This window comes from Flagellimonas sp., assembly GCF_965222555.1.
In the GTDB taxonomy this organism is placed as follows: domain Bacteria; phylum Bacteroidota; class Bacteroidia; order Flavobacteriales; family Flavobacteriaceae; genus Flagellimonas.
Window position 1 is genome coordinate 749,261 of sequence record NZ_CBDCUG010000004.1, and the last position, 57,671, is coordinate 806,931.

The 57,671-nt window shown below is 40.3% G+C and carries 50 protein-coding genes (2 of these 50 running past the window's edge); 33 read left to right on the forward strand and 17 right to left on the reverse strand.

Features of this window, described 5'->3' with window-relative positions; genetic code table 11:
• Window positions 1-933 carry the 3' end of a T9SS type B sorting domain-containing protein gene (locus ACOQO1_RS07690; protein WP_420602283.1) on the forward strand. It extends 1,812 nt beyond the left edge of the window, so only the last 933 of its 2,745 coding nucleotides appear in the window; its start codon lies off the left edge, out of view; its stop codon occupies window positions 931-933.
• Window positions 934-953: 20 nt separating this feature from the next.
• Here the strand turns inward: ACOQO1_RS07690 and ACOQO1_RS07695 are convergent, their stop codons facing one another.
• On the reverse strand, window positions 954-1,253 hold the full coding sequence (locus tag ACOQO1_RS07695) for a hypothetical protein (protein ID WP_420602284.1): 300 nt from the start codon (window positions 1,251-1,253) through the stop codon (window positions 954-956).
• A 206-nt stretch (window positions 1,254-1,459) separates the two neighbouring features.
• Window positions 1,460-9,778, reverse strand: coding sequence for a T9SS type B sorting domain-containing protein (locus ACOQO1_RS07700; protein ID WP_420602285.1), 8,319 nt, complete (start codon window positions 9,776-9,778; stop codon window positions 1,460-1,462).
• Between the two features lie 146 nt (window positions 9,779-9,924).
• Between ACOQO1_RS07700 and ACOQO1_RS07705 the strand changes: the two genes are divergently transcribed.
• Complete coding sequence (locus ACOQO1_RS07705; RefSeq protein WP_420602286.1) at window positions 9,925-11,049, forward strand: PQQ-dependent sugar dehydrogenase; 1,125 nt, start codon at window positions 9,925-9,927, stop codon at window positions 11,047-11,049.
• 3 nt (window positions 11,050-11,052) lie between these two features.
• Here ACOQO1_RS07705 and ACOQO1_RS07710 read toward each other — a convergent pair whose 3' ends face one another.
• Window positions 11,053-11,862, reverse strand: coding sequence for an N-acetylmuramic acid 6-phosphate etherase (locus ACOQO1_RS07710; protein WP_420602287.1), 810 nt, complete (start codon window positions 11,860-11,862; stop codon window positions 11,053-11,055).
• Window positions 11,863-11,867: 5 nt separating this feature from the next.
• Window positions 11,868-12,617, reverse strand: a complete 750-nt coding sequence (locus tag ACOQO1_RS07715) for a DeoR/GlpR family DNA-binding transcription regulator (protein WP_420602288.1) — start codon at window positions 12,615-12,617, stop codon at window positions 11,868-11,870.
• 217 nt (window positions 12,618-12,834) lie between these two features.
• Here ACOQO1_RS07715 and nagB point away from each other — a divergent pair, with 217 nt between their 5' ends.
• The 5 genes from nagB (at window position 12,835) to ACOQO1_RS07740 (ending at window position 20,316) form a co-directional block, all read left to right on the forward strand.
• On the forward strand, window positions 12,835-14,766 hold the full coding sequence (gene nagB, locus ACOQO1_RS07720; protein ID WP_420602289.1) for a glucosamine-6-phosphate deaminase: 1,932 nt from the start codon (window positions 12,835-12,837) through the stop codon (window positions 14,764-14,766).
• 98 nt (window positions 14,767-14,864) lie between these two features.
• Complete coding sequence (locus ACOQO1_RS07725; RefSeq protein ID WP_420602290.1) at window positions 14,865-16,373, forward strand: glycoside hydrolase family 10 protein; 1,509 nt, start codon at window positions 14,865-14,867, stop codon at window positions 16,371-16,373.
• Window positions 16,370-17,653, forward strand: a complete 1,284-nt coding sequence (locus ACOQO1_RS07730; protein WP_420602291.1) for an MFS transporter — start codon at window positions 16,370-16,372, stop codon at window positions 17,651-17,653. Before ACOQO1_RS07725 ends, ACOQO1_RS07730 begins: the two co-directional genes overlap by 4 nt.
• Window positions 17,646-19,253 carry a glycoside hydrolase family 3 protein gene (locus tag ACOQO1_RS07735; protein WP_420602292.1) on the forward strand — a complete coding sequence of 536 codons (1,608 nt, stop codon included), beginning with the start codon at window positions 17,646-17,648 and terminating at the stop codon, window positions 19,251-19,253. The genes ACOQO1_RS07730 and ACOQO1_RS07735 overlap by 8 nt, the downstream gene beginning before the upstream one ends.
• The gene (locus ACOQO1_RS07740) at window positions 19,240-20,316 is read left to right on the forward strand and encodes an anhydro-N-acetylmuramic acid kinase (RefSeq protein ID WP_420602293.1); all 1,077 of its coding nucleotides are present in this window, start codon (window positions 19,240-19,242) and stop codon (window positions 20,314-20,316) included. Before ACOQO1_RS07735 ends, ACOQO1_RS07740 begins: the two co-directional genes overlap by 14 nt.
• 2 nt (window positions 20,317-20,318) lie before the next feature.
• Here ACOQO1_RS07740 and ACOQO1_RS07745 read toward each other — a convergent pair whose 3' ends face one another.
• The 4 genes from ACOQO1_RS07745 to ACOQO1_RS07760 form a co-directional block, all read right to left on the reverse strand.
• A complete protein-coding gene (locus ACOQO1_RS07745; RefSeq protein ID WP_420602294.1) occupies window positions 20,319-21,527 on the reverse strand; it encodes a multidrug effflux MFS transporter in 1,209 nt (402 codons plus the stop codon).
• A 90-nt stretch (window positions 21,528-21,617) separates the two neighbouring features.
• Window positions 21,618-23,159, reverse strand: a complete 1,542-nt coding sequence (locus tag ACOQO1_RS07750) for an acyl-CoA carboxylase subunit beta (protein WP_420602295.1) — start codon at window positions 23,157-23,159, stop codon at window positions 21,618-21,620.
• Window positions 23,160-23,164: 5 nt separating this feature from the next.
• Window positions 23,165-24,607 (reverse strand): acetyl-CoA carboxylase biotin carboxylase subunit, encoded by a 1,443-nt coding sequence (gene accC / locus ACOQO1_RS07755; protein ID WP_420602296.1) that lies wholly within the window; start codon window positions 24,605-24,607, stop codon window positions 23,165-23,167.
• Window positions 24,608-24,614: 7 nt separating this feature from the next.
• A complete protein-coding gene (locus ACOQO1_RS07760) occupies window positions 24,615-25,100 on the reverse strand; it encodes a biotin/lipoyl-containing protein (RefSeq protein ID WP_420602297.1) in 486 nt (161 codons plus the stop codon).
• 193 nt (window positions 25,101-25,293) lie between these two features.
• Between ACOQO1_RS07760 and udk the strand changes: the two genes are divergently transcribed.
• From udk to ACOQO1_RS07815, 11 genes are all read left to right on the forward strand, one after another.
• Window positions 25,294-25,902 (forward strand): uridine kinase, encoded by a 609-nt coding sequence (gene udk, locus ACOQO1_RS07765; protein ID WP_420602298.1) that lies wholly within the window; start codon window positions 25,294-25,296, stop codon window positions 25,900-25,902.
• Window position 25,903: 1 nt separating this feature from the next.
• Window positions 25,904-26,236 (forward strand): FtsB family cell division protein, encoded by a 333-nt coding sequence (locus tag ACOQO1_RS07770; RefSeq protein ID WP_420602299.1) that lies wholly within the window; start codon window positions 25,904-25,906, stop codon window positions 26,234-26,236.
• Window positions 26,229-27,626, forward strand: coding sequence for a methylmalonyl-CoA mutase subunit beta (locus ACOQO1_RS07775; RefSeq protein ID WP_420602300.1), 1,398 nt, complete (start codon window positions 26,229-26,231; stop codon window positions 27,624-27,626). The genes ACOQO1_RS07770 and ACOQO1_RS07775 overlap by 8 nt, the downstream gene beginning before the upstream one ends.
• Window positions 27,619-29,697 (forward strand): methylmalonyl-CoA mutase, encoded by a 2,079-nt coding sequence (gene scpA, locus ACOQO1_RS07780; RefSeq protein WP_420602301.1) that lies wholly within the window; start codon window positions 27,619-27,621, stop codon window positions 29,695-29,697. Before ACOQO1_RS07775 ends, scpA begins: the two co-directional genes overlap by 8 nt.
• 135 nt (window positions 29,698-29,832) lie before the next feature.
• Window positions 29,833-30,606: a ParA family protein gene (locus tag ACOQO1_RS07785; protein WP_420602302.1), complete on the forward strand. Its 774-nt coding sequence runs from the start codon at window positions 29,833-29,835 to the stop codon at window positions 30,604-30,606.
• Window positions 30,607-31,518 (forward strand): ParB/RepB/Spo0J family partition protein, encoded by a 912-nt coding sequence (locus ACOQO1_RS07790; RefSeq protein ID WP_420602303.1) that lies wholly within the window; start codon window positions 30,607-30,609, stop codon window positions 31,516-31,518.
• Entirely contained in the window at window positions 31,511-32,164 is a 654-nt protein-coding gene (locus ACOQO1_RS07795; protein WP_420602304.1) for a DUF5683 domain-containing protein, read from the forward strand. The genes ACOQO1_RS07790 and ACOQO1_RS07795 overlap by 8 nt, the downstream gene beginning before the upstream one ends.
• A 4-nt stretch (window positions 32,165-32,168) precedes the next feature.
• Window positions 32,169-32,870, forward strand: a complete 702-nt coding sequence (dapB, locus tag ACOQO1_RS07800; protein WP_420602305.1) for a 4-hydroxy-tetrahydrodipicolinate reductase — start codon at window positions 32,169-32,171, stop codon at window positions 32,868-32,870.
• A gap of 47 nt (window positions 32,871-32,917) precedes the next feature.
• On the forward strand, window positions 32,918-34,657 hold the full coding sequence (gene lepB, locus ACOQO1_RS07805; protein WP_420602306.1) for a signal peptidase I: 1,740 nt from the start codon (window positions 32,918-32,920) through the stop codon (window positions 34,655-34,657).
• On the forward strand, window positions 34,654-35,286 hold the full coding sequence (locus tag ACOQO1_RS07810; RefSeq protein ID WP_420602307.1) for a WbqC family protein: 633 nt from the start codon (window positions 34,654-34,656) through the stop codon (window positions 35,284-35,286). Before lepB ends, ACOQO1_RS07810 begins: the two co-directional genes overlap by 4 nt.
• Complete coding sequence (locus tag ACOQO1_RS07815; RefSeq protein ID WP_420602308.1) at window positions 35,279-35,587, forward strand: DUF6122 family protein; 309 nt, start codon at window positions 35,279-35,281, stop codon at window positions 35,585-35,587. Before ACOQO1_RS07810 ends, ACOQO1_RS07815 begins: the two co-directional genes overlap by 8 nt.
• Here the strand turns inward: ACOQO1_RS07815 and ACOQO1_RS07820 are convergent.
• The 7 genes from ACOQO1_RS07820 to ACOQO1_RS07850 all read right to left on the reverse strand — a co-directional run bounded on the left by ACOQO1_RS07820 (window position 35,576) and on the right by ACOQO1_RS07850 (window position 41,886).
• A complete protein-coding gene (locus tag ACOQO1_RS07820) occupies window positions 35,576-36,343 on the reverse strand; it encodes an endonuclease/exonuclease/phosphatase family protein (protein WP_420602309.1) in 768 nt (255 codons plus the stop codon). The two genes, ACOQO1_RS07815 and ACOQO1_RS07820, sit on opposite strands and share 12 nt — an antisense overlap.
• Before the next feature lie 285 nt (window positions 36,344-36,628).
• Window positions 36,629-37,495: a rhomboid family intramembrane serine protease gene (locus ACOQO1_RS07825; protein ID WP_420602310.1), complete on the reverse strand. Its 867-nt coding sequence runs from the start codon at window positions 37,493-37,495 to the stop codon at window positions 36,629-36,631.
• A 3-nt stretch (window positions 37,496-37,498) separates the two neighbouring features.
• On the reverse strand, window positions 37,499-38,356 hold the full coding sequence (locus ACOQO1_RS07830; protein ID WP_420602311.1) for a rhomboid family intramembrane serine protease: 858 nt from the start codon (window positions 38,354-38,356) through the stop codon (window positions 37,499-37,501).
• Window positions 38,356-40,203, reverse strand: a complete 1,848-nt coding sequence (mutL, locus tag ACOQO1_RS07835; protein WP_420602312.1) for a DNA mismatch repair endonuclease MutL — start codon at window positions 40,201-40,203, stop codon at window positions 38,356-38,358. The genes ACOQO1_RS07830 and mutL overlap by 1 nt, the downstream gene beginning before the upstream one ends.
• Entirely contained in the window at window positions 40,203-40,487 is a 285-nt protein-coding gene (locus ACOQO1_RS07840) for a riboflavin synthase subunit beta (protein ID WP_097045854.1), read from the reverse strand. Before ACOQO1_RS07840 ends, mutL begins: the two co-directional genes overlap by 1 nt.
• A gap of 150 nt (window positions 40,488-40,637) precedes the next feature.
• The gene (gene ribH, locus ACOQO1_RS07845; protein WP_420602313.1) at window positions 40,638-41,120 is read right to left on the reverse strand and encodes a 6,7-dimethyl-8-ribityllumazine synthase; all 483 of its coding nucleotides are present in this window, start codon (window positions 41,118-41,120) and stop codon (window positions 40,638-40,640) included.
• Window positions 41,121-41,124: 4 nt separating this feature from the next.
• Window positions 41,125-41,886, reverse strand: coding sequence for a tetratricopeptide repeat protein (locus tag ACOQO1_RS07850; protein ID WP_420602314.1), 762 nt, complete (start codon window positions 41,884-41,886; stop codon window positions 41,125-41,127).
• A 125-nt stretch (window positions 41,887-42,011) separates the two neighbouring features.
• Between ACOQO1_RS07850 and recF the strand changes: the two genes are divergently transcribed.
• The 4 genes from recF to ACOQO1_RS07870 are packed head-to-tail and all read left to right on the forward strand — an operon-like array spanning window position 42,012 to window position 44,344.
• Window positions 42,012-43,091, forward strand: a complete 1,080-nt coding sequence (gene recF / locus ACOQO1_RS07855; RefSeq protein ID WP_420602315.1) for a DNA replication/repair protein RecF — start codon at window positions 42,012-42,014, stop codon at window positions 43,089-43,091.
• 1 nt (window position 43,092) lies between these two features.
• Window positions 43,093-43,515 (forward strand): hypothetical protein, encoded by a 423-nt coding sequence (locus tag ACOQO1_RS07860; protein WP_420602316.1) that lies wholly within the window; start codon window positions 43,093-43,095, stop codon window positions 43,513-43,515.
• Window positions 43,515-43,811 carry a DUF721 domain-containing protein gene (locus ACOQO1_RS07865; RefSeq protein ID WP_420602317.1) on the forward strand — a complete coding sequence of 99 codons (297 nt, stop codon included), beginning with the start codon at window positions 43,515-43,517 and terminating at the stop codon, window positions 43,809-43,811. Before ACOQO1_RS07860 ends, ACOQO1_RS07865 begins: the two co-directional genes overlap by 1 nt.
• 26 nt (window positions 43,812-43,837) lie before the next feature.
• Entirely contained in the window at window positions 43,838-44,344 is a 507-nt protein-coding gene (locus ACOQO1_RS07870) for a GNAT family N-acetyltransferase (protein WP_420602318.1), read from the forward strand.
• Window positions 44,345-44,394: 50 nt separating this feature from the next.
• Here the strand turns inward: ACOQO1_RS07870 and ACOQO1_RS07875 are convergent, their stop codons facing one another.
• Window positions 44,395-44,814, reverse strand: a complete 420-nt coding sequence (locus tag ACOQO1_RS07875) for a nucleoside-diphosphate kinase (RefSeq protein ID WP_420602319.1) — start codon at window positions 44,812-44,814, stop codon at window positions 44,395-44,397.
• Between the two features lie 151 nt (window positions 44,815-44,965).
• Between ACOQO1_RS07875 and ACOQO1_RS07880 the strand changes: the two genes are divergently transcribed.
• The 4 genes from ACOQO1_RS07880 (at window position 44,966) to ACOQO1_RS07895 (ending at window position 48,866) form a co-directional block, all read left to right on the forward strand.
• The gene (locus tag ACOQO1_RS07880) at window positions 44,966-45,982 is read left to right on the forward strand and encodes a DHH family phosphoesterase (RefSeq protein WP_420602320.1); all 1,017 of its coding nucleotides are present in this window, start codon (window positions 44,966-44,968) and stop codon (window positions 45,980-45,982) included.
• A complete protein-coding gene (gene gldI / locus ACOQO1_RS07885) occupies window positions 45,979-46,545 on the forward strand; it encodes a gliding motility-associated peptidyl-prolyl isomerase GldI (RefSeq protein ID WP_420602321.1) in 567 nt (188 codons plus the stop codon). Before ACOQO1_RS07880 ends, gldI begins: the two co-directional genes overlap by 4 nt.
• Window positions 46,542-47,651 carry a peptidylprolyl isomerase gene (locus ACOQO1_RS07890; protein ID WP_420602322.1) on the forward strand — a complete coding sequence of 370 codons (1,110 nt, stop codon included), beginning with the start codon at window positions 46,542-46,544 and terminating at the stop codon, window positions 47,649-47,651. The genes gldI and ACOQO1_RS07890 overlap by 4 nt, the downstream gene beginning before the upstream one ends.
• A gap of 147 nt (window positions 47,652-47,798) precedes the next feature.
• Window positions 47,799-48,866, forward strand: a complete 1,068-nt coding sequence (locus tag ACOQO1_RS07895; RefSeq protein ID WP_420602323.1) for a DUF3810 domain-containing protein — start codon at window positions 47,799-47,801, stop codon at window positions 48,864-48,866.
• On the opposite strand, the gene ACOQO1_RS07900 is transcribed toward ACOQO1_RS07895, so the two are convergent.
• Window positions 48,863-49,666, reverse strand: coding sequence for a DUF6503 family protein (locus ACOQO1_RS07900; protein ID WP_420602324.1), 804 nt, complete (start codon window positions 49,664-49,666; stop codon window positions 48,863-48,865). The two genes, ACOQO1_RS07895 and ACOQO1_RS07900, sit on opposite strands and share 4 nt — an antisense overlap.
• 51 nt (window positions 49,667-49,717) lie before the next feature.
• Between ACOQO1_RS07900 and ACOQO1_RS07905 the strand changes: the two genes are divergently transcribed.
• The 7 genes from ACOQO1_RS07905 to ACOQO1_RS07935 all read left to right on the forward strand — a co-directional run.
• Window positions 49,718-50,536, forward strand: coding sequence for a TrmH family RNA methyltransferase (locus ACOQO1_RS07905; protein ID WP_420602325.1), 819 nt, complete (start codon window positions 49,718-49,720; stop codon window positions 50,534-50,536).
• 3 nt (window positions 50,537-50,539) lie between these two features.
• On the forward strand, window positions 50,540-51,772 hold the full coding sequence (locus tag ACOQO1_RS07910) for a M48 family metallopeptidase (RefSeq protein ID WP_420602326.1): 1,233 nt from the start codon (window positions 50,540-50,542) through the stop codon (window positions 51,770-51,772).
• A gap of 44 nt (window positions 51,773-51,816) precedes the next feature.
• A complete protein-coding gene (locus tag ACOQO1_RS07915; RefSeq protein WP_420602327.1) occupies window positions 51,817-54,021 on the forward strand; it encodes a RelA/SpoT family protein in 2,205 nt (734 codons plus the stop codon).
• Window positions 54,022-54,063: 42 nt separating this feature from the next.
• Window positions 54,064-54,519: a Fur family transcriptional regulator gene (locus ACOQO1_RS07920; protein WP_420602328.1), complete on the forward strand. Its 456-nt coding sequence runs from the start codon at window positions 54,064-54,066 to the stop codon at window positions 54,517-54,519.
• Window positions 54,520-54,531: 12 nt separating this feature from the next.
• Entirely contained in the window at window positions 54,532-55,800 is a 1,269-nt protein-coding gene (locus tag ACOQO1_RS07925) for an adenylosuccinate synthase (RefSeq protein ID WP_420602329.1), read from the forward strand.
• Between the two features lie 305 nt (window positions 55,801-56,105).
• A complete protein-coding gene (locus tag ACOQO1_RS07930) occupies window positions 56,106-57,560 on the forward strand; it encodes a serine hydrolase (RefSeq protein WP_420602330.1) in 1,455 nt (484 codons plus the stop codon).
• 92 nt (window positions 57,561-57,652) lie between these two features.
• A protein-coding gene (locus ACOQO1_RS07935; protein WP_420602331.1) for a DUF4386 domain-containing protein crosses the window boundary here: on the forward strand, window positions 57,653-57,671 show its 5' end (the start). Its footprint extends 680 nt past the window's final position; only the first 19 of its 699 coding nucleotides appear in the window; it begins with the start codon at window positions 57,653-57,655; its stop codon lies off the right edge, out of view.

Consider the following 57,671-nt stretch of genomic DNA (forward strand, 5'->3'; position numbering starts at 1 on the left):
ATCTTGGCATTGTTCCCCCCTACCCGTCCATTAACGGTTAGTTATTATGAATCGGAAGAAAACGCGCTATCCGAAACAAATGCGATAGAGCCAATGAAATACAGAAATAAAAAATCTCCCTTTCTTCAAAATATTTGGGTACGAGTTGATGGTTCGGATGCTAATGACTGTATCGGTTTGGGACAACATGTGACCCTTGTAATCGATGAGGCCCCCAGGTTTGATCTACTAACCAATCTGGAGATCTGTTCAAATCAGCTACCATATACAATTAGTCCTACCAATCCTGCCGAAAGCTACACCTATCGATGGTTAGATACAGAAGGAAATTTATTGGGCTCCGACCAAAGCTATGACATACAACAAGAAGGAACGTACACATTAATTGCCACAAAAACTGATGGAACCGGATGCGAAGCGTTCAAAACTATCGAAGTATCTTCTATTGAACCACCCGTAGTGACAGATTTGATTGTAGATGGATTAATAAGTTTGCAAAGTAATGTGATAGTTGAATTGGAAACGTATGAAAATTTTGAATTTTCAATAGACAATCCATTCGGACCGTATCAAGACAGTAACGTATTTCAGAATGTACCTCCTGGAGTTCATAAAGCATTTGTGAGAGATGTAAATGGGTGTGAAACTGTAGAGAAAGCATTTTCAGTAATCGGACATCCAGCATTTTTCACTCCAAATGGAGATAACCAAAATGATTATTGGCAGATTCAGGGAATAAATGCTGAATTACAATCCCAATCCCTGGTCTACATTTATGATAGGTATGGTAATTTATTGGCTCAAGTAGATCCTGCGTCTCCCGGGTGGGATGGTACCTTGAACGGTCGCCCCCTACCATCTTCAGATTACTGGTTCAGTGTATCTCTTGAGGATGGACGGTTTTTTCGAGGTCACTTTGCCTTAAAAAGATAAAATCATCCTGTCTTTGCCAACTACGAAATTCCCAAAAGGAATTCCCGTATTTCTATGCAGAAAGCCTCTCTGGCTTCAGCCGAATCATGCATGGGATTCAACAAAAAATACCCCACAGTTTGATCTTGACAAAACTCTTCAATATCCTTTCCCTTCCAGAGGTGGTAACTCATCAATAACGTATTGTAATCTATTTTATAGGGTTTGTGCACCTCGCCATAGCCATTTAGAAATAGGTTTAGTTGGAATATTGAGTAATCTAGGTTATCTGTTTCGTTTGTTAAAAAGGAAGGTGTTGGCGTAGGCTTTTTCTTATTCATCGATTAGTTAGTTATAGTAGGTATTTACCATTTTTCATCTGAAACAAAGTAATTTATTTACACCTGTTTTCCTGTTAAAAATGGCAGACTTCCCATTTCTATAGATGAACCTACATTCTCCTTAGATAAATCAAATCAATGAATTCTCTTGGTCAAACAAGAAAATGATTCAGCTATACTATAAATATAATTAAAAAAGTGCAAGCTTACCTGTAGAGTGTGAAATGACCAACATATTGTTGTTTCTCGCGGTCATTGGCATACACCACATACCAATAATCACCCGTAGGTAGTGGAGATCCCTCGTAGGTTCCATCCCATTTTTTAACTTGGTCTAGTCGAGCAACAACCCTACCGTATCTATCATAGATAATAACATCTATATTCGGGAAGAACTCTCTATTTTCCGGATACCAATAATCATTTAGATTATCACCATCAGGTGTGAAGAAAGGTGGTATTTCTGGCATTCCGTCAAAATCAAATGGCATCACCAAATTGGCCACACACCCATTTTGGTCCCTGACCATTACGTTTATGTTTGCATCCATGTTTACGGTAAAGGTATTGACTTCTCCATACGATTCACCTTGAAAGAAATATTCATATCCGCCAAACCCTCCGGATGCAATTGCCTTGATTTCATTGGGTCCAGTCTTTTCAGCCATTAAGGTCAGAGGCTCATAGGCATCAATCTCAAACTCTACAAAGGTTACACATCCATTTTGATGGTAAATGTACACCGTATGCTCACCAGCTGGCAAATCCCCAAATACTCTTTGGTCTGTTGCCAGTTGAATATCATCGACATCCAACGAGAATAGCAGGTTGGGGAGCAACGAACTATCTGTAATTGAAACTGTGGCAGTACTATTCGGAAAAATACCATCACAGCCGTATTCTACTATGGGTTCTGCCATTAACTCAATTCCCACCCCAATTTCTGCAACTACGTTGGTTTGACATCCATTGGAATCCCTAATGAAAACCACATAAGTTTCACCTCCGGATAAGTTGTCGAAGAACAAGGTATCATTTTGAACAAAATCAGCATCATCCGCAGAATTTACACTGGTATAATAAGGCGCTGTACCTCCTGTAACTTCCAAGGTCATGGTTCCATCTCCATCTCCGAGACATACTTCTGGGGTAGTAGCAGCAATACCTGCAATCAACTCCATAGGCTGTGTGATTTCAACTGTACGGGTAATGGTACATCCCAAATCATCCTGGATAATCACATCATAGGTTCTGGGCGACAGATCATCAAATGTTTTTCTGTTTGGATTGGCAGGATCGTCTCCTTCAAAAAACTCACTCAAAGTATCTGATATGGAATATCTAATCGCCCCAGTACCTCCACTAGCCTCTATAATAATCTGTCCATTAGTGTCTCCATGACAGACCACAGGTACAGCTTCCAAATACTCCAATACCAAAGGAGGCTTAGGCTCAATGACAATAGGGTCTGATATAGCTTCACAACCACCACTTTGTGCATAAACATAATAGGTTCCCGGGTTAAGATTTCTGAAGATTCCAGAACTCTGGGCAGACCTTACAGTATTGGCTGCTGTTGGGTTTGGTGGAGTGTTTGAATTTAACAAGGTATACACATAACTACCTATTCCACCAAATGCCTCTGACCTAATGATTCCTGTTGCCTCACCTGCACAATTTATGGTTGCGTTTGTTAAGTCAAGTGCAATCACCAATGGGGCTGCCGGATCCAAAGAAATCTGGTTGGATTTTTCAAATGGACAGCCATTGGAATTTTGGACATCATATTGAAACGGTCCTGGGTCTATAGTAATATCCACTGCAATTTCAACACTGGACAATCCTGTTCCAAATGGAGTAAAAGGATCGGCTGTTCCAGCCCTACGATAAAAATAGTCCACCCCAGCTTCTGGATTGGTCACCGTAAGTTCCATTCTACCTAAATCCCCACAACCAGGTGGTTGAAGTTCCCTTAGTTCAGCAATCACAATTTCAGGATCTTGCACCATAATTGGCAAAGTGGTAAAACTACAGTTCCATCCATCAAAAATGGTAATGGTATATTCTCCTGCGGATAAATTGGCAAAAGTTGGTGTGGTCTGTAAACCACTATTTGTACCATCGGTAATTCTATTCAGCTGGTACAAATAATTTCCAGGTCCTTGGCCTCCCGCAACATTGTACGCCTCAATAATTCCGTCATTATCATTATTACAACGCAATGGTTGAACAATCTGAATATCCGAGCTAATTGGAGTTGGTAGTGGTAAGTTTATTGTGTTACTTGCCTCACAACCTCTAAAATCCCTAACATTGACGGTGTACGTACCTGTAGACAAGTTTTGGAATATGGGGTTTGTATTTGGGTAATCCACCAATACCGTTGTTCCATCCGGAGCTATCAATTGATACTCATAGGTACCCCAACCTCCATCTCCGGTAGCTGTAATTTCACCAAAACCAGGCACATTACATGTAACTTCAGTTGTTTGTATTGGATCCACGGTAAGTGGCCTATCCGGGGAGCGAACGGTTGCCACATTACTTGTAACATCACAAAATGGTGAATCCAAAGCCTCGACCCGTACAATAAGGTTACCTGCTGGAAGCCCTCCTATTATTTCGGGGGTATTGATAGGTGCATTGGTATCAAAACTTCCCGTTACCCCAGTAGTAGTTTCAACCCCTGAGTTATCTCTTGAGAAAACCTCATAATTATAAGTGCCACTATAGTTGTTGATTTCCAAACTGATCTCTCCATCATTACCGTTAAAACAGGTAACCGGTCTTACCTCCGCTATTATTGCCTCAATGGTATTATACTCAGGCATATTAACTGTAGATGTTAGATATGTACATCCTCCACTACCTATATCGGTTACGGCGAAAATATAATCTCCCGGAGTTGAAATGGGCCAAACAACCCTATCTGTTCCGGAGGAACTTCTAGCTGGTTCAGAACCCAAGGGCAATATTTCCACTTCATAGTTTCCTGGGCCCTCGTTAACAATAATTGTTATGGAACCGGGATTTACCGCTGTCCCCGATGCATCACAAGTAAGCTGGTCAACTGAATAACTAAATGTGATGTCCGTAGGGGTATTTATATTAACAGTAGCTGTTTCTTCGCATCCATTTTGGTCTCGAGCTGTAAGAATGATACTTTGGTTGGTACCATTATCAATAACCTCAAATACATTACTGGTCTGAAAATTGGTACCATCAAACTGGGGAGTACCATCATTCATACTGTAGGTGTACGGCCCTGTTCCAGTTGCAGTTCCGGTACCATCACCATTGGTATCAGTATGGATTGTTATTGTGGCCGTACTGAACTGATTGCTTGATGGGTTGCAACTAAATTCTGTGTTGACAGCATTCACTTGCAATACTGTAGGTTCACTAATTATAACATTTCCTGAGCGATCAGTACATCCTCTATCCGAAACTACCTCTACCTGATAGGTATTTGGACCAAGATTATCAAAAATTGGAGATGGCTGTGGTCCTGCCAAAACTGTTGAGCTCGCCCCATCATATAAGACATAATTTATAGGAGTATCTGTGTCACTACCTGGTTGAAGTTCCACAGCTATGGAACCATCAACCGCACCATTACAACTAATACTTGTGCTTGGTGTAGCCGCAATGACAGGCGTATTTACAGTAGTTACATTTACAATTGCCTCGTCTGAACAAAGTGGCGCGGTGTTAGAGCTTAAATCTGTCACCAAAATGTTATAATCTCCTGGCAATACACTGTTGAATACATTGGAACTTTGCGCAGGGCCAATATTGGCCAATGTACCTGCATCACGAAGTTGGAATTCAAAATTACCACTACCTCCGGTAGTATTTACGGTTATTACACCATCTCCTGCATTACAGGTTGGGAAGGATGTGGCATCTGCCGTTATGGCAAAGAAATCAAAAACATCTGCTGTAATAGTATCCGTACATCCGTTACCATCCCTAATAGTGATTACATAACTTCCCGGATTGGGCACTACAAAATTGACACTGCTCTGAAAGCCGCTTCCAATATCGTACATAAAGGTTTCATCAGGTAATCCAGAACCTGTGGATAGAGGTGCAGTCACCTCAATTTGATAACCACTGGTTGCAGTACACTGATTGGTGACGTCGATCGCCGGAGTTGGAATTCCTGGTTCCTGAGTTACGGTAACAGTGGTTAAAGCCGTACATCCATTGGCATCTTCTACATAAAAATCGTAATCAGCGGGATAAGGTCCAGGGATTTCAAAAGTGGTATCTGTTCCAAAAGTGGTCGGGACAGGATCTCCGGTTGGAACATAAGCATATCCGAAAGGCACCGTTCCTCCAAAACCTCTAACTGTAACAAACGCACCTGCATTACAGGTAGCCTGTACATTGTTATCTACCACTATGGTTGGCGAACTGAATCCAATGAACACCAAGGTACTTCCACTACATCCTGTATTGTCATCTGTAACAATAATTTGATAGTTTCCAGGTGCCAATCCAGTAAATGTGCTATTGAAAGGAAGAGCTTCGTTGGTATATGATGTAGGGCCTGAAATGGTAGCTCCCGTATCCGTATTTTCCAAGGTAACCGTAAAATCTGCTGGATTAGCAGGTAAGCCGGATACTTGAAAGTCTATTCCTCCACTTCCGGAAACATTACAGGACGCGGTAGTGGCCGTTGCCGTTACGGTAACTGGACTTGGGGCGGTTATAGGGTCTATTTCTTCAATATAGGTACATCCCAAAGCATCCCTTACCTCAACAAAATAGGTTACACCAAAAGTCACCTGACCCGTAAAGTCATAAGTATCACCTCCCGAAGTAGCAGGGTTAAAAGTAGGGTCTCCCACCAATCGGAATTCATAGGGCGCCGTACCTCCTGTTGCGCGAACACGATAGGTAAAACCAGCCACTGAACATAAGGCCGGTGGAGTGTCCAATGGAATCAAATCCAATACATTTTGATCAAGAACCACATCATCCCTGTCCTCACAACCTTGGGAATCTGTAGTAACTATAGTATAGTTTCCGACATCAAGATTGGGGAAATTTACGGTTGTACTTCCTGTTCCTATAGACTGAGCCACTAGGTTTCCTGCTGCATCCAATAAAACGTAATCAAAAGGTGCAACTCCGTTGTTGATTGTAGTTGAAATGGATCCACGCACATTTCCGGCGGAACATACTGCAGGTGTTGGTGTAACCGTGGCATCCAAAGGTGTACTTGAGGCAATAGTTACGCTGTAAGCAGGACTCACACATCCTCTGCTATCTCTTACAATAAAACCTCCATGGGTTCCGGGACCATATCCAGAAAAGATATTTTGTGTACTGAAAGTAACCCCATTATCGTTACTGAATTCATATGGTGGAATCCCCTGAGAGGTATCTGGGATTACCTCCACAATACCACTAGTATTATCTCCACATTGAGTATCCGTCCCCACTACTGAACCAGCTATGGTTTCCGGTGGAGTTATAGTCACAATGTTTGACTCTGTTGTACATCCCTCACTATCTGTAATCAAGAATTGATAGGTAGTATCAGAAGTTATGGAACCATCATTTGGAATGCTGTAAACGAAAGAATTTCCGGTGATGTTGTTATTGTTGGAAGTGTAACCGCCTCCATTTATTTGAACTTCATAAATGTCGTAATCACCACCTGAAGTATACCCATTACTGATGTTTACCTGAATTTGGGCAGGTGGACCCGCGCAATCCAATTCTTGGATAGTCGTTGCCAAAGCAGTCACCTGTGGTTCAATGGTTTGGGTTACAGTATCCCTACAATCATTGGCATCCACAACCTCTATGGTGTAGGTCCCTGGTGTTAATCCAGAAAAACTGTTACTTGCACCCAGAGCTCCTCCATTGATTCGATATTGATATGGAGCAGCACCCAAGGTAGCATTCACCACCAAGGTAGCTGCATTAAAATTGTCGTAACATAAATCAGAAGCTCCTGTATCCAATGTTAAGGTCGGGGACAGCAAGGCCGTAAGAGTAAAAGTATCAGTCACAGTACAACCATTGGCATCGGTTACACTAACCTGATAAGTTCCAGTTTGGGAAAGGTTGGAGAATACACTTCCATTTTTTGGTCCTCGCGTAGAACTATCCGGTTGAGTCAGCGTATACCGGTTACCTCCCCATCCACCAACAGTGTTCACCCTAACAGCACCGATATTGCCATTTTGACAACTCATATCGGTAACATCCAGACTGGAAATGGCAAATGCTGTAGCTGGTTCTTCAATAATCAAAGTGGCTGTATCGGTACAATTGGTATCTTCATCCGTTACTGAAATCACATAATTTCCTGCCGCCAATCCAGCCACTGGGATAATACCAGCATTTTGTCCTGTAAATACAGTTCCGCCGTCTATACTATAGCTATACGTTGTATTGAATCCATCCACCAAATATCGTCCTTCCCCATCCGTGTCGCCAACACAAGTGACCACTTTAGTTTGTTGTGCCTGAACACCAATTGAGCTGATATCAGTAATGGCATAGTTCTCATCATAAGAACACCCTTCACTGTCAGTGACCCTAAAAGTATATGTTCCCAATCCCAAGCCAGAAAATGTATCATTATTCCCATTGTTAATAGCGCTAGCTGCCGGAGCAATGATTTCATAAGTATAAGGGCCACTTCCACCTGTTACCACCAATCCTACCGAAGCTGTTGTGGTGATACAATCTAAGCTGGAAATAGTAAAGGCTAAATCCGTTGGTTTGTCCAAAGTATTAAAAACGATATCTGGAAGAGGTTCTACACACCCGTTGGCATCTCTTATTAAAGGAGTATATGTTCCTACTCCCAAATTGGAAAAGACCGGATTAGTTCCGAAACCAGCTCCCACACTATACTCGTAAGGTGCCGTACCTCCTGAAACTCCTGAAATTGTTATCTGCCCTCCTGTTTCATTGGTACATGTAGGTACGGAATCAGGCGTTGCGGTAGCATTTATGGTTGAGGGAGTGCCTATGGTTCCCACTATTGGAGTGGTTGTACACGTAAACGAATCTTGCTCATACCTTAATACAATATCGTAAGTTCCCGGGGCAAGGTTTGAAAACACATTACTGATTTGATAATTACTTCCATTGTCAATACTGTACTCAATCTCATAACCAAATCCGTTAGTGACATTAACGGTAATTCTACCATTGTTAGATCCTCCACAGTTGGCATCTTCTTCGGTAATATTAAAGATTGGCGGTGGAATATTGGGTACATCTACCGAAGCACTTCGCTGACATCCATTGGCATCTTCTACCAAAATAGCATAGGTTCCCGCCGTTGTCACTGTAAAAGTTGTTGACCCGGTATAGGTTGAACTAAATGGACCTCCATCAACACTAAATCGATAAGGTGCGGTACCACCAGATGTGGTAAGATTCACATCCACAGATGTGGCCCCACAACCGAAACTTGCTGAAGCTGTTGCAGAAACATCCAATGGACTAATTCCATTTCCAATTTCAATAGTAGCCCCGTTAGTATCCGTTGTAACCGTTTCTGAACAATCATTAGTATCTACCCGTATGCTATAAGTTCCCGGGCTCACATTGGCGAAAGTATAAGAATCGGCTCCATTAGGTCCAAAGGTATCTACGGTAACCCCATTTTTAATTAAACGATAGGTATAAAACCCAGGTACTCCGGAAACAGCAACATCTATGCTTCCCAACTCGCTACTACAGAGAATATCATTGGCGGTAACATCAACGGTAATATCCAAATCCTGTACATTCACTGTGTTCGATGGAAATAAACATGCACTTGCTGAAACATTTTTCAGTCGCACCCATACCATGTAGTTACCAGAAGTGGTCACATCAAAGAAAGGATCATCTTGGTAAGGACCTGTTGAATTGTTCAAACTGTATTCGTATCCGGCAGGAACATTGGTCACCTCTACCCTACCAGGATTTCCACAAATAATATCCTCCTTGATCAATTGTGGATCTAGAGGATTTAATGTAGACTTAAAATAGTAGTATTGACCTGAACCAATCCGAACCCTGAATTCTCCTGCTGAATCCAGATTGTATGTTGCTCCTGTACCTACGGTGTTCCAAGTACATGCTGCATTAATGGTGGGACAATCGTCAACTACAGTGGGTGCACATGTATTGGGATCAAGCTGTTGCCATTCATAGCTGCCCCCAGATTGACTTAAAGTCAATGTTCTTATATCGCTGGTTCCACAAAGGAAGAATTTGGCAAGGGTACTACCATCGTTGGGACAGACCACTTCTTCATCAGCCCCTTGGATAATGGTCATGAACATGCTGCTGCTAGCAGAACGTAAAACATCTGATGTCGTTACCTGGTCAACAGTTTTAGAAGTAGCAGGTGCTTCTTCATTGTTGGATTCAGAAACTGTGGATACTATTTTTGTCAGTATCCGGTTGACCTCTGTTTTTGCTAATACCGTGGAACAAAATATGGATAAAAACACCAACAACACGGCATATAGCAAATGCCTTGTTTTTTGAGGGAGCATAGGTTAAGTCTTGTTATGGTAGAATATCTCGGATTTGGGACCTTAATATTCTTTATAGTAATTATCTAAACTTATATATTCTATTTATCTTTCGACTATCAAAAGCCGTAGTTCGTCTATAAAATCTATTATTTCAACGTAAATCTATGAAAAAAAGTGCGCTTATTCCTTATTTTTTCGTTGTAATGCTTACTACATCCTGTGCCCAAAACAAGGATAACAGCATTAATCTTCCGAAAACCATTGATTTTACTACTGAAGAGGTAGTTTCCAATATTCAAAATCCCTGGGGAATGGTTTTTCTTCCAAATGGAGGAATGTTGATTACCGAAAAAGCTGGGAAATTACTCCATTTCAAAGAAGGAAAAACTATAGAAATAGATAACCTTCCCAATATCTACGTCAGAGGACAAGGGGGGCTTTTAGATCTGGAACTACATCCTAATTACAAGAATAATGGATGGCTCTATTTATCTTATTCATCGAATGATGGAGGGGGGAAAGGTGGTAACACTACCATAATGCGGGCTAAACTTTCCAACAATAAGCTTGTTGAAAAGAAAGTGTTGTACAAAGCGGTACCAAATACCACAAAAGGACAGCATTTTGGCTCCAGATTGGAGTTCGATAATGAAGGATACCTCTATTTTTCAGTAGGAGATCGGGGCAATAGGGATGTAAATCCCCAAGATATTACCAAGGATGGTGGTAAAATTTACCGCCTTCATGATGATGGTCGAATTCCAAAAGACAATCCATTTGTATCCAAATCCGGTGCAAAAACAGCAGTTTATAGTTATGGACATCGAAACCCGCAAGGATTGACCATACACCCAGAAACGGGGCTCCTGTGGGAACATGAGCATGGACCTCGTGGCGGAGATGAAATCAACATCGTTGAAAAAGGGAAAAACTATGGTTGGCCAATAATCACATACGGTATAAACTACAGTGGCACAAAAATCACGGATGAAACCTCAAAACCCGGAATGGAGCAACCCATTTATCAATGGACTCCCTCCATTGGTCCAAGCGGGATGACGTTTATCTCATCTAATGAATACCCAAAATGGAAAGGGAATCTGCTTGTTGGTTCTTTGGCCTTTCAATATTTAGAGCGTTTGGTTATTGAAAACAACAAGGTAACCTATCGCGAAAAATTGCTGGATGGCATGGGACGTGTTCGTAATATACGTCAAGCCCCAGATGGGTTTATTTATGTGGGTATAGAAGGCAAAGGGATTTACAAATTAGTTCCCAAGAACCAATAAATACTACTTTAGCGCCTCGATGGCATTCTTTACAGAACCATATTTTTTCAGAGCTTCTCCTGCTGCATTATAATCCAATCCAAGTTCTTCAACTATGTATCGAGTCCCACGATCTACCAGTTTGGTATTACTCAGCTGCATGTTAACCATTTTATTCCCCTTTACTCGACCAATTTTGATCATAAGTGAAGTAGTAATCATATTGAGCACCAATTTCTGGCTTGTCCCACTTTTCATTCGGGTGCTTCCTGTTAAAAATTCGGGTCCTACATTAATTTCAATAGGAATATCGGAACCTGTGGCCAATGGTGAGCCCGGATTATTGGTGATACCAGCAGTTAATATTCCTTGTTTTTTAGCATCAGCTATACCTCCCAAAACATAAGGTGTTGTTCCCGAAGCGGCTATGCCGACCAAAACATCGTTCTGATCAATATCAAACTCTAATAAATCCTTCCAAGCCTGCTTTGGGTCATCTTCGGCATGTTCCACCGATTTTCGAATGGCAACATCACCTCCTGCAATCAACCCTACTACCCTATCATGGGGTAGCCCATAGGTTGGAGGAATCTCGGAGGCATCCAAAATTCCCAATCTACCACTAGTTCCCGCTCCAATGTAAAAAAGCCTTCCTCCTTTTAAAAAGCGTTCAGCCGTCATGTCCACCAATCTTGAAATTTGTGGAATAACTTGAGCAACCGCTTCAGCAATTTTCTGGTCCTCTTTGTTTATGCTCTCCAAAATGGTTTGGGTTTCCATTTGTTCCAAATTGTCATAATTTGAAGGGCTCTCTGTGATTTTTGTATAGTCCATATGAATTATAAAAGGTGAATCTCTTGGTCTCTAAAAAGGTTTAAGCGTTCGTTATTGGGATTAAGTTCTGTAATCATGGTATTAATTGCATTAATATCACAAGTTTTATAGCGGTGTTGTGAATTCAGTTTTTCAGAAATGGACAATAATATGGTTTTCTTGGATGCCTTGATAACCGCTTTTTTTACTTGAACGATGTCCCAATCAAACTCTGTTAATCCGTAGCTGGAATCAACATAACCTGTTCCGATAAAACTATAGTCTACATTTATTTCTGACAATTGGTTGATAGCACCGGCTCCCAATGAAATTTGGGAATCCTTTGAAACTTCTCCCCCTATCAAAATAACCTTGACATTTGGTTTAACCAAAAGTTCAAGGGCTACCGGCAGACTCATTGTAAAACAAGTCAGCTTAATATTCTCTGGGATTTTCCTGGCCAGTTCCACACAGGTGGTACCTCCATCAATGAAAATTACACCGCCATCCTTTAGCATACCTACCGCCTTTTCCGCTATTTTCTTCTTCTCTTCAAGCGCATAAATATTGGTATTTCGCACAGTGGTATTGGTAAACCCTAAAGCAACTGCCCCCCCATGTACTTTGCGCAGCTTACTATCTGCATCCAGTTCCTTCACATCTCTTCGGACAGTATCTATGGACACATCCAATATATCGGCAATATCGGTAAGCAACACCTTGTTGTGCAATGCCACCTCATTTAAAATTGTTCGCTGTCGTTCTTCTTTGAGCATATTCTCAATCTGTTTTGCAAAGATATGCAATTACAAAGTTTGCCGTTTTATTCTGTTTTAAAGTTAATAAATTGTTATTAAATGCAAAAAACAGCATTAAAAAAAGCAAAAAACAGCAAAATTCAATTTTATTTGCTACTTTTGCCTCATCAAACTTTGATATTGATAATTCATAAACCAATAAAAGCAACACCAATACATTGAAAATCCACGTTTCATGGAGACAACATTAAAAAAGAAAAGTATCGACATTTCATATAAACCTGTAGGAAGGTTTGAAGAGACCCGTTTTGAAAAAATTCACAACATCATCTTTGAAAATTCCAGAGAAGGTTCTGCAATTGTTGCTAAAGAGATTGCTGATTTGATTAAGCAAAAACAGGCTGAAGGCAAGCCATGCGTTCTTGGTCTTGCAACAGGATCATCACCAATACGCGTATATGAAGAGTTAGTACGCATGCACCAAGAAGAAGGATTGAGCTTTTCCAATGTAACCACCTTCAATCTGGATGAATACTTGCCCATGGAAAAGGAGAATAGGCAGAGTTACCACTACTTTATGCACGAACACTTGTTCAACCATATTGATATTGCTCCCGAAAATGTTAATATTCCTAATGGGACAGTAACTGGCGATGCCATTATCGAACATTGCGTGGCATACGAAAAGAAAATTAAGGATGCCGGTGGATTGGATTTCCAACTTTTGGGTATTGGACGAACAGGGCATGTTGGTTTTAACGAGCCTGGTTCGCACTACAATTCAGCTACAAGGGTCATCACTTTGGACCACATTACTCGAGTTGATGCCGCTCCGGCGTTTTTAGGAATAGACAACGTACCTAGAAAAGCAATTACGATGGGAATTGCCACAGTAATGAGCGCAAAACGAATTGTTTTGCTTGGATGGGGACAAAATAAGGCCGATATCATTAAAAAAACGGTAGAGGGCGAAATATCTTCTCAAGTTCCTGCAACCTATCTTCAAGAACACAAGAACTGTACATTTGTACTGGATACGGGTGCAGCAACAGAGCTTACAAGAAATAAGACACCGTGGTTGGTGGATGAGTCTTGCGAATGGACCGAGCAATTAACAGCAAAAGCGATTGTTTGGCTATGCGACAAAACCGGTAAGTCTATCTTAAGTTTGACCGATAAGGATTATAACGACAATGGAATGTCAGGGCTTTTGACCCAGCAAGATTCTTACGATTTGAACATTAAAATGTTCAATAGACTACAGCACACCATAACTGGATGGCCAGGAGGTAAACCCAATGCTGATGACACCAATAGACCGGAACGTGCACTTCCCAAAAAGAAAAGAGTCATCATTTTTAGCCCGCACCCGGATGATGATGTCATCTCCATGGGAGGAACTTTTGACAGATTGGTTGAGCAAGGCCATGAAGTGCACATTGCCTATCAAACCTCAGGTAATATTGCCGTATCAGATACTGAAGCCCTTAAATTTGCTGAAACCGCCAATTCTATACAACAAACACCAGAGGCCCAAAAGATTATAGATTCCATAAAATCCAAAAACGAAGGCGATTTTGACCCTATCGAAGTAAGAAAGTTGAAAGGCAATATTCGAAGAGGTGAATCCTATGCCGCTACACGATACTTTGGATTGGATGATGCAAACGTACATTTCTTGGATTTACCTTTCTATGAAACTGGTGCAATAAAAAAGAACGATCTTTCTGATGCCGATGTTGCCATCATGGAAGACATCATCAAAAAAGTAAAACCACATCAGATATATGCTGCAGGCGATTTGGCTGATCCACATGGCACGCACAAAGTCTGTCTGGATGCCGTGTTTGCCGCGGTGGAGCAACTTAAGGACGAACCCTTCATGGATGACTGCTGGCTGTGGTTATACAGGGGGGCATGGCACGAATGGGACATCAATGAGATTGAAATGGCCGTACCTATGAGTCCAGGGCAGGTACTTAGAAAAAGACTTGCTATTTTCTGCCACCAATCCCAAAAAGATGGGGTGATGTTCCAAGGCGATGACTCCAGGGAATTCTGGATGCGAGCAGAGGAACGAAACAAAGACACCGCTGAGCACTATAAAGCATTGGGAATGGCAGATTACGCAGCAATTGAAGCATTTGTAAGATATAAATTCAAATAATTATTGAACAGGACGATTTTAGTTTTGAGTTAAATTAATTTTAAGTTCAAGAAAAGGCCTACTTTTAGTTACAAGTAGGTCTTTTTCATTTATACCTTATGCGACGTATTCTTTTTTTGGTTTTACTCCTGTTTTGTTTTTCATGTTCCGTTTATAAAGCTCCTCAAACTGAGTTTAGAGGAGTTTGGATAGCCACTGTCGTTAATATTGACTGGCCAAAGAATGCCAATGACGATTCAGAGAAGCAAAAAAAGGATTTCATCGAAATCCTGGATTTTTATCAAGATTTAAATTTCAATGCTGCCATTGTTCAGATACGCACCGCTGGAGACGCATTCTATGAGTCAGACCTATCCCCCTGGTCCAAATATTTAAGCGGGAAAGAAGGAGAAGCTCCCCAAAATTTCAACAAACCTTTGGAATGGATGATTCAAGAAACCCATAAACGGGGAATGGAGTTTCACGCTTGGCTAAATCCCTATCGTGCCACTTTTGATTTGGATACAACAAAACTGTACCAAGAGCACGATTTTTATCAACATCCCGATTGGATGCTTAAGTATGGTAGAAAATATTACTACAATCCCGGATTGCCTGAAGTCCAACAGAAATTGACCAATGTAATTGAAGAAATTGTAGCAAATTATAATGTGGATGCCATTCATTTTGATGACTACTTCTATCCCTATAAAATCCAAGATGAAGTTTTTCAGGACAGTCTTGCTTTTCAAATGCATGGTTTACAAAATCAAACGTTGGATGATTGGCGAAGGAGCAATGTGGATTCTTTGGTAAAAAAAGTGCATAAAACCATCAAAAAGACCAAACCCTGGGTGCAATTTGGTATCAGCCCCTTCGGGGTTTGGAAAAACAAAAGCACGGACCCCAATGGTTCTGATACAAGAGCAGGACAAACCAACTATGAGGATTTATACGCCGATCCTTTACTTTGGACGGAAAAAGGCTGGTTGGATTACCTGGTTCCCCAGGTGTATTGGAGTATGGATTATCCACCCGCTTCGCATCGCGTAATTACCCAGTGGTGGTCCAAAAAAATCAAGAATACCAATCTGTACATTGGAAATGGCACCTATAAAATCAAAAACAATCCAGATAAGGCATGGAAAAAGAAAAACGAAATCCCCAAGCAACTTTCATTGGCTAGAGCTACAGAACAAATCACGGGCAATGTCCTTTTCAGTGCCAAATCCCTTATTGGAAAACATGAAAAAATCACAAAACGATTAAAACAGAAATTCTATAAATATCCCTCTCAAAGTCCTGTTGGTCAGTTAAAAACAAAAAGAACCCTACCAGCCTTGCGTGTTGAATCTGTACAAATCAATGACAGAAAACTTCAAATCTGTGTTTCACATGACGATAATATTCCAAGATTTCTACAGTTGTACTCCATAAACAAGTCGGACCCCAATCAAAAACAACTCATTGGAAAGCGCTATCTTTCCATAGAAGAAAAACAATATTGCACCCAAATAGATTTGACCAAAAAACAACTGAAAAACAAGATTGGTATCTCATTGATTGACGCTTATGGTAACGAAAGCCAAACCCAAATCATTTCCCAATCCATAAAACAAAGTAAATGAGCACCGTAACCAAAGACAAAGGAGCATGGGCATGGATTCCCATTCTCTATTTCACCCAGGGAATCCCATATATCTTGGTTGTGGTGGTATCCGTTATTATGTACAAACGATTGGGTATTGGCAATGCTGAAATTGGTTTGTATACAAGTTGGCTTTACCTTCCGTGGGTTTTAAAACCTTTATGGAGTCCATTAGTGGATTTAAATGGAACCAAAAGAAAATGGTTTTTGGCCATGCAGCTTGTAGTTGCCTTGTCCTTTTTAGGAATAGGGCTTTTTCTTCCCTCCAATTCATTTTTCATTATTACCCTAGCTTTTTTCTGGATGGCCGCATTCGCATCCGCAACCAATGACATTGCCTCCGATGGCTATTATATGATCGGGCTTACACAAAAAAAACAATCGTTCTTTATAGGGTTACGTAGTACTTTTTACCGATTGGCAATGGTAACCGGCCAAGGACTTCTGGTCATATTTGCCGGTTTTTTGGAGAATAAGTACGGAGACAATACAAAAGCGTGGTCAATGACCATGATCTGTGCAGCAATTTTAATGCTGATATTGACCATTTCCAATTTTTTTGCTGCACCAAAATTTGAGCAATCACCCAATCTGGACCAAGAAAAACCCGCTGGGTTTTTAGATGTATTCGCCTCCTTCTTCAAGAAGAAACAGATTTGGATTGCCTTGGCCTTTATCCTTACCTATCGATTGGGAGAATCGCAATTGGTTAAAATGGCATCTCCTTTTCTGTTGGATACTTTGGATGTAGGCGGATTGGAATATTCAACCGAAGCCGTAGGTACCATTTATGGCACCGTGGGTGTCATTATGCTTTCTTTAGGCGGAATTTTAGGCGGAATCCTGATTTCAAGAGATGGGCTGAAGAAATGGATGCTCCCCATGATGCTGGCGCTCAATCTACCCAATATACTTTATGCCCTTTTGGCTTTCACACAGTCCACAAGCTTGTTTGCTGTGGTCGGAACTGTTGTTTTGGAGCAGTTTGGCTACGGGTTCGGATTCGCGGCTTTCCTCATCTATCTGATCTATATTGCCGAAGGAGTTTCCAAAACTTCCCATTATGCCATAGCCACAGGATTTATGGCATTGGGCATGATGCTCCCAGGAATGCTGAGTGGATATATTCAGGAATGGTTGGGTTACGACGGTTTTTTTCTTTGGGTGGTCATCGCAGCCATTCCAGCATTTTTGATTTTACGGTTTTTGAAATACCCGGAGGATTATGGTAAAAAGTCCAATTCAAATGGAGATGCATAGCGTACCATCATATAAAGAAGCCACAGAAAAGCTCAACTTAAAACAAAAGGTAGGACAACTGTTCATGCCTGCGGTTTTCATAAATGATACCGAAGAAGAAGTACAACAAATTGAAGATTTGATTCGTACTCAGGCTATAGGTGCGATTTGCTTTTTTCATAGTCGTGCCAGTGCTGCCACCAATTTTGAAGGCAAAAAGAAAGTAGTTCATAACGAGCATAGTTACGATAGGTTAAAACAGCTCATTTCTAGATATCAAAAAGCCGCTCAATTTCCATTATTGATAGCCATTGATGCGGAATGGGGGCTGGCCATGCGCATTGAGAATACCAATCAATATCCCTACGCAATTACTTTGGGGGCGATTCAAGAAAATTCAGAATTGATTTTTGAAGTTGGAAGACAAATTGCCCTTGATTGCAAAGAGGCCGGTATACATTGGAATCTGGCTCCCGTGGTTGATATTAACGATAACCCAGAAAATCCGGTTATAGGGTATCGGTCCTTTGGAGATGATAAGAACAAGGTACTTTCCAAAGCAAAAGCATACTTAAGTGGAATGGAAAGTGTTGGTGTATTAAATGCCATCAAACATTTTCCGGGGCATGGTGATACCGCAACCGATTCCCATTTGGGGTTACCTGTGATAACCAAATCCAAAGTAGAGTTAAAGGATAATGAATTATATCCATTTTCCAAACTCATAAAACAAGGAGTTGATGCCGTAATGGTAGGTCATTTGGCTGTTCCCGCTTTGGATGATTCTGAAAATCCGGCTACAACCTCCGCTAAAATAATTACTGATGTTTTGCGGACAGAATTGGGGTTTGACGGTGTAATCATTTCCGATGCGCTCAATATGCATGCTGTTTCCAAAAAATATCCTCAAAAAGGAACACTCGAATCAACAGCATTTAAAGCTGGAATGGATGTGATGTGCTTTTCCGAATATGTGGAGGAAGGCATTCAACAAATCATAAACTCAGCCACCAAAGAACGTATTGAAGCTAGTTATAAAAGAATATGGAAACTTAAAGAACAAGCCTTTATAAATACTGATCAAGAGCAAAGTATTTCCTCCCCTTTGGCATTGAATAAGGTATTGGCCCAACATAGCCTTACTGAGCTTTATGGCAATGCACCAGTTGTTGAACAAATTAAAAAATCCAATTTTCTGAATCTTTCGGTGAACAACCAGAAGGAAAATGGTTTCTCTGCAGCAATTGAAAAACAATACGGACAACAACACCATCAATTGGAATTAAATGCAATACATGAAATCAGAAGTCTCGCTGCTGACCATGAAAATATCGTATTGGCCCTCTTCCCTCCTTTTGTAAAGCCTAAAAATCTATTCGGGTTTCAACCGGAACTATTGGATTTCATTAATGAAATAATCTCGCAAAAGAACGTTTTGATCTATCTTTTTGGAAATCCTTACGTATTGGATATTTTGGAACTAAATCCATCTGCCAATGTTGTGGTTGCCTATCAAGATTTTCCTGAGTTTCAAACCGAAGCCTTTCATCATTTCATTGGTCAGATCGAAGCTAAAGGGAAACTACCTGTAAAACTCAAAAACCATCATGAAAAAGTATAAGGTTTTAGGATTAATGTCCGGCACATCTTTGGATGGTTTGGATTTGGCATATTGCCATTTATGCCAATCCAATGATCATTGGGAGTTCTCCATTGAAAAAACCATGGATATTTCATATGATGACCAACTTCGGGATACGTTAAAAAATGCCATTTACCTGTCCGAAGAAGAACATGGTCAATTACACTTGGACTACGGGATTTGGTTGGGGAAACAGGCCAAGACTTTTATTGAAGAACACCATTTAGAAATTGATTTTATAGCGAGCCATGGACACACATCACATCACAGACCAGAGGATGGAATTACATTTCAATTGGGAGATGGGCAATTGTTAGCCAATACAGGTGGTAAGCAGGTCATATGCGATTTCAGAACCAAGGATGTTTCACTGAGCGGACAAGGTGCACCTCTTGTTCCGATTGGAGATCAGTTGTTGTTTTCCAATTATGATTTTTGTTTGAATTTGGGAGGAATCAGCAATATGTCTTTTGAAAAAGATGGGAAGCGAATTGCTTATGATATTGGTTTGGCCAATATGCCCCTGAACTACATCACCCAAAAGATTGGGTTGGACTATGATGAAAATGGAAAACTGGCGCGGTCAGGAAAACTGGATGAGGAATTGCTTCAACAATTGAATCAATTGGAATATTATAAACTTCCCTACCCCAAATCCACAGGTTATGAATGGTTCACAGCAAAAATTGTTCCGCTGATTGATGCTTCCAAAGCTTCGGAGAATGATTTGCTGCATACTTTTATACATCACAACTGTGAGCAAATTTCCATTGAGGTACACAAACATGCCGTTAATCCTGAGAGTAAATTGTTTGTCACAGGTGGTGGTGCATTGAATCAGTTTTTTGTGGATACCCTTCAAACCAAATTAGGAGCATCGGTCAAAGTTGTTGTTCCCAACAAAACGTTGATTGCTTATAAAGAAGCTTTGGTTTTTGCCTTAATGGGAGTACTTCGTACTGAAAACAAAATCAATGTACTTTCTTCTGTAACCGGAGCAACCCAAGATTCATGCAGTGGTGAAGTATTCGTTCCGAAGTAGCCTTACGCCGCTACTACCTTTCTTGGTTTTCTTATCATCATATAAATAACCAACGAAACCAGTCCGCAGATAGCCAAACCAGCAAAAAGGGGCCAAACACTGGTCTCTACAAAATCTCCTATAAATGTGGCAATGGGAATGGCCAATAAAGTTGATACAAAGCCGTTAATGGCGGCCCCTATTCCTGCTATATGCCCAATAGGCTCCATAGCAATAGACCTAAAATTCCCCCACATAAAACCTAGACAAAAGAACTGAGCCGAAAGAAATCCAACCAAAACAAAGATGTTAGGATTGGGTGAGTTCCAAAAAAGAAATGCATACAACAAAGCAATCGCACAAAAAGCAATGAGTGCCATCAAGGAAAGTTTACGCATTCCAAATTTAAGTACCAATGTTCCGTTTAAAAATGTGGAAAGGCCAATGGAGATTGCTAAGCCCGCAAAAATATATGGGAATGCCTCTTTCATTTGGTAGATGTCCTCAAAAACATGTTGCGCAGCGCTTAGGTACACCAGAAAGGCCCCAGTCACCAACCCGGACATTAAAGTATAAGCAATGGTTTCCTTGTATTTCATGAACTCTTTAGTTCCATCTACAAACACATGACTTGTAAATGGGATTTTAAATTCTGGTTTAAGGGTTTCTGGTTGTCTTTTCCAAAACCAAATACAGACCAAAAGACCAAATATCAATTGGATATAGAAAATGGCCTTCCATCCCAAGTTATCCAGAATAACCTTGCCAATGGCAGGAGCCACAACGGGCACCAGAATGAAAAATGCAACAACAAACGACATCACCTTGGCCATATAATCCCCTTTGTAGGTATCCCGAATAATGGATATGGCCAACGTTCTAGGTGCCGACAGTCCAATACCCTGCAGAATTCTACCCAAAATCATAATCTCCAAGGATGGTGCAAACACACAGATGATACTCGCCAAAACAAATAGTGTAAACCCCACATAAACAATCGGTTTTCTACCATAACAGTCGGATAGCGGGCCAAAAAACAATTGTCCCAAACCTAGTCCCAAGAAAATCATGGTGACCAGCAATTGATTATCCGTGGGATTGAGGCTGTTTATAGCCACCCCTATATCCGAAATTGCCGGTAAAAGGGCATCAATTGCAAGAGCTACAATGGACATCAACGAGGCCATCAAGGCAATGAACTCGAAATTTGGTTTTTGGGTATCTTTTTGCATTGCGCAAAATTACATATACCCTATTCAGCAATGAACTTTTTTAGAAGGTATTTGGATATGGGGTTATAAAAAGTTTTTATAGTTCGAAAATCACAGAGGAATGTTCCCATGCTTCTTTTTGGGCGTCTGCACCTGTTTCTTCTCCAACATCGCAAAGGCCTTCAACAATTTGCGTCTTGTGTTCTTAGGAAGAATGACTTCGTCAATAAATCCGCGTCTTGCAGCTCTATATGGATTCGCAAACTTGTCAGCATACTCAGCTTCCTTCTCCTTTAGTTTGGCTGCTGGGTTATCCGCAGCTGCAATTTCCCTACGGAAAATAATTTCACTGGCTCCTTTGGCACCCATAACTGCAATCTCCGCACTAGGCCATGCAAAATTGAAATCGGCACCAATATGTTTGGAGTTCATTACATCGTAAGCTCCTCCGTAGGCCTTTCTGGTAATTACTGTAACGCGTGGAACGGTAGCTTCGCTAAGCGCATATAACAATTTTGCTCCATGCATGATAATTCCATTCCATTCTTGATCCGTCCCTGGTAAAAATCCTGGGACATCCACCAATACCAACAATGGAATATTGAACGCATCACAAAAACGGGTAAAGCGTGCTGCCTTTCTAGAACTTTTCACTCCTAAAACCCCAGCCAAAAACATAGGTTGATTGGCAATTATTCCAACACTTCGGCCACCCAAACGGGCAAAACCTACGATAATATTTTCTGCATAATCCTTATGGATTTCATAAAAGGAATCCGCGTCAATAATCCCATTGATCACATCATGCATGTCGTAGGGCTTGTTGGGATTATCCGGTACAATATTGGTCAATTCATCCCTAACCTCCTCACCTAATTTGTAATCCAGTGTTTTTGGAATTTCGGTATTGTTTTGAGGCAGATAATCCAGCAGTTTTTTGATATCATCAAGACAAGAAGCATCATTATTGGAAGTTTTGTGGGCCACCCCCGATTTTATGGCGTGTGTGGTTGCACCCCCAAGTTCTTCAGATGTCACTTCTTCGTTGGTCACCGTTTTCACTACATTGGGACCGGTCACAAACATATAGCTGGTCTCTTCTACCATCACAATAAAATCGGTCATGGCGGGAGAATAAACGGCACCTCCCGCACAAGGCCCCATCACGGCAGATATTTGCGGAATTACCCCGGAAGCCTGTACATTTCTGTAAAAAATATCGGCATAACCTCCCAGGGACTTCACACCTTCCTGAATTCGAGCACCACCTGAATCATTCAATCCAATGATGGGTGCGCCAACTTTCATGGCTAAATCCATAACCTTACAAATCTTTTCGGCATGGGTTTCGGACAGAGCTCCTCCAAAGACCGTAAAATCCTGCGCATATACATAGACCAACCTTCCATTGACGGTTCCGTAACCAGTGATAACCCCATCTCCATAGTAGATTTCCTTCTCCATCCCAAAATCGGTGGTACGGTGGGTGACCAAAATCCCCATTTCTTCAAAAGAACCCTCATCCAACAAATAATCGATTCGTTCCCGAGCGGTCAGTTTTTTCTTTTGGTGTTGCTTTGCAATCCGCTTTTCACCACCACCCAAATGGGCTTCTTCAATCTTGTCCTTTAAAATTTTTACTTTGGAATCCATCTGTATTAGTTTGTGGGTAGTTGTACTATTTTTTTGTCTTCAAGATATTGATAAAGTGCGACCATAGCAGCAATCTCCGCTTCGCTCTCATTTTTCTTCTTGATTTTTTCCGGAGAGTAATAATTCTTCACAAAGTGGGTGTCAAAATTCCCGGACCGAAAAGCCTCGTGGGCAAAAACGAAGGTCCCAAAAGGCAAGGTGGTCTGCACTCCTTTTATTTTATAATCCTGAATGGCATCGAGCATCAATTCGATGGCCTCTTCCCGTGTTTTTCCATACGTAATCAATTTTGAAAGCATAGGGTCGTAGTAAATTGGAATGTCCATTCCTTCTTCAAAACCGTTATCGACCCGGACACCTTCGCCAACCGGAAGTCGGTAGGTTTCCAAGTTTCCTACACTGGGAAGAAACTCGTTCAAGGGGTCCTCGGCATATACGCGAAGCTCCACGGCATGACCATCAATCTTTAAATCTTCTTGTTTAATGGAAAGCTCTTCACCTCTGGCCACTTTAATCTGTAATTCCACCAAATCCACTCCTGAAATCAGCTCTGTAACCGGGTGTTCCACTTGCAGACGGGTGTTCATTTCCAAAAAATAGAAGTTCAGGTCGGCATCCATCAGAAATTCCACAGTACCGGCGCCCACATAATCACAGGCCTTGGCAACCTTGGTTGCAGCCACTCCCATTTCTTCTCGCAACTCTGGAGTCAAAACAGACGATGGTGCTTCTTCCACTACTTTTTGGTGACGACGTTGAATACTGCATTCACGTTCAAAAAAGTGCAATACGTTTCCATGGGTGTCTGCCATCACCTGGATTTCAATATGTCTGGGTGAGGTCACGTATTTTTCTACAAAAACAGAACCATCGCCAAAGGCGGAGGTAGCCTCACTTATGGCACGTTCCATTTGTGATTTCAAATCGGCCTCTTTCTCCACGATTCGCATACCCTTACCGCCACCACCGGCAGAAGCTTTTATCAAAACCGGGTATCCAATCTTATTAGCAATTTCATGTGCTTTGGCCACATCGGTAATGGCTTCATCAATACCGGGAACCATTGGGATATCGTATTCTTTCACAGCATCTTTGGCGGCCAGCTTGCTCCCCATAATCCGAATGGCCTTTGATTTGGGGCCTATAAAAGTGAGTCCATTTTTTTCCACTGCTTCGGCAAAATCTGCATTCTCACTCAAAAAGCCATAACCAGGATGGATTCCATCAACATTCAATTCTTTGGCCACCTCAATAATTTTATCCCCCAACAAATAGGATTTGTTGGAAGGTGCCTCTCCAATACAAACAGCCTCATCGGCAAACCTAACATGCGGAGCATTTCTATCCACTTCAGAAAACACAGCAACGGTGTTGATTCCCATTTTTTTTGCGGTTCGCATCACCCGTAAGGCTATCTCTCCACGATTTGCAATCAATATTTTTTTCATAACCGTCTTATTCAAATTGAATTAGCAATTGTTTCTTGTCAACAGCATCACCTTGCTTTACAGCAACCTTTTTCACGACTCCTTTTCTTGGAGAAGTGATGATATTTTCCATTTTCATGGCCTCCAATACCAATAGCTGCTGATCTTCTGTAACTTCTTGGCCTTCTTCCACCGAAATATCCAAAATGAGTCCCGGCATGGGCGCGGAAACGGAATCGATGTTCTTGGTACCGTTTGAAGCAAAACCCATTTTTTTGATGAGTTCGTGTAAGGGGGTACCAATTGAGGTCTGGAACTCACTGCCATTCACCTTTATCGTGTACAATCTACCGTTGAAGTCAGCATTGCTGATCTCAACCTTATACGATGTTCCGTTTTTTAATAGATGGAAGGTGCTGTTCCCTGTTTTGAGGATATCAAGTTTAGAAATATCCTCTCCGGACAATTGAAAATCAAAGCTTTCATCGACTTTGATCACATAGGAATTTTCCATAGAGAAGTTATCAAAGGTTATCTATATAAATATAAGATTATGACCTAATCCAGCACAAATCTATACTCATAAACTTTTAAGAATTATGACAATAGTCATTCATTAAGATATAATTGTAAGGTAACTATGCAACTGCAATTGGGCAGATTGAAAATCTTATCAAATGCTTACTTTTGGGGTTAAAATTATCATTATGCTGATTTTAGGAATTGCTGGCGGTACGGGCTGCGGAAAAACTACAGTGGTCAATCAAATCGTAGAGGAACTTCCAGAAAATGAGGTTGGTGTTATATCCCAGGATTCCTATTACAATGACCTTTCCCATTTGACCAAGGAAGAACGGGCAAAAATTAATTTTGACCATCCAAATTCCATAGATTTTGATTTGTTGATCTCACATCTTGAAGCATTAAGGGAGGGAAAATCCATTGACAAACCCATCTATTCTTTTGTGGAGGAAAACCGTTTGGAGGACACCATTCCAACAGAACCCAGAAAGGTGATGATCGTAGAAGGCATTTTGGTGCTCAGCAATCCCAAGCTTCGAGATATGTTCGATATAAAAATATACGTCCATGCCGATTCTGATGAGCGTTTGATACGAAGATTGCAAAGAGACATTCGCGAACGGGGACATGACCTTGAAAAAGTGCTGACCAGATACCAAACCGCTGTAAAGCCGATGCACCAGCAGTTTATTGAGCCTTCAAAGGAATTTGCAGATATCATTATCCCCAATAACCACTATAATACGGTTGCGGTGGATATGGTACGCACCATTATAAACGACAGGTTACATTAAAATGGGATTCAAGGAGTTAAAAAATAAAAAATGGTTTAAGGTTATGACCAACATGTATGTGCTGGTACTTACCATTTTTGTAATCTGGATGGCCTTTTTTGATACCAATTCCTTGTTGATTCATTTAGAGTTACGGAACGAGGTCAAGAAACTGGAAAAACAGAAAGAATTTCTACAGGGTGAAATTGACAAAGACAAAGAGATTTTGGAAAAATTATCCGACCAGAAAGAACTGGAAAAGTTTGCCCGTGAAAAGTTCTATATGAAAAAGGAGAACGAAGAAATCTTCTTGATTGAATATGAGGACAGCCTAAAAACCAAAAAAAATGAGTGACCCAGGTTTGTTTGACGAATTTCCCGAAGTTTCCGCAAAACAGTGGAAACAAAAAATCCAATTTGATCTGAAGGGAGCAGATTATAACGATACTTTGATCTGGGAATCCTTGGAAGGGATAGCGGTAAAACCCTTCTACCATTCCGAGGATTTGGACGGAGTGAAAAACTTTGACCTTCCAGAAGGGCACAACTGGAAGATTGCACAATCCATTTACGCAGGGGATGTAAAAAAGGCCAATGCAAAAGCACTGGACTATTTAAAAAGAGGTGCAGAAAGCTTGGTTTTCACCATTCCACATGAAGATTTTGATGTATCTGCATTGCTCGCCAATATCGACTTTAAAAATACTCCGCTACATTTCAATTTTGAGTTTTTAGTGCTGGAACCTATTAAAAAGCTACTTGCCTTTTTAGACGTACAGCATGCTATCTGTCACCTCAATATTGATCTTATTGGTAATTTGGCCAGAACGGGAAACTGGTTCCACAAAATGGAAAAAGACCATTCCACTTTGGAAGATATTTATGGATTGAACAAAAATCAAAATACCACTTCAACACTTAGTGTTGACCTATCCCTTTATCAAAATGCCGGGGCTAACATGGTTCAGCAATTGGCTTATGGTTTGGCTCATGCCAACGAATATCTCAACCACTTTGCCAATGTCTCCCCGAGCGCAGTCGAGGGGTCTTTCCCCATTACATTCAAAGTTTCAATTGGCAGCAACTATTTCTTCGAAATAGCCAAACTCAGAGCTTTACGTTGGTTATTCAATAGCATAGCCTCAGCTTATGATATAAATAATGATTGTCATATTCTTTCCGTACCATCCAAACGAAATAAGACCCTTTACGATTACAATGTAAACCTGCTCCGGACAACATCAGAATGCATGTCGGCCATATTGGGAGGTGCAGACACGGTAAGCAATCTGCCCTACGATGCCATTTACCATAAAGATAATGAGTTCGCAGACCGAATTGCCAGAAACCAGTTGTTGCTGCTCAAAGAGGAAAGCTACTTTGATCAGGCTTCCAATGTTGCCGAGGGTTCATACTATATTGAATCCCTAACACAGCAACTGGCACAAAAAGCATTGGATCTTTTCAAACAGATTGAAAATTCAGGGGGCCTTCTATCCGAATTGAAAAATGGGACCATCCAAAGAAAAATAAAGGAAAGTGCAGCAAAAGAGCAGCAATTTTTTGATTCAGGCGAGATTACCTCAGTGGGCACCAACAAATACCAAAATGCTCAAGACAGCATGAAAGATGACATTGAGCTTTATCCTTTTGTAAAAACCAACCCTCGAAAGACCATTATCGAACCCATTATTGAAAGGCGTTTAGCTGAGGGATTGGAACAAAAAAGATTGGACGATGAGTAGAAAAAACCTTCAAAATCTAGAATTGTCCTCAACTGTTGGGTCTGAAACAGTCGAGAGCTCCGAAAACGGAAACCTCAATTTTGCAGCTGGCATTCCTCCTTTTCTTCGTGGCCCCTACTCCACCATGTACGTAAGGAGACCTTGGACCATTCGCCAATATGCGGGCTTTTCAACCGCAGAAGAAAGTAATGCATTTTACAGAAGAAATTTGGAAGCTGGCCAAAAAGGGCTTTCCGTGGCTTTTGACCTTCCCACCCACCGAGGGTATGACAGCGATAATGACCGAGTTGTCGGAGATGTCGGTAAAGCGGGAGTTGCCATAGATTCTGTAGAGGACATGAAAGTCCTTTTCGATGGTATTCCATTGGATAAAATGTCGGTTTCTATGACCATGAACGGTGCCGTACTCCCCATTATGGCTTTTTACATTGTTGCAGCTGAAGAGCAAGGAGTTTCCATGGAAAAACTTTCAGGAACAATCCAAAATGACATTCTCAAGGAATTCATGGTTCGGAACACCTATATCTATCCACCCGCACCATCCATGCAACTTGTGGCCGATATTTTTGAGTTTACGAGCCAACATATGCCTAAATTCAATAGTATCAGTATCTCAGGGTATCACATGCACGAGGCTGGGGCTCCAGCAGCCATAGAATTGGCGTATACGCTGTCCGATGGTATTGAATACATAAGAACCGGAATAAAAGCGGGTTTGAAAATCGATGATTTTGCTCCCCGTCTATCCTTTTTCTGGGGAATTGGGATGAACCATTTTACGGAAATTGCCAAAATGCGTGCAGGCCGAATGCTCTGGGCAAAATTGGTAAAGGAATTTGACCCAAAGAATGAAAAATCCTTAATGCTCCGAACCCACAGTCAGACCAGTGGATGGAGTTTAACGGAGCAAGACCCTTTCAACAATGTGGCCAGAACCACAATTGAGGCCATGGCCGCAGCTTTTGGGGGCACCCAAAGCTTGCACACCAATGCATTGGACGAGGCCATTGCCCTTCCCACCGATTTCTCCGCCCGAATTGCAAGAAATACACAGATTTATCTGCAACAAGAAACCCATATCACCAAAACTGTGGATCCCTGGGCGGGAAGCCATGTGGTAGAAAAACTTACCCATGAGATTGCTGATGAAGCTTGGAAACTGATTCAAGAGGTGGAAAAGTTAGGGGGAATGACCAAGGCCATTGAGGCTGGGATTCCAAAAATGCGGATTGAGGAAGCGGCTGCCAAAAAACAAGCTCGGATAGATAGTGGTCAAGACACCATTCTTGGGGTAAACAAATATCAATTGGAAGATGAGGATGAACTTCAAATTCTTGAAGTTGACAATGCGAAAGTTCGTAAACAACAGGTAGCACAACTTCAGCAACTTAAATCCGACCGGGATGAAAGTGCCGTTCAAAATGCACTAAAACAAATTTCCGAAACGTCCAAAAAAGCAATGCAAAACAATTCCGAGCGCGAAAATTTATTAGCTTTAGCCGTAACCGCTGCCAAACTGCGAGCTACTTTGGGCGAAATAAGCGATGCCATGGAAAGTGCTTTTGGACGGTATCAGGCAAAAATCCAATCATTTACAGGAGTGTATTCCAAAGAGATCAAAAACGACGAAAGCTTTGAAAAGGCTAGAAAAATGGCCGATGATTTTGCCTTGGAAGAAGGTAGAAGACCTCGAATTATGGTGGCCAAAATGGGACAGGATGGCCATGACAGAGGGGCAAAAGTAGTTGCCACTGGCTATGCCGACCTAGGTTTTGATGTGGATATTGGGCCATTGTTCCAAACTCCAGCGGAAGTAGCCAAACAAGCTGTGGAAAATGATGTTCACGTTTTGGGAATTTCATCCTTGGCCGGTGGACATAAAACATTGGTCCCAGAAGTTGTAAAAGAACTCAAAAATTATGGCAGGGAAGATATTCTGGTCATTGTTGGTGGCGTGATTCCAAAACAAGATTACAAACACTTGTTGGAAAATGGTGCGGTTGCTGTGTTCGGGCCAGGGACCAAAATCAGTGATGCCGCCATTGACATCTTAAAGATTTTAATGGACTGAACCGTCATAAAGTCCTTAAAACAAAAACTTTAACTTTCTTTAACGCCCATTGTTAAGGTTATTCACCTACTGTTAACAAAATACATTTTTTAACGTCTTAAATAATTGTATTTTTAGCACCTAACTTACTATGAAATGGGCAAGATAATTGCTATTGCAAATCAGAAGGGCGGTGTAGGTAAGACAACAACAACGGTGAACCTTGCTGCCTCACTTGGTGTACTGGAAAAAAAAGTATTATTGATTGATGCCGATCCACAGGCCAATGCAACCTCTGGTTTGGGTATTGATGTGGATAGTGTTGAACAAGGCACCTATCAATTATTGGAACATACCAAAACGGTTGATGAAGTAATCATGCAAACCGATTCTCCAAATGTGGATCTTATTCCTGCACATATTGACCTAGTTGCCATCGAAATTGAATTGGTGGACAAGGATAACCGGGAGTACATGTTGAAAGAAGCCCTTAAGGGCTTGGGAAATCGCTACGATTTTATATTGATTGATTGCGCTCCTTCCTTAGGATTGTTGACCTTGAATGCACTTACCGCTGCGGACTCTGTAATGATCCCAATTCAATGCGAATATTTTGCGTTGGAAGGTCTGGGCAAATTATTGAACACTGTTAAGAGCGTACAGAAAATCCATAATAATGATTTAGATATTGAAGGTATGCTGTTGACCATGTACGATTCAAGGTTACGTCTTTCCAATCAGGTAGTGGAAGAAGTGAAAAAGCACTTTGCAGATATGGTCTTTGATACCATTATCCAAAGAAATGTGAGGCTAAGTGAAGCACCAAGTTACGGCGAAAGCATTATTAAGTATGATGCCAGTAGTAAAGGTGCAACCAATTACCTGAACTTGGCCAATGAAATATTGAAGAAAAACAAGGAAAAAGTTTAAATGGCGAAAGCAACCAAAAAACAGGCTTTGGGAAGAGGTCTGTCCGCTCTGTTGAAGGATCCTGAAAATGATATTCAGTCAGTTTCTGACAAAAATGCGGATCAGGTCATTGGGAATGTAGTTGAATTGGACGTTGAATCCATTGAGGTAAATCCGTTTCAACCACGTTCCAACTTCAATGATGAAGCACTGCAAGAATTGGCGAGTTCCATCAAGGAACTTGGAATCATTCAACCCATTACGGTAAGAAAACTCGATTTCAATAAATTTCAACTTGTTTCCGGGGAAAGAAGGTTCAGGGCCTCCAAATTGGTAGGTTTAAAAACCATTCCCGCCTACATCAGGATCGCCAATGACCAAGAATCCTTGGAAATGGCCTTGGTGGAGAACATTCAACGTCAAGATTTAGATCCTATTGAAATTGCACTATCGTACCAACGATTAATCGATGAAATTCAGGTCACCCAAGAAAAATTGAGCGACCGTGTGGGCAAAAAGCGTTCCACCATAACCAATTACCTCCGTCTTTTAAAATTGCACCCCATCATCCAGACAGGGATGCGAGATGGTTTTGTGAGCATGGGACATGGGCGTGCGTTAATAAATATCGAAAGGAAGAAAGATCAAATCAGTATATACGAAAAAGTGGTTTCTGATGGCCTTTCCGTGAGGGAAACTGAGCAATTGGTAAAAGCCTATAAGGAAGCGAAAGAGGGAAAAGCTCCGGAAAAAAAAGGAGCTGTTGCCAAGGAAGTTCCCAACTATATTACAAAGGGAATGGATGCTTTAAAAGGGCATCTTTCGGCCAAAGTGGATATCACTACCTCACCAAATGGTAAAGGTAAAATCGTTATTCCGTTTCATTCCAAAGAAGAATTTCAGCGTTTAAGAAAATTATTGACAGGTGATTAAATACCTCTTTCTTTTCTGTTTTTTACTGCTCGCCTTCAATTTTACGTTTTCCCAAGAAAAAGAAGAAGATGATGATAATCGTCCCCATCCGAAGGAGATAGATTCATTGGCGCAAGACTTGGAAGGACAAGGGATAACTATAGAAGAGGTCACCTATGAAAAGAAAAGAATAAACCCACTTGCACCCAGTAAAGCCGCATTTTTCTCTGCGATTCTACCAGGTTTGGGACAGATTTACAATAAACGCTATTGGAAGGCACCTATAGTTTGGGGAGCCATCGGTACCGGAATTTATGTCTACTCCTATAACAATACACAGTATAATAGCGCCAGAGATGCATTTAAAAGAAGACGTGCTGGTTTTACAGATGATGAATTCTATGATCTAAATGGGGATGGCGAAGGTCCCGATATTTCTTTGGAGGCTTTGCAAGATGCACAAGAAAGCACACAGCGTGATCGTGATTTATCATTGTTGATCACCATTGCCATGTATGCACTCAATATTATTGATGCAAACGTGGATGCCCACTTGAAACAATATAATGTTGATGAGAATCTAGCACTCGATTTCAAACCCTATTTGGATATTAACCCTTTGACCAATAAACCAAACTACGGAATGGCCCTGGTCGTAAAATTTTAAATGTATGAACATTGGTTTATTCGGCTATGGGAAAATGGGCAAAATGATTGAGCAAATTGCTCAGGAAAGAGGCCATACCATAGTAGCCAAAGTTGATGTTGGCTCCACTGAAGTAGACTATAAAAGCATGGACGTGGCCATTGATTTTAGTACTCCAGATGCTGCTTTCAACAATATCACTAGCTGTTTTGAAAATGGAGTTCCTGTCATATCGGGTACTACAGGATGGTTATCCAACTATGAAAAAGCAATTGAAATTTGCAATCAAACCAAGAGTGCTTTTATCTATGCTTCAAATTTTAGCTTGGGGGTCAATGTGTTTTTTGAGTTGAATTCCTATTTGGCAAAAATGATGTCTACATTGAATCAATATCAAGTTTCCATGGAGGAAATACACCATACACAAAAATTGGATGCACCAAGCGGTACAGCTATCACCTTGGCTGAAGGAATCATTGAAAACACTGGTTACATAGACTGGAAATTGGATGAATTTGGTGAGAAATCCATTTCCATAACATCCAAACGCGAAGGCACCGTTCCTGGAACCCATACTATTGTCTATGAAAGCGCAGTGGATGATATTGAAATTAAGCACACCGCCCACAATAGAGAAGGTTTTGCATTGGGTGCAGTGATAGCCGCAGAATGGATTCTTGGAAAAACTGGTGTTTTTTCTATGAAAGATGTGTTAAATCTAAAATAAAACGTAACAACGCTCTAGACTTTTAGTCTAAAAAAATAAACTTCTTTATGGACGGTACACAGTGGATCATTTTTATTCTGATCATACAGGTAATTCACTTTTTGGGAACTTGGAAACTCTATGTAAAAGCTGGTAGAAAAGCTTGGGAGGCTGCAATTCCCGTTTACAACGGTATAGTTTTAATGAAAATCATTAACAGGCCATGGTGGTGGGTACTTTTGTTGTTTATTCCCATTATCAATTTATTGATGTTTCCTGTAGTTTGGGTTGAAACCATTCGAAGTTTTGGTAAAAACAAGCTTTTGGACACATGGGCAGTGATTCTAACCCTTGGCTTTTACATTTATTACATCAATTATGCTGAAGACGTAAAATACATTGAGGATCGTGATTTGAAGCCTAGAACAGGTTTAGGAGAATGGGTAAGCTCCATTGTGTTTGCCATAGTAGCTGCTACCTTTGTGCACACCTATTTCATTCAGCCTTATGTAATTCCAACTGGTTCTTTGGAACGTACATTGAGGATTGGGGATTTTCTTTTTGTGAGCAAGTTCCACTACGGGGCAAGAATTCCAATGACCACATTGGCAGCACCAATGGTTCATGATACCCTTCCAGGACTTAAAAAAAGGTCGTACATCGCAGATGTTGACCCTGCAACATACAAAACTTCATGGAAGAATAAACTGCAATTGCCTTATATGCGATTTCCTGGTTTTCAAGAAGTTAAAAAGAATGATATTGTGGTTTTCAGTTTGCCTTCAGATACCTTGTACCAGTTCTTCAAAGCTGAAAAAGCCGTAAAAAAACCTATAGATAAAAAGTCCAATTATGTAAAAAGATGTGTAGGAACACCAGGTGATTCACTTGCAGTGATTGATGGTTTTGTTTATATCAATGGCAAAAAACTACAACTTTCCGATCGGGCAAAAGTGATGTATAATTATACCATCTATGCCAAAAATGGAGTGTCAAGCAGATTGTTGACCGAGGTTGATGCATCTGATTATTTAAGGAAATACTTTGCAGGAAACTTAAGTCAGGAACAGTATAATGCATTAGCTCCATTTGTTTTAGGTGCAAATAGGACCCCAGATGGGAAAATTGAACTCATAACCGAGGAAAAAGGGATACCAACTGAAGTCATAAGACAACTACGTCTTTCCTTGACAGAAGAAAAACCAAGGGAAAGAATTGCCAATCTAACGGATGAAATGGTTGCCAAACTTCAAGAGAACCAGAGCATCGATTCTATTGTGAGAACAAATGAGGGCAAAGGAGTTTACAGAGGGGCGTTCCCACAAAAACCTAATCTGTACCCTTGGAACAACGATAATTTTGGTCCCATATATCTTCCCAAAGAAGGAGCTACGGTAGAAATCAACTATAGAACCATCCCTTTGTATAAGAAGATCATTAGGGATTACGAATACAATGATGTAAAGGTGAGCGGACAAAAGGTCTTTATTAATGGCCAAGAGGCAAACTCTTATACCTTTAAACAAGATTATTACTGGATGATGGGAGACAACAGAGATCATTCTGAAGATAGTAGAACATGGGGTTACGTTCCTGCCAATCATATTGTTGGGAAACCTGTATTTCTGTGGATGAGTTTTGACAACTTCAAGGAAGGATTGGTCAATTGGCGTCCTCGATGGAATCGCATCTTTACCACCGTTGGGGGTAGTGGCGAACCTGTTTCATACCTCAAGTATTTTTTGATGGTAATTGGAGCGTGGTTTGTGTATGACTTTTTTAGAAAACGGAGAAAAAAGAACTCTTGAGTACCTTAGTTCATCCTACCTATTTTCCCAGTATTGCCACCTTTGCCGTAATCGTTCAAAATGATGTGGTTTGGGAAGCACATGACAATTTTCAGAAGCAGACATACCGAAATCGTTGTTATATCTGCACGGATAGAGGAAAGCACATGCTTAACATTCCCATAAAACATGTGGGTGGGAATGAAGGGCGTCAAAAGTACAAAGATGTTGAAATCGACAATTCCTCCCATTGGCAAAAACAACATTGGCGCACATTGGAAACGGCCTATAGAACCTCACCCTTTTTTGAGTTTTATGAAGATGATTTGAGGCCTTTATTCAAAAATCCGACACATTCCCTTTTTGATTTTAATGTAAAGACCATTAATGTAGTATGTGAATGTTTGGGCCTAAACACTTCTGAAAAATTCACCAAAACTTATGAAAACACTCCTTCTGATATTTTAGATGCAAGATTTTTGGTTGAGGCAAAAAAACCTTTGAGTTTTAAACCAATGCTATATTCCCAAGTCTTTGAAGAGCGGCATAGTTTTGTACCTAATCTCAGCATTCTTGATTTGTTGTTCAATGAGGGAACAAATACACTCGATTATCTAAAAAATCAATCTCTGGATTTTTTGAATGATTAGGTTCATTGTCCATTACGGAATTCACTTTCTTGTTCCCATTATAATAGGGCTTGTATTTTTTAAGGACAATAGAATCAAGATCATACTCATACTTCTGGCCGGAATGCTAATTGATGTTGACCATGTTCTGGCTGAGCCCATATTTGACCCCAACCGTTGCAGTATCAATTTTCATCCCTTGCACAGCTATTGGGCCATTATGCTGTACTGTATCTTACCATTTTTTAAAAAGACAAGAATAATAGGTTTAGCTTTGATTATTCATATCATTGCGGATATGGCTGATTGTTTACTCCTCTGATTTAAGTCGAAGTGTGGCCATAACTGGATAGTGATCCGATAATTTTTCATCAAAGTTCTGATGAGAAATCACTTCAAAAGCCGGGTCAGTCAAAATGTAATCAATACGCATTGGCAATCCCCTTAAATCATAACTCCTCCCAAATCCTTTGCCTCTTTCCAAAAAAGAATCATCAAAATCCCCCTTAATCAGCCTATAAATATTGGAATATTGCGTGGAATTAAAATCTCCGACAATGATTTTTTTATACTCGCATTTTTCCATGTTTTCCCGTATTATTTTGGCCTGCTCATACTGTTTAAGCATGGTATTTCTAATCCTTGCCATTAACTTGGTCGACCTCTCTTTTTTAAAGGTCTTCATTCTGGGGATAATTTTAAATGATTGTAAATGGACATTGTAAACTCTTAACGTGTCCTTTCCCATAAGAATATCTGCATAGATTGTACCGTTTGAAGTTTCTGGGAAATAGATAGAATCTACCTTTATTATTGGAAATTTGGAATAAATGGCTTGAATCACCTTTTGGGGGTAGTTCGCTTTACTATAATTCACAAATTTGTATTTATACTGGCTCAAAGCGTTATTATTCTTCATATTATAATGACACTCCTGAAAACATAGGATATCAGGATTTTGCATTTCAACAAAATCAATAATCAAACTATCTACATGAGGGATTTTTATTTGTCCATTCTTGTTGAATCCTCGAGCATTGAAAGACATGATCGAGAAACTATCCTTATTATCCTTCACTTCCTTTTGTTTGGAAAATAAATAAAAAGGCCCTAACACAATATACCATAGAATCAATAAAATCAGCGATAACCAGTATTTTCTTTTCTTGCGTATTCGCCAAAATAGCACGAATACAACATTGACAAATACCAACAGCGGTACAATTAAACTTATTGCGGACAAAGCCGGTATAAAGGTTACAGGTGTATAAGGTATTAAAAGCGCTATCCCGGTCACCAGAGCAAAAAGCAGGTTAAAGTAAAAAACTATCTTGTAAAAAATACCTGAGCCTTTTTTCACAACTTAATCTTCTTTTCCCGCTTTAAACAAAAAATCCTTTTCTGCTTTGGATAAGCTTTCGTAACCTGATTTGCTTATTTTATCCAAAATACCATCTATTTTACGTTGATGGGCCTCCTTATCATAATCAGCCGTGCTCTTATTTTTAGCAGTCTTCTTTTTATACACTGTTTTCATGGGGGCTTTTTTTTCTCTTGGTTTAAAAAGTTGTACAACTGCATCCCTAAACTTGGTAAAACCCGACCCAATATCATTGCCTTTCAACAGCTGACGTGCATACACATACCCCAGGAATGCACCACCCAAATGCGCCAATCTACCACCAACATTTCCGCCATAGGCAATCTGAACTAAGTCCACCAAAATGAAAAATGCCCCTACATGCCATAGCTTAACATTAAAAAAGATAATCCGTACCTCCTGGTTTGGAATGTACGCACAGATAAAAATTAAAACCGCAGTCACCCCTGCTGAGGCTCCTATTAATACTGAATTTGTATCTAAAAGGGTGGGAAATACATTGTAGCTAAGCAAAAAAACAATTCCTCCAAAAATTACCCCTAAAAAATATACGTTTATAAACCTTTGGTTATCAAAAAGGTTTAAGAAAATCCTTCCTGAGAAATAAAGCATGATCATGTTCCAGAAAATATGGCCTATACCTGCATGAAAAAAAGAATAGGTAACTAAAGACCAGGGTTGGCCAAAAAATTCTGTGAAATCTTTTGGCAATTCAAACCAGTTAGCCACGGAATTCCCCAGCAATGCCCTGGATAAACCATCCAAGATAAATACAAGCACATTCAGTGCAATGAGCTTTTCCGCAATGCTAAGTCGAGCAAAATTATATTGTAGTCCCCCGCTTGCCATAACCTAATCCCATCGATTTTGGTTAAACTCATTCTTTTTCCAATACCACATCATAATAAAACCAATCAGAGCTCCTCCTAAATGCGCTATATATGCAGTATTACTTGGACTGAAAATAGAAACCCCAGTAATAGCTGAAAACAAATCCAATCCAATTATCGCAGGTATAAAGTACTTTGCTTTAATTGGAACGGGAAAGAAAATCAACATTAAACGTGATTCAGGAAAAAGCATCCCAAATGCAACCAAAACTCCTGTCATAGCACCTGAAGCACCTAGCATTGATTTAAACCCTAGACCTGAAGCATTTAGCTCAAATAATGTCCTAAAATCTTGTTGTCCAATATTAATATTACTTTCACTCAAAATCGGGAGTAGTTTTTGAGAAAACAGCTCACTCGTGATATAGCCCTTACCATTAGTTGCATCAATATTTAAAATTTCCTTCAAAATACTTGTATCCAAATCAGTTGAAAGATTAGAAATAATCGAGAGGTAGTTAAAATAATCAAATCCCAAAGTAATAATTGCAGCACCTATACCAGCTGAAAAGTAGAAGAAAAGAAACTTATCCCTTCCCAAGGTTCGCTCAACAGAGCTTCCAAACATCCATAACATAAACATATTTCCTAGAATATGGGGGAAATAAATCTCATACCCTCCTCCCGGACGTAGCACATAAGATGCATGCATAAACATATGGGAAATCAACTGCCAAAATTCAAATTGATCACTTAAAGGAAAATGTAGTGCCAATAGCCCACTAAGAGGTTCCCCGTAGTTACCAATAGTCAATGTTGCTATCCATAGCAAAAAATTGATTATGATTATGTGTTTTATTGTTCCTGTAAGTCTAAACATTAACTAAACTTTTTTTCAATATCTCCTTCGGAGATCGTAGTGTATGTCAATTTTTGGAACGGACTTAAGCTAGGTTCCTTACAACCAAATAGATCATTGACCAGGGCCAATTGTGATTCTTGGTCCAAAACCTCACCTGATTTCACAGCTAAATTCCGGGCCAATCCTTTGGCCAACAACTCTGCTTGGGAAATTGAACTTCCTTCAAATCCTTCCTTATAATCAGCAATTATCCGATCCAATACCGTGCCAATTCCACTTTCGGAAAGCAGCAAGGGTACACCTGTCACTTTAACAGTCTCTTCTTCCAAACTTTCAAATGCAAAACCAACATTTATCAGACTTTCTTGAATCTCTTTTAAAATAACCCGCTCCTGTTGGGAGAATGATAATTCCAAAGGAAACAAAAGTTGTTGGCTAATCCCTTCCTTAACCGTAATCTCCCCCAAAAACTTTTCAAAAAGTATACGCTCATGGGCTCTATTTTGATGAATGACCAGCATTCCCGATTTGATGGTACTCACAATATATTTTCGCCTGAGCTGAAAAGTAATCCCAGTTTGTGTTTCTTCTTCCGAATCTGAATACATGGTTCCTTGAACCGCTGTATCTGATTCAATTTCCAAACTGCTGAAGTTATCTGTGTCTATGTTTTTATCAAGGCCATCATACAAGTTTTCCCAGCCTTTTGCACTGGTCTTTTGATATGAGGATTTGCTTGGTGAGCTTTTGGCTGCCTCCTGAAACGGATTAAAAGTGGCATCCACAGTAACTTTTGGAATCACTGCCCCTTTCTCCTTATAGGCATACGGAGTATCTAGATTTGGGTCGTGTTCAAAATCCAAAACCGGGGCAACATTAAACTGACCCAAGCTATGCTTTATGGTTGAACGCAAAATGGCATAAATGGTGTTTTCATCATCAAACTTAACCTCTGTTTTTGTGGGGTGTATGTTGATATCGATGGATGCCGGATCCACATCCAAGTACAAAAAGTAACCTGGATACAGGTCCGATTTTATCAAACCCTCAAAAGCGGCTACCACAGCATGGTGCAAATACGGACTTTTAATAAATCTGTTGTTGGCAAAGAAAAACTGCTCTCCCCTGCTCTTTTTGGCAAATTCTGGTTTGCAAACAAATCCAGAAACCTTCACAACTTCTGTTTCCTCATTTACCGGAACCAGACGGTCTGTCATTTTACTTCCAAAAACATGCCCTATCCGTTGTCTTTGGTTTGCCCTTGGCAAATTAAATATTTCCGAACCATTGTTATAAAAATGAAATTCGATATTGGGATGTACCAAGGCGACCCGGTGAAACTCATCCGTAATATGCCGTAGCTCCACCTGGTTTGATTTCAGGAAATTGCGTCGCGCTGGAATATTAAAAAATAGATTTTTTACCGAAATGGATGTTCCCTTCGGGGTAGCCACCACTTCTTGGGATTTTATTTTGCTGCCCTCAATCTTTAAATGCACCCCTATTTCTGCATTTTCAGTCTTGGTCTGCATATCCACATGGGCAATTGCGGCTATGGATGCCAATGCTTCGCCCCTGAACCCTTTGGTTTCAAGGTTGAACAAATCCTGTGCACTGGATATTTTGGAAGTTGCATGTCGCTCAAAGGAAAGTCGGGCGTCAGTTTCACTCATTCCAAGGCCATTGTCAACCACTTGAATCAAGGCTTTGCCACCATCCTTAACAATCAATTTTATCAAGGTAGCACCTGCATCTATGGAATTTTCCAACAGTTCCTTTACTACCGAAGCTGGTCGCTGAACCACTTCCCCTGCAGCAATTTGATTGGCCACATGGTCTGGCAAAAGTTTAATGATGTCCGCCATTATGGATTCAGGAATATGGATAAATCAAAGTCGATGATAAAAAGGAAAAGCAATATCAAAACTGCCACGATAACAAGAAAACGAAGTTTTATATTCTTGTCCCCTTCATTCTTTAAATCATCCACTGCCGAGGAAATCTTGTTTTTTATACCTCTTTGCGTATGCGCAGTAGTTCGGAATTTATCTAGTTTGTGTTCTATTTTATAAGGATTGCCCTCTCCCTTGTAATACCTTGGTGAGTAATTATAAGTCCTATTTTTTCTAAGCTTTAGAAAATTTCGCATTGCATCCTTTTCGTGTATCCTCAAAGGTACTTAAAATCGAAAAACAGAAATGACCCGTACTGCCAAAAAATGTTAACAGCGTTGGAAGTTCAAGTGCAGAAATCAAAAATAAAGTTCAAATCCGAAGATATCCTAAGCTTGAGTTTGAACTTATTTTCCCAGCATCGCCATTTTAATGGCTGCAATTGCGGCCTCAGTTCCTTTATTGCCATGTTTCCCCCCACTGCGGTCTATGGATTGCTGCAAGGTGTCATCAGTCAACACACAAAAAATAACAGGAGTGTCATGAAGCACGTTCAGGTCTTTGATTCCCTGTGCGGCGGCAGAGCACACATAGTCAAAATGACTGGTCTCTCCTCGGATTACACTTCCTATGGCAATTACGGCGTCCAAATTTTGAGAGGTCAGCATTTTTTTGCATCCAAAAGTAAGCTCGTAACTCCCGGGAACGTTCCAGCGAAGAATATTCTCCTCCAAGGCTCCACAATCCAATAAAGCATCAAAAGCACCCTTGTAGAGTCCCTCTGTAATGGCTTCGTTCCACTCAGAAACAACAATCCCAAACCGAAGGTCCTTCGCGTTTGGGATTGTGGTCTTATCGTATGCCGATAAGTTTTTATTTTCTGTGGCCATCGGCTTAGTTTTTAGCCAACCCTATGAGCACATCTACGCCATTGGCTTCCTGAGAAGCGGAAAATTCATTCTTGATTCGCTCAAAGAAACCTAAGGCTTTTTCTTTTTGACCCAAATCCATGGCAATTACACCAGCTTTATATAAAAATCTTGGTGCAGTATACTCGTTACTACTGTGAGCTATAGCTTTTTCGTAATAGTCCAACGCATCCTCAGGCTGGTTCAACTGGGAAAATGCATCGCCAATGCCTCCTTTGGCCATAGCTCCCAATACCGCATCATCTGATGAGAAGTTCTCCAAATTCGAAATTGCCTGATCGTATTGTTGCAGGTTCAAATAAGTCATTCCTGCTGAATATTTGGCCAAATTTGCCGCTTTGGTCCCCTTATATTCTTCCATAATGTCCAAGAAACCATATTTACCCTCCGCACCGTTCAAAGCCAATGTGAACAACGAATCTTTTGCCGTTTCACTGGTCAGTGCCTGGTCAAAATATTGTTGTGGGTAGAACAATTCATTAGCTGCAGAAGCTTCTTTTGGCTTTTGGATGAATTCATTGTATCCTAAATATCCAAGAACTCCAACGGCGATGACCGCAATTGCTCCCAAAATATAATTTTGGTTGGCCTGAACCCAAGCCTCAGTTTTGGAAGCACTCTCATCCAAAGTACTAAAAACCTCAGCAGTTGTACTGTTCTGTTCGTCCAATTGAGCTTCTTCAACTTTATTTTTTGGCTTAAAGCCTCGCTTCTTGTATGTTGCCATCCTTGATTTAATTAATCGCGCAAAAATAAAGTTTTTATCCAAAACCAAAAGGTAATTTATTCGTTATTTTTGGAATCTTTAATTGGTCGTCACATGATCAAAAAGCCATACATCTCTAGCTTTTTATGTTTTTAAAGCATTTATCTTTAGTTAATTACAAAAACTTCTCTTCCAAAAACTTGGAATTCGACCCTGTCATTAACTGTTTGGTTGGGGACAATGGCGTAGGAAAGACCAACATTTTAGATGCCATTTACCACCTGTCTTTTGGAAAAAGTTACTTTAATTCAGTATCCACGCAAAACATAAAGCACGGAACAGATTTTTTTGTGGTTGAAGGGGAGTTTGAAAAAAATGAAAGAACCGAAAAAATCATCTGCAGCTTTAAAAAAGGCATGAAAAAAGTCATTAAAAGGAATGGCAAGGCTTATGAAAAATTTTCGGAACATATCGGTTTTTTGCCTTTGGTGATTATTTCTCCATCTGACCGTGACCTGATTATTGAAGGGAGCGATACCCGAAGAAAGTTCATGGACGGGGTAATTTCGCAGTCCGATAAAGGATATCTGCAAACTTTGATCAAATACAACAAAGTTCTGGTTCAGCGTAATTCCTTGCTGAAGTATTTTGTAGCTAACAACACCTTTGATAAAAATACACTTGGAATCTATAACGAGCAGTTACACACCCTAGGCACCGAAATCCATGAAAAAAGAGTTGCCTTTATTTCATCTTTCCTTCCCATATTCAAGGAACAATACGCCCATATCACTGACAAGGAGGAACAAATAATGCTGTCTTATGAAAGTCAACTTTCGGAAAAGGGGTTATTGGAACTCTTGGAAGGGGCCATAGACAAGGACAGGATCATCCAATATACAAGTGTTGGTGTTCACAAAGATGACCTGAGTTTTACCATTGCGGGGCATCCAATCAAAAAATTTGGAAGCCAAGGTCAGCAAAAATCCTTTCTGATTGCTTTAAAACTGGCACAGTTCCATTTTATAAAAGAACAGGCCAAAACCACCCCGATTCTATTACTGGATGATATTTTTGACAAATTGGATGAAAATAGGGTCTCCCAAATAGTCGCTTTAGTGGACAACGACAATTTTGGTCAGATATTCATAAGCGATACTCACGCGGAGCGTACCGAAAATGTAGTTAAAAGCATTCGTCAGAGCTATAAAATCTTTACCTTGTAACATGAAGAAGATTTTGATTCTGTATTCCTTTTTTGTGTTAATAGGATGTCGCGAAACAACGATTTCAAAAGAAGATTTAACGCATTTAAATGGATATTGGGAAATTTCGGAAGTGGAATTTCCGGATGGAACAAAGAAAAATTATTCAGTAAATTCTACCATCGATTTTATCCATATGGAAAACATGGAAGGGTTTCGGAAGAAAGTCCAACCCAAGTTTACCGGTACATACAACACTTCCCAAGATATGGAAGCTTTTAAAATTCAACCCATAAACGATACATATATTTTAATATATAAGAACAATCTTAGCGAATGGGAAGAAAAATTAACCCAATTGGACTCTACTTCCTTTTCAGTGCTCAATGAAGAAGGAGTTTTATATTCTTATTCACGCTTTCAACCCATTGTAATACCAAAATAATGGCCAAAAGACATAATTCACACATTCCGCTAAGTGATGCTTTGAGTGAGTTTATCAAAGAGAATAAGCTTCAAAAGGGCATGGACAAGGTCGATGTAAAAAACGCCTGGGTGAAATTGATGGGGAACGGGGTAAACAATTACACCACAGGTGTAGAGTTGAGAAACGAAACTTTGTTTGTATCACTCTCGTCCTCTGTTTTACGAGAAGAACTCAGTCTGGGGAAAACCAAGATCATCACTTTATTGAATGAGGAATTGGGGAAAGATTTGGTAAAAAAAATAGTGCTCCGCTAGTATGTTAACCGATTATCAAAGAATCAGTGAAAAAAATTGTTGAAACAGAAAGGTTGATACTTATTGAAGCAGAAACCAAGGATTATCCGTTCTTTAAAAAACTCCTGAATAGTCCAAATTGGATAAAGTTTATTGGAGATAGAGGGGTAAAAACCGATAAACAGGCCAAAGAGTACATAAAATCCAGCTTGATAGCCTCCTACAAGAGCAATGGCTATGGTCTGTACAAAATGTGTTTGAAAAGTTCATTGGAACCTATTGGTATTTGTGGTTTGGTAAAACGTGACTACTTGGATGATCCCGATATTGGGTTTGCAATTCTTCCAGAACGGGAGGGAAAGGGTTATACCCATGAAGCCAGTTTGGCTATTTTGGCATATGGAAAGGAAAAGCTGAAATTACCCCGTATTTTGGCCATCACAACGGATGAGAACATTGGCTCCCAAAATTTGATCCGCAAAATTGGGCTTTTGGAGAATGGTACAATAAAACCAAAAGCCGATGAAAAAGAATACCTCCTTTTTTCAACATAAAAGGCCACTCAGTTGAGTGGCCTTTTAAATTAAATCTATATATCGATTACTTAGAACACTTCTCTTCCAGAAAAATGGAAAGCACCTTCAATCGCTGCATTTTCATCGCTATCCGAACCATGAACAGCATTTTCTCCAATACTTGTGGCAAATAGTTTGCGGATGGTTCCTTCAGCCGCTTCATCAGGGTTGGTAGCACCAATCAACGCCCTAAAATCATCAACAGCGTTGTCTTTTTCCAAAATAGCAGATACAATAGGACCTCTGGTCATAAACTGAACCAACTCCCCAAAGAAAGGTCGTTCTTTGTGAACAGCATAAAATTCCTCAGCGTCCCTTCTGCTCAGCTGCGTATATTTCATTGCCACAATTTTAAAACCTGCAGCAGTTATCTTTTCCAGAATTGCACCAATATGACCATTTTCAACAGCATCTGGTTTAATCATGGTGAATGTTCTATTTCCAGTCATTTTTTTAAATTTTGCGCAAACTTACGCTTTTTCAATCAACGGACAAGACTAAAAGAAGGTTTTAGTAAATGGTGTGAAATCTAATTTCTCCTAAAACAAAAACAAAAATTCCAACATTCGCTTCTATGTATATTATTGTATCTTTGCCCGCATGAATTTAGAGGATATTAAGACAGTAAAGTCTATTCTTTCCAAGCCCCAAAAAATAGTAATCATACCTCATAAAAACCCTGATGGCGATGCCATTGGTTCATGTTTAGGGCTTCAAAGTTTCTTGTTGGGAAAAGGTCAAAAAGCGACTGTTGTAAGCCCAAATGATTTCCCTAAGTTTCTAAAATGGATGCCGGGAAGTGACCTCGTATTAAATTATGAACGGGAAAACTCCGAAGCCAAAAAATTATTGGAAGAAGCCACGGTTGTATTCACACTTGACTTCAATGACCTATCCAGAACTGGGCAGTTAGAAGCAGTACTGAAAGAGAAAAGTGCGGATTTTATCATGATCGACCACCATCAGCAACCCGGTGATTATGCCAAGGTCACCTATTCTGATGTGAGCATGAGCTCTACCTGTGAAATGGTCTATAATTTTATTGAATATTTAGGTGAAGTAGATGGTATCTCCAAAGATATCGCCACCAATTTATATACAGGAATCATGACGGATACTGGCTCATTCAAATATCGGTCAACATCTAGTCGGACGCATCGAGTGGTTGCTGATTTAATTGACCGCGGAGCGGACAACATGCAAATCCATCAACAAGTTTTTGATAACAACTCTCCTTCGCGCCTTCATTTATTGGGGGTTGCGCTGAGCAATATGGTCATTTTACCCGAGTACAGAACCGCTTATATCACTTTGACCCAACAAGAACTGGATGAACATGATTTCAAAAAAGGAGATACCGAAGGTTTTGTAAATTATGGACTCACTCTGGAAGGAATCAATTTTGCCCTGATTTTTATTGAAAATCGGGAAGAAGGTATTATCAAAATTTCATTTCGTTCTATTGGTGATTTCTCGGTGAACGAATTTGCAAGAGAACATTTTAACGGTGGAGGTCACGACAATGCCGCTGGTGGAAGAAGCGATGCAAGCATGGATGAAACCGTTGAACGATTCAATACCATTCTAAAAAACTATAAAAGCCAATTAAATCCATGAGAACTGTACTTTTTCTTTTTATGGCGTTACTCTTGGTTAATTGCGGTGGACCAGAACCAAGAAAACCAGTAGAGGTAAAATCCGGTAGTTTTTTCAAAGAATCGGTTGAAAGAAATAAGCAACTTTTAGAGACTGAAGAGAAAATGATACAAAGTATCATTGAAAAAGATACCGTTCATGAATACATAGCCAGTCCCAACGGATTTTGGTATTATTTCGATGCCAAGAACGAAACTTCCATCTATACGCCAAAAACCAACGACCAGATACTTTTTTCATACAATCTGGTAACTTTTGGCAATGATACCCTGTATACCATGGAAGATAAAGGTCCCACCTCTTATATGGTGGACAAAGAGCAATTGTTTCCCGGTTTACAAAATGCGGTAAAGTTGCTCAAAATCAATGAGCGGGCAACATTTTTGTTTCCATCTTTACAGGCCTATGGATATCATGGAGACGGAAATAGTATTGGCCCAAGAACACCTTTAAAATCAACAGTGGAATTACACACAATCATTATAAATCAAGATAGTTTAAACTTAAAAACAGAAGATCAATGAAACAATCACTTGTTTTAATCACTTTATTGTCAATTGTATTCCTTGGATGCAAGTCTAGCAAGTATGCAGATTTGGGAGATGGAATTTTTGCCGACATCCAAACAAGCAGAGGCGACATTATTGTCAAGTTGGAACACGAAAAAACTCCAGTGACCGTGGCTAATTTTGTTGCACTTGCCGAGGGCAACAATCCATTTGTAAGCGACAGCCTTAAAGGAAAAAAATATTATGACGGTATCATTTTCCACAGAATCATCAAAGATTTTATGATTCAAGGTGGTGATCCAACCGGAACCGGCAGAGGAAATCCTGGATACAAGTTTAAGGATGAGTTTCATGATTCCTTGGTTCATTCCGGAAAAGGAATTCTATCCATGGCCAATTCTGGACCCAAGACCAACGGAAGCCAGTTCTTTATCACGCATAAAGAAACTCCTTGGTTGGATGGGAAGCATACCGTTTTTGGCGAAGTAGTGAATGGAATGGATGTAGTTGACACCATTGCAGGTGTAGAAGTCCTTGCACCTGCCAACAAACCAAAGGTTGATGTGGTCATGAACAAAGTGGAAATTGTGCGCAATGGCAAAGCAGCCAAAAAATTTGATGCGGTCCAGGTAATGACCGACTATTTTGCCGAGGAAGAGGCTGCAGAAGCTGCCAACAAAAAGATGATGAATGATTTTGTTACAGAGTTGAAAAAACAAAAGGAAGAAGCTGAAGAAACTCCTTCCGGACTTAAGATCTATACATTGGTCAAAGGAGAAGGTGAACAACCAAAGGTTGGACAAAAAGTATTGGTGGACTATGCAGGTTGGCTCCCCAACGGCACCTTGTTTGATAGTAATATTGAAGAAGTAGCCACAAAGTTCAATAAGTTTGATGCTAGAAGAAAACAAGGTGGTGGGTATATGCCCGTGCCTATGGATTATAGTCCAGAAGCAAGATTGTTTCCTGGATTTAGGGAAGGCCTGCTCACTATGAAAATCGGGGATAAACTACGTATTTTTCTTCCACCTCATTTAGGATTAGGACCTCAGGGCGGCGGCCCAATCCCTCCAAATTCCGATTTAATCTTTGATTTGGAGATTACCGGTATCCAAGAATAAAACGCAATAGATACATAAATAAAAAAGCGGCACAAATGTGCCGCTTTTTTATTTTTACACAAAGGTTTGTTAAGATGGTGAACCTTATTGGGAATCTAAGAATTAAGAATTAGATTAGAAGTTCCAAATGCATTTTCACACCATTTAATGGGACAAAAGCTCAAGACAATTATAGCCATAGCCTTACCGGTGCAAGTAATTCTGGTAAAGTGGATTGGAAGCTATCCAGATTTTGTTGAAAATTATTACAGTAATGGAATATACCCGCGCATCTCACAGTTTTTAAGAACACTTTTTGGGTGGATTCCCTTTTCCATCGGTGACCTTTTCTATACCGTACTTGTTATTTTGGCCGTTAGATATCTATATCGGCACTGGAAAACCATTATAAAGAAACCTCTGCTTTTTCTTAAAGAAATTGTTGTGGTGCTATCCATTGCATATTTTGCTTTTCACCTGCTTTGGGGCATGAATTATTATCGACAGCCCATTACATGGAAGTTGGGCATAGAAAAGGAGTATACCAAGGAACAACTAGTGTCCTTTACCTCATATCTTATCAAAAAATCGAACGAATATCAAACCGAAATTACCGGAGATACTATTGATCTAGTTAAAATTCCCTATTCCAAAAAGGAAATATTCAAGAAAACGGAAGAAGGGTATTCCAAACTAAAGAACAGTTACCCTGATTTTGAATACAAAAGACCTAGTCTTAAATCCTCTATTTATAGCCTACCACTGACCTATATGGGTTACGGAGGTTATCTAAATCCTTTTTCCAATGAAGCCCAGGTAAATGGAATAACTCCTCCATATAGGTTGCCAACCGTAAGCGGCCATGAAGTTGGTCATCAGCTTGGTTATTCTGCAGAGGATGCCACCAATTTTATAGGTTTTTTGGTCACCTCACAAAACGATAACCCTTATTTTAAATATGCCGCCTATTCCCATGCCTTGGCATACTGCCTCTCTGACCTTTCCAGGGTAGATGAAGTAAAATTCAAGGAAATATTACCACAGCTTAATCCAGGGGTCAAAAAAAACTACAAGGAAGTCTCAGAGTTTTGGGAACAATACGAAAACCCTTTGGAGCCCGTCTTCAAATCCATTTTTAACACCTTTCTAAAAGTGAACAATCAAGAGGAAGGCATTAAAAGCTACAACAGTGTAGTGGGATTGCTCATAAGCTACCACCAACACCACACATTTTAATTCTGCTTTACTTCTACAAAATCGGCACCTTCTGGTTTGGAATAAAAGTCATGTGACTTGACTGCCTCACTCAAAACAACACCCTCAAATGGGACCTTGCTTCGGGCATCCAAAATTTTTGGTCCTTCATAATTGTGCCATGTAATCGATTTTGGAAGGGTTAAACCATCAATTTCTTGCCAATCATCATACCGAATCCATTTTACATTATCTGAGACTTCTCCCGTTCTATAGGTTACCGTATACCCCAACCAAGCCATTTTGTTGGTTTCGGGGTCAAAATGAATAAAATATTCATCCTTGGGAGACGTTCCAACTCCAGAATCATATGAAATACTAACCCCTGGATAACTTTTTCCCTCGTACTCCAAAGCTTCTGTTTCGCCATAATTTATCCCATCATCTGCCAAAACAAACGGCATAGCATAGAAATAGAACATCAGATTATGGTAAAACCCCGCATCTCCTTTATATGTTTTATCCGTATCCAACAGCCACACTTGTTTACCATCAAATCCCATGGAAAACTGCGGAGTGTCCACCCTATCCCTCCTACTCCATAAATCTATGGTGTGTGTCTCGGTAAAATCCGTTTTGGGCATTTCGTAGATTAGCGTACGTTGGTCTCTCCACGCATTTAATCCACCATGAGCGTCAAAAACCTTGGTCAACGCTTCTGGCAACATTGGAGCTGACTCCACTTTCATTACTTGGGTATTCTCCTTGATTTGCTCTTTTTTTGAATCCTGCTTACATGCTCCAATGGCAAGTGCAAGAAGAACGATGGCTGTTTTTTTCATTGTCTCTAGTTTGCGCCTTTGTCGGAATTGATCTCCTAAGATTACAAGAATATGTATTTTTGGGTCGTGAAGGAAGCCAAACTCATCAGCAGTACGCAAAATCCCTTAATAAAGAAAGTAGTACTGCTTAAGGAAAAGTCTAGAGAACGAAAGAAAACGGGACTTTTTATTGTTGAAGGAAAACGGGAAATTGAACTCGCCGAAAAAGGAGGATATTCTATTGAAACGCTACTTTTCTGTCCTGAAATCCTAGCCGGTTCTTTGGAAAACCCCATTTCCGAAAATCCACATATTGAACTGATCCAACTGTCCAAATCAGTTTATGAGAAAATAGCATATCGGGAAACCACGGAAGGGATTCTGGCCATTGGAAAAAGTAAGGAGCATACGCTGGAAAAAATCAGGTTTAAAACTCAAAATCCACTGGTTCTTGTTGCAGAAGCTCCAGAAAAACCGGGCAATATTGGTGCATTGTTGCGCACTGCAGATGCCGCAGCGGTGGATGCCGTACTTATCGCGAATCCAAGATCGGATATGTACAATCCCAACATCATCCGTTCTAGTGTGGGCTGCGTGTTCACCAATCAAATAGGTGTGGGGACAACAGAAGAAATCATCCAGTTTCTCAAATCAAAAAACGTTAATATCTATTGCGCGGCACTCACGGCATCCAAAAACTACGTGGAGTGCAATTTTGAAGGGGCCACGGCCATTGTGGTTGGCACCGAGGCAACCGGATTATCAGAAACATGGCTAAAAAATGCGGATCAAAATGTGATTATCCCCATGCAGGGTGAAATTGATTCCATGAACGTTTCCGTATCAGCCGCAATACTTATATTTGAAGCGAAGCGGCAACGTGGATACTAGCCTATGGAAAAAACTACTCTCTTCTACATCATTATCATCATTTTAGTTGTGCAATATTTGGTTCAACAAGTATTGGAATACCTAAATGCAAAGCGATTCAGTTCCAATGTTCCTGATGAACTAAGTGATGTGTTCAATGCTGAGGAATATCAGAAATCACAGCAATATAAAAAGACCAATTATCAGTTTGGGCTGTTATCGGATGGCTTTTCGTTGATTTTAACCTTATGTTTTTTATTGTTTGGAGGGTTCGAATGGATAGATGGTCTTACACGTTCCATCTCGGAAGAAATCATACCTATGACCTTGATTTTCTTTGGAATTATCCTTTTGGGAAGTAGTGTTCTGGGACTTCCCTTCGCCTACTACCAAACCTTTGTTATTGAAGAGCGCTTTGGATTCAATAAAACTACCAAAAAACTGTTCTTTCTGGATAAGATCAAAGGTGCTGTACTTACCACTGTTTTTGGCGGAGGAATATTGGCACTGTTTATCCTTTTTTATGAATGGACAGGTCCAAACTTTTGGATATATACCTGGATTTTAATTGGTTCGGTAATCCTGTTCATGAATTTGTTCTATAGCAGATTGATCGTACCTATTTTCAATAAACAAACCCCGCTTGCCGAAGGAAGTTTAAAAAATGCCATTGAGGGGTATGCCCAAAAGGTCGGTTTTGACCTTAAAAATATTTTTGTGATTGATGGTTCCAAGCGCTCCACCAAGGCTAATGCCTATTTTTCAGGATTCGGCAAGGAAAAAAGAGTCACCTTGTTCGACACTTTGATCAATGATCTGAGCGAAGAAGAGATTGTGGCCGTTTTGGCACACGAAGTAGGGCATTACAAACGAAAGCACATCATTTTTAACCTATTGGCTTCTTTACTGTTAATGGGCTTTACACTGTATATTCTTTCCCTATTCATCAATATTCCCGAAATATCATTGGCCATTGGGGTTTCCACACCAAGTTTTCATGCGGGGTTGGTTGGTTTTGTGCTGCTCTACAGTCCCATTTCAGAAGTCACGGGATTGGCCATGAACTATATGTCCAGAAAATTTGAGTTCCAGGCAGACGATTATGCAAAAAACACTTTTGCGGCCACACCCTTGGTAACCTCACTAAAAAAACTGTCCAAAAACAGTTTGAGCAACCTTACCCCCCACCCTGCCTATGTTTTTGTTCATTATTCCCATCCGCCTCTTGTTGAACGAATTAAAAACTTAAAGGCATAATTTTTGTTGGTTAGCTTTAAAGATTGTGCTAACTTTAATATACTATGACGGAGGCTGCGATTGAAAAAGAGAACAAAGAGATTGCGAAGCAGTACAAGGAATTGCTTCGTATAAGCTATCAGACCTTGACCACCGAGGACAAGAAGTTGATACGTTCTGCGTTTGACGTGGCCGTGGATGCCCATAAGGACCAACGTAGAAAATCTGGGGAAGCCTACATCTTCCATCCCATAGCCGTTGCCAAAATTGTCGCTTCCAAAATTGGACTGGATGCAGTTTCGATAGCCTCTGCCTTGCTTCATGATGTGGTGGAGGATACTCCATATACTCTGGATGACATTGAGCGCATGTTTGGTGAAACCGTAGCACGAATCGTGGATGGACTAACCAAGATCGCACACCTAAAAAAAGACAAGGACATCAGTCAGCAAGCGGAAAATTTTAGAAAAATGCTGCTGACCTTGCACGATGATGTAAGGGTGATCATCATAAAAATTGCCGATCGCTACCATAACATGCTCACCATGGACGCCATGCCAGAGCACAAACAAGTAAAAATAGCATCGGAGACTCTATACATATATGCACCACTGGCCCACAGGATAGGACTCTATAATATTAAAACCCATCTTGAGGATTTAAGTTTAAAATATACGGAGCCGGAAGTCTACAAAGACATCCAGGCCAAAATTGAGGATACCGAGGAAGAACAACTGGCCTATATTGAGGATTTTTCCAATGTGATCAGAACCTCTTTGGACAAAGAGGGATTGAACTACGACATTAAGGGGCGAATGAAGTCCATTTTTTCCATTCGAAGAAAAATGAAGGCCCAAAATGTTTCTTTTGATGAAGTCTATGATAAATTCGCCATTAGGATCACCTATAAATCCGACCGCAAGAACGAAAAGTTCCTGGCCTGGAAAATATACTCCATTGTAACCGATCACTTTACCCCCAATCCCATTCGTTTGCGGGATTGGATCACTTCTCCAAAATCTACGGGTTATGAAGCCCTGCACATTACCGTTATGGGGCCCAAGGGGAAATGGGTGGAAGTTCAGATACGAAGTGAGCGAATGCATGAAATTGCTGAAAAAGGCTATGCCGCACATTTTAAATACAAACATGGCGAGCAAAAAGAGCAGGGTATAGAGGATTGGTTGAACAGGTTACAGGAAGCATTGGAAACATCCAACAACAATGCAGTTGACTTTGTGGAGGAATTTAAACTGAACCTCTATTCCAAGGAAATTTTTGTGTTCACGCCCAAAGGTGATCTAAAATCAATGCCCAAAGGGGCCACTCCTTTGGATTTTGCCTTCCATATCCATACCGAAGTAGGCATGAAAACCCGAGGGGCAAGGGTCAATGGTAAATTGGTTCCATTGGGATCAGAACTGAGCAGTGGCGATCAGGTAGAGATCATTACCTCAGAAAGTGCCAAACCCAACCAAAGTTGGTTGGATTATGCCCAAACAGCCAGAGCACGGTCAAAAATAAAATCTTCACTCAGTGAAGAGAAAAAGAACATTGCCGTTGATGGAAAAGAAGTATTGCGCAGAAAATTAAAGTCGCAAAAGATTACACTGAACGAGGACACCGTCAATAAGCTGGTCACTTATTTTAAGCTTAAGACAAGTTTGGACCTGTTTTACCGCGTGGGAATTGGGGTTATAGACAATGAGCGCATAAAGGATTTTGCCTCATCCTATCACAACGCCTTTCTCAACTTCTTTAAAAACAAGATTCGGAGAAATCCAACGCCCAAGGATGTCAATAAGGAAGAGATTACCACCAAGTATGATATGCTTGTATTTGGAAAGGAAGAGGAGAAATTGACCTATAAACTCTCCCAATGCTGCAATCCCATCCCGGGTGATGATGTTTTTGGTTTTGTAAGCGTCAACGATGGTATTAAAGTGCATAAAAAGAACTGTCCCAATGCCATTTCCCTGCAATCCAATTATGCTTACAGGATCATGTCCGCCAAGTGGATAGATTCCACCCAAGAAGAATTTACGGTTGATGTCCAAATTACGGGAATAGACAATTTAGGGCTGGTCAACGATATTACCAATATTATATCGGACAACATGCACGTGAACATGCGAAACCTTAATTTTAGTGCAGATGGAGGTACGTTTACAGGTAAAATTACGCTGGTGGTAAAAAACAATAATATTCTAAAAAAGCTGATCAATAACTTGAAGCAGGTTGAAGGGATAGACAAAGTGACCAGAATTTAATTTTTAGCTGTACCTTTGTCGTTTAGCATAGGTGAGAAAGCTATGGGGAACAATAAAAATCAGGAAATTGTAAAAAATGTGTTCACTTCCTTCCTAGAGGAAAAGGGGCATAGAAAAACACCTGAACGCTACGCCATTTTACAGGAAATTTATGATAGTGATGACCACTTTGATGTAGAATCCCTTTACATTAAAATGAAGACCAAAAATTACCGGGTCAGTCGTGCCACGCTGTACAATACCATTGAACTTTTATTGGACTGTAAACTGGTACGCAAACATCAGTTTGGCAAGAATCAGGCGCAATACGAGAAATCCTATTTTGACCGTCAGCACGATCATGTCATCCTAACGGACACCGGAGAGGTGGTCGAATTTTGCGATCCCCGTATCCAATCCATCAAAAAAACTATTGAAGAGGTTTTTGATATCAAGATCAACAACCACTCACTCTATTTCTACGGAACACGAAACAAAGAAGAAAACCTAACTGAATAACCAATATACTTCATGGTAGATTTATTGCTTGGACTCCAATGGGGAGACGAGGGAAAAGGAAAAATTGTTGATGTACTTACCAAAGATTATGATATAATAGCCCGCTTTCAAGGAGGTCCCAACGCAGGGCACACTTTGGAGTTTGATGGTATAAAGCACGTTCTGCACACCATTCCTTCTGGAATTTTTCATAAAAATGCCATGAACATTGTAGGTAATGGTGTTGTTATAGATCCTGTGATCTTTAAAAAGGAGCTTGACAATCTTGATAAATTCAACATCGATATTGTTTCCAAGTTATTGATCTCTAGAAAGGCCCACCTTATTTTGCCAACGCACCGCTTGTTGGATGCAGCCTCTGAAACGGCCAAGGGAAAAGCCAAAATTGGATCTACCCTTAAGGGTATAGGTCCAACTTATATGGACAAAACGGGCAGAAACGGAATGCGTGTTGGGGATTTGGAATTTGACAACTGGAAAACAAAGTACCGCACATTGGCTGATAAGCACGAGGCCATGATCGGGTTCTACAATGTGGATATCCAGTATGATCTTGCCGAATTGGAGACCGAGTTTTTCGAAGCTGTGGAAAAACTTAAAAAACTCACCTTTATAGACAGTGAGGAATATATGTTCAAGGCGCAGGCCGAGGGTAAAAAAATATTGGCGGAGGGCGCCCAGGGTTCGTTGTTGGATATCGATTTTGGAACCTACCCCTTTGTAACCTCATCCAACACCACTGCGGCCGGAGCGTGTACCGGTTTGGGTGTTGCGCCCAATAAAATTGGACGGGTATTGGGAATTTTTAAGGCCTACACCACCAGAGTGGGCAGTGGCCCCTTCCCTACCGAACTTTTTGATGAAGACGGTGAGACCATGGGCCGTGTAGGAAACGAATTTGGCGCCACCACCGGAAGGGCCAGACGTTGCGGATGGCTGGATTTGGTAGCTCTTAAATATGCCGTGCAGATCAATGGAGTTACGGAACTCATGATGATGAAGGCCGATGTATTAAGTGGGTTCAAGAACATTAAGGTATGTACCGCTTACAAATACAAGGGAGAGGAAATACAACACCTACCCTACAATATAGAAAGTGAAAATATCACTCCCGTTTATACAGAACTGAAAGGTTGGGCCAAGGATTTGACCAAAATGACCAAGGCCGAAGAACTGCCACCTTCGCTTAACGACTATATTGCATTTTTGGAGGAGCAATTGAACGTACCCATTAAAATTGTATCAGTAGGACCGGATAGGTTGCAGACCATTCACAGGTAGTATACATTTTTCATGAACCAAACATAAAAAGGCCGCAATGCGGCCTTTTTCATTACCACAAAGTACTCTCAATAAGCTACCGAAGCGGTTTGAGTCGGTACGGGACATCTTTTCTTCTTCAAGTAAGGATTCTTTGGATTCGCAGATGTCATTTTACGCATGTATGGTAAGCCCTTTATATAATTCGTAGCTATGTACTTTTCAGACTTGGTTGCAACAAAACCATGCCTGCCAATTAGTAATAAATGAGAAATGGTACCCCTTTGGTGATTTTGTCGTCCAAGACAAAAATCAAATTTCTAAATATGAAAATAACAGCTTTTACTCTTATCCTTTCATTCCTGTTCATTGGAGCAACCCTATCAAATGCTCAAATGACCAAAAAAAATAATCCTCTACATACCAAAATAGACAACTACCTGACCCAAGGTATAGGCAATGGGTTCTCCGGAGCAATGTTAGTGGTCAAAAACGGGAAAGTGATTATTAATGAAGGTTATGGAATGGCCGATAAAGAAAATGGCATTACCAACACCCCGAATACCGTTTTCGACATAGGTTCCAACACAAAACAATTTACGGGAGCCGCCATCTTAAAATTGGTTCAATTGGGCAAACTAAAAACTTCAGATTCGATAATTAAATATTTTCCAAATATTCCTGATGACAAAGAAAATATAACCATTCATCAATTATTGACTCATTCTTCAGGCCTAATAGAAACCATTGGAAACGATTTTGACCATGTACCAACAGAAGAATTCTTTAAAAAAGTATTCGCAAGCAAGCTTCTCCACCAATCCGGTTCTGCATATGCCTATTCCAATATAGGGTATAGCATCTTAGCTCGAATCATAGAACTAACTTCTGGGGAAACCTATGAAGCATTTTTGCATCAACACCTTTTTAAGCCCTTGGGAATGATGCAAACAGGATATTTGAATCCCAATTGGAATGTAACCACATTGGCCAAAGGGTACGTTAGGAATGTAATGAACATAGGATCTACGGTAATGCGCTATAAAGAAGACCAAAAAGTATCATGGCACCTAAAAGGCAATGGTGGTATCAATTCAACCCAAAATGATATGCTTAAATGGATGCATGCGCTAAGTTCCAATACCATCTTGACCAAATCGCTTTTTGAGGCCTATACCACACCTTATGTTTCAAATGCCCGGAAATCTTTCCACACTTCTTACGGATGGGGAATAACAAGCTCGGACCGAGGTGCCAAGAGAATTACCCATAATGGGTCCAATGGAGGTTTTTCACATACCATTATATGGATACCAGAGGATGAGCTGATCATAGTATATGCCACCAACTCCAATAGTCCAAAAGTCGGCAGATTGGCCTACGCTGTTGAGAAAATTATTTTTGATCCAGAGTTTGTACCAACACCGATAAGAAAAAATCCATACTTCTTAGTATTTGATTTTATAAAAAACCATAGTTCAGATCAGGCAGAAGAACTTTATAATACCATTGAAAAAGACCATAAAGCTGATTTTGAAGACTCCGAAGTTTTTAACAGAATTGGGTATATGATCATGGATGAAGATATAACATGGGCCATAGAACTATTTAGAAAAAACACCCTGCTATTTAAGGAAGAAGGTAACACATGGGACAGTCTGGCCGATGCCTATCTTGCAAACGGTCAAAAAAAGGAGGCAATCCACAGCTTAAAAAAGGCAATCGCGCTCAATTATGAAGGTGCCTCCGAAAAACTGGAAAAAACTCTGGAAAAAGAGTAACTGTAATCGGCAATAACCCCATTATGAGCATAAATTGTAATTTGATGTAACAAAATACCGTATGGCCAGTCTTAAGGAAAAAACTGATTATAATGGATGCACCAACAACAA

Excerpts from the sequence above, each read along its gene's own strand:
- ACOQO1_RS07695 (WP_420602284.1), bottom strand. The coding sequence starts at position 1,253 with ATGAATAAGAAAAAGCCTACGCCAACACCTTCCTTTTTAACAAACGAA.
- ACOQO1_RS07700 (WP_420602285.1), bottom strand. The coding sequence starts at position 9,778 with ATGCTCCCTCAAAAAACAAGGCATTTGCTATATGCCGTGTTGTTGGTG.
- ACOQO1_RS07705 (WP_420602286.1), top strand. The coding sequence starts at position 9,925 with ATGAAAAAAAGTGCGCTTATTCCTTATTTTTTCGTTGTAATGCTTACT.
- ACOQO1_RS07710 (WP_420602287.1), bottom strand. The coding sequence starts at position 11,862 with ATGGACTATACAAAAATCACAGAGAGCCCTTCAAATTATGACAATTTG.
- ACOQO1_RS07715 (WP_420602288.1), bottom strand. The coding sequence starts at position 12,617 with ATGCTCAAAGAAGAACGACAGCGAACAATTTTAAATGAGGTGGCATTG.
- nagB (WP_420602289.1), top strand. The coding sequence starts at position 12,835 with ATGGAGACAACATTAAAAAAGAAAAGTATCGACATTTCATATAAACCT.
- ACOQO1_RS07725 (WP_420602290.1), top strand. The coding sequence starts at position 14,865 with ATGCGACGTATTCTTTTTTTGGTTTTACTCCTGTTTTGTTTTTCATGT.
- ACOQO1_RS07730 (WP_420602291.1), top strand. The coding sequence starts at position 16,370 with ATGAGCACCGTAACCAAAGACAAAGGAGCATGGGCATGGATTCCCATT.
- ACOQO1_RS07735 (WP_420602292.1), top strand. The coding sequence starts at position 17,646 with ATGCATAGCGTACCATCATATAAAGAAGCCACAGAAAAGCTCAACTTA.
- ACOQO1_RS07740 (WP_420602293.1), top strand. The coding sequence starts at position 19,240 with ATGAAAAAGTATAAGGTTTTAGGATTAATGTCCGGCACATCTTTGGAT.
- ACOQO1_RS07745 (WP_420602294.1), bottom strand. The coding sequence starts at position 21,527 with ATGCAAAAAGATACCCAAAAACCAAATTTCGAGTTCATTGCCTTGATG.
- ACOQO1_RS07750 (WP_420602295.1), bottom strand. The coding sequence starts at position 23,159 with ATGGATTCCAAAGTAAAAATTTTAAAGGACAAGATTGAAGAAGCCCAT.
- accC (WP_420602296.1), bottom strand. The coding sequence starts at position 24,607 with ATGAAAAAAATATTGATTGCAAATCGTGGAGAGATAGCCTTACGGGTG.
- ACOQO1_RS07760 (WP_420602297.1), bottom strand. The coding sequence starts at position 25,100 with ATGGAAAATTCCTATGTGATCAAAGTCGATGAAAGCTTTGATTTTCAA.
- udk (WP_420602298.1), top strand. The coding sequence starts at position 25,294 with ATGCTGATTTTAGGAATTGCTGGCGGTACGGGCTGCGGAAAAACTACA.
- ACOQO1_RS07770 (WP_420602299.1), top strand. The coding sequence starts at position 25,904 with ATGGGATTCAAGGAGTTAAAAAATAAAAAATGGTTTAAGGTTATGACC.
- ACOQO1_RS07775 (WP_420602300.1), top strand. The coding sequence starts at position 26,229 with ATGAGTGACCCAGGTTTGTTTGACGAATTTCCCGAAGTTTCCGCAAAA.
- scpA (WP_420602301.1), top strand. The coding sequence starts at position 27,619 with ATGAGTAGAAAAAACCTTCAAAATCTAGAATTGTCCTCAACTGTTGGG.
- ACOQO1_RS07785 (WP_420602302.1), top strand. The coding sequence starts at position 29,833 with ATGGGCAAGATAATTGCTATTGCAAATCAGAAGGGCGGTGTAGGTAAG.
- ACOQO1_RS07790 (WP_420602303.1), top strand. The coding sequence starts at position 30,607 with ATGGCGAAAGCAACCAAAAAACAGGCTTTGGGAAGAGGTCTGTCCGCT.
- dapB (WP_420602305.1), top strand. The coding sequence starts at position 32,169 with ATGAACATTGGTTTATTCGGCTATGGGAAAATGGGCAAAATGATTGAG.
- lepB (WP_420602306.1), top strand. The coding sequence starts at position 32,918 with ATGGACGGTACACAGTGGATCATTTTTATTCTGATCATACAGGTAATT.
- ACOQO1_RS07815 (WP_420602308.1), top strand. The coding sequence starts at position 35,279 with ATGATTAGGTTCATTGTCCATTACGGAATTCACTTTCTTGTTCCCATT.
- ACOQO1_RS07825 (WP_420602310.1), bottom strand. The coding sequence starts at position 37,495 with ATGGCAAGCGGGGGACTACAATATAATTTTGCTCGACTTAGCATTGCG.
- ACOQO1_RS07830 (WP_420602311.1), bottom strand. The coding sequence starts at position 38,356 with ATGTTTAGACTTACAGGAACAATAAAACACATAATCATAATCAATTTT.
- mutL (WP_420602312.1), bottom strand. The coding sequence starts at position 40,203 with ATGGCGGACATCATTAAACTTTTGCCAGACCATGTGGCCAATCAAATT.
- ACOQO1_RS07840 (WP_097045854.1), bottom strand. The coding sequence starts at position 40,487 with ATGCGAAATTTTCTAAAGCTTAGAAAAAATAGGACTTATAATTACTCA.
- ribH (WP_420602313.1), bottom strand. The coding sequence starts at position 41,120 with ATGGCCACAGAAAATAAAAACTTATCGGCATACGATAAGACCACAATC.
- ACOQO1_RS07850 (WP_420602314.1), bottom strand. The coding sequence starts at position 41,886 with ATGGCAACATACAAGAAGCGAGGCTTTAAGCCAAAAAATAAAGTTGAA.
- recF (WP_420602315.1), top strand. The coding sequence starts at position 42,012 with ATGTTTTTAAAGCATTTATCTTTAGTTAATTACAAAAACTTCTCTTCC.
- ACOQO1_RS07860 (WP_420602316.1), top strand. The coding sequence starts at position 43,093 with ATGAAGAAGATTTTGATTCTGTATTCCTTTTTTGTGTTAATAGGATGT.
- ACOQO1_RS07865 (WP_420602317.1), top strand. The coding sequence starts at position 43,515 with ATGGCCAAAAGACATAATTCACACATTCCGCTAAGTGATGCTTTGAGT.
- ACOQO1_RS07875 (WP_420602319.1), bottom strand. The coding sequence starts at position 44,814 with ATGACTGGAAATAGAACATTCACCATGATTAAACCAGATGCTGTTGAA.
- ACOQO1_RS07880 (WP_420602320.1), top strand. The coding sequence starts at position 44,966 with ATGAATTTAGAGGATATTAAGACAGTAAAGTCTATTCTTTCCAAGCCC.
- gldI (WP_420602321.1), top strand. The coding sequence starts at position 45,979 with ATGAGAACTGTACTTTTTCTTTTTATGGCGTTACTCTTGGTTAATTGC.
- ACOQO1_RS07890 (WP_420602322.1), top strand. The coding sequence starts at position 46,542 with ATGAAACAATCACTTGTTTTAATCACTTTATTGTCAATTGTATTCCTT.
- ACOQO1_RS07895 (WP_420602323.1), top strand. The coding sequence starts at position 47,799 with ATGGGACAAAAGCTCAAGACAATTATAGCCATAGCCTTACCGGTGCAA.
- ACOQO1_RS07900 (WP_420602324.1), bottom strand. The coding sequence starts at position 49,666 with ATGAAAAAAACAGCCATCGTTCTTCTTGCACTTGCCATTGGAGCATGT.
- ACOQO1_RS07905 (WP_420602325.1), top strand. The coding sequence starts at position 49,718 with ATGTATTTTTGGGTCGTGAAGGAAGCCAAACTCATCAGCAGTACGCAA.
- ACOQO1_RS07910 (WP_420602326.1), top strand. The coding sequence starts at position 50,540 with ATGGAAAAAACTACTCTCTTCTACATCATTATCATCATTTTAGTTGTG.
- ACOQO1_RS07915 (WP_420602327.1), top strand. The coding sequence starts at position 51,817 with ATGACGGAGGCTGCGATTGAAAAAGAGAACAAAGAGATTGCGAAGCAG.
- ACOQO1_RS07920 (WP_420602328.1), top strand. The coding sequence starts at position 54,064 with ATGGGGAACAATAAAAATCAGGAAATTGTAAAAAATGTGTTCACTTCC.
- ACOQO1_RS07925 (WP_420602329.1), top strand. The coding sequence starts at position 54,532 with ATGGTAGATTTATTGCTTGGACTCCAATGGGGAGACGAGGGAAAAGGA.
- ACOQO1_RS07930 (WP_420602330.1), top strand. The coding sequence starts at position 56,106 with ATGAAAATAACAGCTTTTACTCTTATCCTTTCATTCCTGTTCATTGGA.